Annotated in this window: 54 protein-coding genes, 2 tRNA genes and 1 rRNA gene (1 of these 57 running past the window's edge); 32 read left to right on the forward strand and 25 right to left on the reverse strand. The window is 35.5% G+C overall.

Annotated features, from left to right (window positions below):
- Positions 1-78: ribosomal RNA gene (gene rrf / locus C1638_RS22860) — 5S ribosomal RNA — on the forward strand; the annotation flags it as partial.
- A gap of 455 nt (positions 79-533) precedes the next feature.
- On the opposite strand, the gene C1638_RS22440 is transcribed toward rrf, so the two are convergent.
- Complete coding sequence (locus tag C1638_RS22440; protein ID WP_165826558.1) at positions 534-698, reverse strand: bacteriocin-like protein; 165 nt, start codon at positions 696-698, stop codon at positions 534-536.
- 241 nt (positions 699-939) lie between these two features.
- Positions 940-1890: an isopenicillin N synthase family dioxygenase gene (locus C1638_RS17860; protein WP_109623286.1), complete on the reverse strand. Its 951-nt coding sequence runs from the start codon at positions 1888-1890 to the stop codon at positions 940-942.
- 84 nt (positions 1891-1974) lie between these two features.
- On the opposite strand from C1638_RS17860, the gene menD reads away from it, so the two are divergent.
- Both menD and C1638_RS17870 read left to right on the forward strand, forming a co-directional pair.
- Positions 1975-3651, forward strand: coding sequence for a 2-succinyl-5-enolpyruvyl-6-hydroxy-3-cyclohexene-1-carboxylic-acid synthase (menD, locus tag C1638_RS17865; protein ID WP_109623288.1), 1677 nt, complete (start codon positions 1975-1977; stop codon positions 3649-3651).
- Between the two features lie 36 nt (positions 3652-3687).
- Entirely contained in the window at positions 3688-5337 is a 1650-nt protein-coding gene (locus tag C1638_RS17870; protein ID WP_109623290.1) for a GLUG motif-containing protein, read from the forward strand.
- A gap of 4 nt (positions 5338-5341) precedes the next feature.
- On the opposite strand, the gene C1638_RS17875 is transcribed toward C1638_RS17870, so the two are convergent.
- Together C1638_RS17875 and C1638_RS17880 are read right to left on the reverse strand one after the other, a co-directional pair.
- Complete coding sequence (locus C1638_RS17875) at positions 5342-5968, reverse strand: aminotransferase class IV (protein ID WP_109623292.1); 627 nt, start codon at positions 5966-5968, stop codon at positions 5342-5344.
- Positions 5952-6929 (reverse strand): aminodeoxychorismate synthase component I, encoded by a 978-nt coding sequence (locus C1638_RS17880; RefSeq protein ID WP_109623293.1) that lies wholly within the window; start codon positions 6927-6929, stop codon positions 5952-5954. Before C1638_RS17880 ends, C1638_RS17875 begins: the two co-directional genes overlap by 17 nt.
- Before the next feature lie 47 nt (positions 6930-6976).
- Here C1638_RS17880 and C1638_RS17885 point away from each other — a divergent pair, with 47 nt between their 5' ends.
- The 4 genes from C1638_RS17885 to C1638_RS17900 all read left to right on the forward strand — a co-directional run bounded on the left by C1638_RS17885 (position 6977) and on the right by C1638_RS17900 (position 9844).
- Positions 6977-7699 carry a hypothetical protein gene (locus tag C1638_RS17885; protein WP_228428209.1) on the forward strand — a complete coding sequence of 241 codons (723 nt, stop codon included), beginning with the start codon at positions 6977-6979 and terminating at the stop codon, positions 7697-7699.
- A gap of 72 nt (positions 7700-7771) precedes the next feature.
- Positions 7772-8503, forward strand: a complete 732-nt coding sequence (locus tag C1638_RS17890; RefSeq protein WP_109623297.1) for a beta-carotene 15,15'-monooxygenase — start codon at positions 7772-7774, stop codon at positions 8501-8503.
- An 18-nt stretch (positions 8504-8521) separates the two neighbouring features.
- Positions 8522-9580 (forward strand): AI-2E family transporter, encoded by a 1059-nt coding sequence (locus C1638_RS17895; RefSeq protein WP_109623299.1) that lies wholly within the window; start codon positions 8522-8524, stop codon positions 9578-9580.
- Between the two features lie 36 nt (positions 9581-9616).
- On the forward strand, positions 9617-9844 hold the full coding sequence (locus C1638_RS17900; RefSeq protein WP_109623520.1) for a DUF3820 family protein: 228 nt from the start codon (positions 9617-9619) through the stop codon (positions 9842-9844).
- Between the two features lie 78 nt (positions 9845-9922).
- Here C1638_RS17900 and uvrB read toward each other — a convergent pair whose 3' ends face one another.
- Positions 9923-11914, reverse strand: coding sequence for an excinuclease ABC subunit UvrB (gene uvrB / locus C1638_RS17905; RefSeq protein ID WP_109623301.1), 1992 nt, complete (start codon positions 11912-11914; stop codon positions 9923-9925).
- A gap of 199 nt (positions 11915-12113) precedes the next feature.
- On the opposite strand from uvrB, the gene C1638_RS17910 reads away from it, so the two are divergent.
- Entirely contained in the window at positions 12114-13331 is a 1218-nt protein-coding gene (locus C1638_RS17910) for a PQQ-dependent sugar dehydrogenase (RefSeq protein WP_109623303.1), read from the forward strand.
- Between the two features lie 72 nt (positions 13332-13403).
- Here the strand turns inward: C1638_RS17910 and C1638_RS17915 are convergent, their stop codons facing one another.
- The 8 genes from C1638_RS17915 to C1638_RS17950 form a co-directional block, all read right to left on the reverse strand.
- Positions 13404-15845 carry a TonB-dependent receptor plug domain-containing protein gene (locus C1638_RS17915; protein WP_109623305.1) on the reverse strand — a complete coding sequence of 814 codons (2442 nt, stop codon included), beginning with the start codon at positions 15843-15845 and terminating at the stop codon, positions 13404-13406.
- Positions 15846-16009: 164 nt separating this feature from the next.
- Positions 16010-17167 carry a pyridoxal phosphate-dependent aminotransferase gene (locus C1638_RS17920; protein WP_109623307.1) on the reverse strand — a complete coding sequence of 386 codons (1158 nt, stop codon included), beginning with the start codon at positions 17165-17167 and terminating at the stop codon, positions 16010-16012.
- A 1-nt stretch (position 17168) separates the two neighbouring features.
- Entirely contained in the window at positions 17169-18245 is a 1077-nt protein-coding gene (locus C1638_RS17925; protein ID WP_109623521.1) for an FAD-dependent monooxygenase, read from the reverse strand.
- Positions 18246-18529: 284 nt separating this feature from the next.
- Complete coding sequence (gene tnaA / locus C1638_RS17930) at positions 18530-19906, reverse strand: tryptophanase TnaA (protein ID WP_109623309.1); 1377 nt, start codon at positions 19904-19906, stop codon at positions 18530-18532.
- An 88-nt stretch (positions 19907-19994) separates the two neighbouring features.
- Complete coding sequence (locus tag C1638_RS17935; RefSeq protein WP_106918085.1) at positions 19995-20612, reverse strand: DUF502 domain-containing protein; 618 nt, start codon at positions 20610-20612, stop codon at positions 19995-19997.
- Between the two features lie 24 nt (positions 20613-20636).
- Positions 20637-21215 (reverse strand): MiaE family protein, encoded by a 579-nt coding sequence (locus C1638_RS17940; protein WP_109623311.1) that lies wholly within the window; start codon positions 21213-21215, stop codon positions 20637-20639.
- A 75-nt stretch (positions 21216-21290) separates the two neighbouring features.
- The gene (locus C1638_RS17945; protein WP_109623522.1) at positions 21291-22379 is read right to left on the reverse strand and encodes an acyltransferase family protein; all 1089 of its coding nucleotides are present in this window, start codon (positions 22377-22379) and stop codon (positions 21291-21293) included.
- Positions 22380-22497: 118 nt separating this feature from the next.
- A complete protein-coding gene (locus C1638_RS17950) occupies positions 22498-23385 on the reverse strand; it encodes a neutral zinc metallopeptidase (RefSeq protein ID WP_109623313.1) in 888 nt (295 codons plus the stop codon).
- A 184-nt stretch (positions 23386-23569) separates the two neighbouring features.
- On the opposite strand from C1638_RS17950, the gene rplU reads away from it, so the two are divergent.
- From rplU to C1638_RS22445, 4 genes are all read left to right on the forward strand, one after another.
- Complete coding sequence (gene rplU / locus C1638_RS17955; RefSeq protein WP_076357125.1) at positions 23570-24145, forward strand: 50S ribosomal protein L21; 576 nt, start codon at positions 23570-23572, stop codon at positions 24143-24145.
- Positions 24146-24157: 12 nt separating this feature from the next.
- Complete coding sequence (gene rpmA, locus C1638_RS17960; protein WP_027372929.1) at positions 24158-24415, forward strand: 50S ribosomal protein L27; 258 nt, start codon at positions 24158-24160, stop codon at positions 24413-24415.
- 193 nt (positions 24416-24608) lie between these two features.
- Positions 24609-24776: a bacteriocin-like protein gene (locus C1638_RS17965; protein WP_109623314.1), complete on the forward strand. Its 168-nt coding sequence runs from the start codon at positions 24609-24611 to the stop codon at positions 24774-24776.
- A 27-nt stretch (positions 24777-24803) separates the two neighbouring features.
- Positions 24804-24977: a bacteriocin-like protein gene (locus tag C1638_RS22445; RefSeq protein WP_438829983.1), complete on the forward strand. Its 174-nt coding sequence runs from the start codon at positions 24804-24806 to the stop codon at positions 24975-24977.
- Between the two features lie 134 nt (positions 24978-25111).
- Here C1638_RS22445 and C1638_RS17970 read toward each other — a convergent pair whose 3' ends face one another.
- The 5 genes from C1638_RS17970 to C1638_RS17990 form a co-directional block, all read right to left on the reverse strand.
- Positions 25112-27595 carry a DUF5686 family protein gene (locus C1638_RS17970; RefSeq protein WP_228428211.1) on the reverse strand — a complete coding sequence of 828 codons (2484 nt, stop codon included), beginning with the start codon at positions 27593-27595 and terminating at the stop codon, positions 25112-25114.
- A 460-nt stretch (positions 27596-28055) separates the two neighbouring features.
- A tRNA-Asn gene (locus C1638_RS17975) sits at positions 28056-28129 on the reverse strand.
- Between the two features lie 517 nt (positions 28130-28646).
- Positions 28647-28723, reverse strand: a tRNA-Asn gene (locus C1638_RS17980).
- 81 nt (positions 28724-28804) lie between these two features.
- Positions 28805-30286, reverse strand: a complete 1482-nt coding sequence (gene rseP, locus C1638_RS17985; RefSeq protein WP_109623319.1) for an RIP metalloprotease RseP — start codon at positions 30284-30286, stop codon at positions 28805-28807.
- A 106-nt stretch (positions 30287-30392) separates the two neighbouring features.
- Positions 30393-30833: a DUF6646 family protein gene (locus C1638_RS17990; protein ID WP_106918080.1), complete on the reverse strand. Its 441-nt coding sequence runs from the start codon at positions 30831-30833 to the stop codon at positions 30393-30395.
- Between the two features lie 185 nt (positions 30834-31018).
- Between C1638_RS17990 and C1638_RS17995 the strand changes: the two genes are divergently transcribed.
- Entirely contained in the window at positions 31019-31768 is a 750-nt protein-coding gene (locus tag C1638_RS17995; protein ID WP_109623321.1) for a nitrilase-related carbon-nitrogen hydrolase, read from the forward strand.
- A 56-nt stretch (positions 31769-31824) separates the two neighbouring features.
- Here the strand turns inward: C1638_RS17995 and C1638_RS18000 are convergent, their stop codons facing one another.
- The 3 genes from C1638_RS18000 to C1638_RS18010 are packed head-to-tail and all read right to left on the reverse strand — an operon-like array spanning position 31825 to position 33927.
- Positions 31825-32124: a thioredoxin family protein gene (locus tag C1638_RS18000; protein WP_076357119.1), complete on the reverse strand. Its 300-nt coding sequence runs from the start codon at positions 32122-32124 to the stop codon at positions 31825-31827.
- A gap of 17 nt (positions 32125-32141) precedes the next feature.
- Positions 32142-32513: a rhodanese-like domain-containing protein gene (locus C1638_RS18005; RefSeq protein ID WP_165826561.1), complete on the reverse strand. Its 372-nt coding sequence runs from the start codon at positions 32511-32513 to the stop codon at positions 32142-32144.
- Positions 32514-32517: 4 nt separating this feature from the next.
- Entirely contained in the window at positions 32518-33927 is a 1410-nt protein-coding gene (locus C1638_RS18010) for an MBL fold metallo-hydrolase (RefSeq protein WP_109623326.1), read from the reverse strand.
- Between the two features lie 357 nt (positions 33928-34284).
- Between C1638_RS18010 and C1638_RS18015 the strand changes: the two genes are divergently transcribed.
- From C1638_RS18015 to C1638_RS18075, 13 genes are all read left to right on the forward strand, one after another.
- On the forward strand, positions 34285-35811 hold the full coding sequence (locus tag C1638_RS18015) for a helicase HerA-like domain-containing protein (protein WP_109623328.1): 1527 nt from the start codon (positions 34285-34287) through the stop codon (positions 35809-35811).
- Between the two features lie 147 nt (positions 35812-35958).
- Entirely contained in the window at positions 35959-37182 is a 1224-nt protein-coding gene (locus C1638_RS18020) for a 3'-5' exonuclease (protein WP_109623330.1), read from the forward strand.
- A 258-nt stretch (positions 37183-37440) separates the two neighbouring features.
- On the forward strand, positions 37441-38643 hold the full coding sequence (lysA, locus tag C1638_RS18025; RefSeq protein ID WP_185140445.1) for a diaminopimelate decarboxylase: 1203 nt from the start codon (positions 37441-37443) through the stop codon (positions 38641-38643).
- A gap of 245 nt (positions 38644-38888) precedes the next feature.
- Positions 38889-40622 (forward strand): thiamine pyrophosphate-dependent enzyme, encoded by a 1734-nt coding sequence (locus C1638_RS18030; protein ID WP_109623334.1) that lies wholly within the window; start codon positions 38889-38891, stop codon positions 40620-40622.
- A gap of 123 nt (positions 40623-40745) precedes the next feature.
- Positions 40746-41225, forward strand: a complete 480-nt coding sequence (locus C1638_RS18035; RefSeq protein WP_109623336.1) for an energy transducer TonB — start codon at positions 40746-40748, stop codon at positions 41223-41225.
- Between the two features lie 11 nt (positions 41226-41236).
- A complete protein-coding gene (locus tag C1638_RS18040) occupies positions 41237-41650 on the forward strand; it encodes an energy transducer TonB (protein ID WP_123838398.1) in 414 nt (137 codons plus the stop codon).
- 240 nt (positions 41651-41890) lie between these two features.
- The gene (gene miaB, locus C1638_RS18045) at positions 41891-43327 is read left to right on the forward strand and encodes a tRNA (N6-isopentenyl adenosine(37)-C2)-methylthiotransferase MiaB (protein ID WP_109623340.1); all 1437 of its coding nucleotides are present in this window, start codon (positions 41891-41893) and stop codon (positions 43325-43327) included.
- Positions 43328-43336: 9 nt separating this feature from the next.
- Positions 43337-43855 (forward strand): hypothetical protein, encoded by a 519-nt coding sequence (locus tag C1638_RS18050; protein ID WP_109623343.1) that lies wholly within the window; start codon positions 43337-43339, stop codon positions 43853-43855.
- On the forward strand, positions 43827-44624 hold the full coding sequence (locus tag C1638_RS18055; protein WP_109623345.1) for a tetratricopeptide repeat protein: 798 nt from the start codon (positions 43827-43829) through the stop codon (positions 44622-44624). Before C1638_RS18050 ends, C1638_RS18055 begins: the two co-directional genes overlap by 29 nt.
- A 36-nt stretch (positions 44625-44660) precedes the next feature.
- The gene (locus C1638_RS18060) at positions 44661-45950 is read left to right on the forward strand and encodes a sigma-54 interaction domain-containing protein (RefSeq protein ID WP_109623347.1); all 1290 of its coding nucleotides are present in this window, start codon (positions 44661-44663) and stop codon (positions 45948-45950) included.
- Positions 45951-45964: 14 nt separating this feature from the next.
- Complete coding sequence (locus C1638_RS18065; RefSeq protein ID WP_109623349.1) at positions 45965-46666, forward strand: DUF4013 domain-containing protein; 702 nt, start codon at positions 45965-45967, stop codon at positions 46664-46666.
- Positions 46656-47207 (forward strand): LPS assembly lipoprotein LptE, encoded by a 552-nt coding sequence (gene lptE / locus C1638_RS18070; protein ID WP_109623523.1) that lies wholly within the window; start codon positions 46656-46658, stop codon positions 47205-47207. Before C1638_RS18065 ends, lptE begins: the two co-directional genes overlap by 11 nt.
- 1 nt (position 47208) lies before the next feature.
- The gene (locus tag C1638_RS18075) at positions 47209-49209 is read left to right on the forward strand and encodes a tetratricopeptide repeat protein (RefSeq protein ID WP_109623351.1); all 2001 of its coding nucleotides are present in this window, start codon (positions 47209-47211) and stop codon (positions 49207-49209) included.
- 38 nt (positions 49210-49247) lie between these two features.
- Here C1638_RS18075 and C1638_RS18080 read toward each other — a convergent pair whose 3' ends face one another.
- The 4 genes from C1638_RS18080 to C1638_RS18095 form a co-directional block, all read right to left on the reverse strand.
- A complete protein-coding gene (locus tag C1638_RS18080; RefSeq protein WP_109623353.1) occupies positions 49248-49853 on the reverse strand; it encodes a DUF4126 domain-containing protein in 606 nt (201 codons plus the stop codon).
- A 188-nt stretch (positions 49854-50041) separates the two neighbouring features.
- Positions 50042-50413, reverse strand: coding sequence for a ribonuclease P protein component (gene rnpA / locus C1638_RS18085; RefSeq protein WP_109623355.1), 372 nt, complete (start codon positions 50411-50413; stop codon positions 50042-50044).
- The gene (locus C1638_RS18090) at positions 50413-51138 is read right to left on the reverse strand and encodes a tRNA threonylcarbamoyladenosine dehydratase (protein WP_109623357.1); all 726 of its coding nucleotides are present in this window, start codon (positions 51136-51138) and stop codon (positions 50413-50415) included. Before C1638_RS18090 ends, rnpA begins: the two co-directional genes overlap by 1 nt.
- A complete protein-coding gene (locus C1638_RS18095; RefSeq protein WP_109623359.1) occupies positions 51131-51757 on the reverse strand; it encodes a TatD family hydrolase in 627 nt (208 codons plus the stop codon). The genes C1638_RS18090 and C1638_RS18095 overlap by 8 nt, the downstream gene beginning before the upstream one ends.
- A 96-nt stretch (positions 51758-51853) precedes the next feature.
- On the opposite strand from C1638_RS18095, the gene C1638_RS18100 reads away from it, so the two are divergent.
- From C1638_RS18100 to C1638_RS18125, 6 genes are all read left to right on the forward strand, one after another.
- Entirely contained in the window at positions 51854-52483 is a 630-nt protein-coding gene (locus C1638_RS18100; RefSeq protein ID WP_076553179.1) for a TetR/AcrR family transcriptional regulator, read from the forward strand.
- Positions 52484-52586: 103 nt separating this feature from the next.
- A complete protein-coding gene (locus C1638_RS18105; protein WP_076357087.1) occupies positions 52587-53582 on the forward strand; it encodes an outer membrane protein assembly factor BamD in 996 nt (331 codons plus the stop codon).
- Between the two features lie 42 nt (positions 53583-53624).
- Positions 53625-53948, forward strand: a complete 324-nt coding sequence (locus C1638_RS18110; protein WP_034681463.1) for a DNA-directed RNA polymerase subunit omega — start codon at positions 53625-53627, stop codon at positions 53946-53948.
- Positions 53949-54071: 123 nt separating this feature from the next.
- The gene (gene coaBC / locus C1638_RS18115) at positions 54072-55277 is read left to right on the forward strand and encodes a bifunctional phosphopantothenoylcysteine decarboxylase/phosphopantothenate--cysteine ligase CoaBC (protein WP_109623360.1); all 1206 of its coding nucleotides are present in this window, start codon (positions 54072-54074) and stop codon (positions 55275-55277) included.
- A gap of 36 nt (positions 55278-55313) precedes the next feature.
- Entirely contained in the window at positions 55314-56216 is a 903-nt protein-coding gene (gene porD / locus C1638_RS18120; protein WP_109623362.1) for a type IX secretion system protein PorD, read from the forward strand.
- Positions 56217-56416: 200 nt separating this feature from the next.
- On the forward strand, positions 56417-57671 hold the 5' portion of the coding sequence (locus C1638_RS18125; RefSeq protein WP_109623364.1) for a DNA repair protein RecN. The gene runs 395 nt beyond the window's last position; the window shows 1255 of its 1650 coding nt (coding positions 1-1255); the start codon lies at positions 56417-56419; the stop codon falls past the right edge of the window.

Genomic DNA, 57671 nt, shown 5'->3' on the forward strand with positions numbered 1-57671 from the left:
TTCCCATTCCGAACACAGAAGTTAAGCCCACCAGCGCCGATGGTACTGCTAACGCGGGAGAGTAGGCCGCCGCCAGTTTTTATTTTATTTTTAAAATCCTTTATCATTACGATAAAGGATTTTTTTTGTTATATACTTTGAGAGATATATATCTGGAATAGACTTAGATGCATCTCTAAACCCATACTACCCATTCCCAAACAAATCCAGTAAACACAAAACAACATACAACCCATCACTTATCACTTATTATATTGAAATGCTGTTCATTGAAGCCATATTAAGGTTATAATAAGGATAAAATGATGTAGATTTTGCCTCTTACTGATTACTTTAAAATATTAATGAATATAAGCCATTTTAAAGCTCTATATTAGAGTAGATAAAGTAAATGATTAATATTTAGAATTAGGACAATTTAAAAGGCTCTATAAGGATATTGGAATTTGGAAATTATTATGAGTAAGTTGGCATTTACTAAAAAACCACTCGGAAATGAGTGGTTGTCTTCTTAGGTAGTAATTAGTTCTATTTTATATATCGTTGTTCATATCCGGACATTTGAAGTCATTACTACAAGTTGCACAAACTACAGTCCCATTGCAATAATACATACAGAATTCTGGTTCAGGAAGTTTAATTCCTGCTCCTGTAATACCTTTTAATTGATCTTTTCTTAGTTTTTTTAGATTTTTCATATTGATTTAATTAAAAATTTGATAGTAAAGTAAAATTAATCAAAATATTTTTAATTAAACTCAATCATTTGTTAGAATTAATGAAAATAAGAAATTTACATAAAGGATAGAAGTAATATTCCTTTATATCTTATTCGAAGAATCTTTATAGATAGAATGAAGAGTAAAAAAAATAGTCAATAATTAATATCATACTGTTGCCAGTGCGATGATCAATTATTGACTACTATGAATTAGTTTATTATTTCTTAATTAAGCCCAGCTCAATAAGTCTTTCATGTAAGAATTCTCCTGCGGTTGTGTCTTCATACAATTTTGGGTTGTTTTCGTCTACACAATTGTCAAGAGCATTTAAAGACATTGCACTGATTGGGTGCATAAAGAAAGGAATTGAATACCTTGAAGTGGTCCACATCTCTCTTGGCGGGTTTACCACTCTGTGAATAGTAGATTTCAATTTGTTGTTGGTATGTCTTGAAAGCATATCTCCAACATTGATCATCAATTCATCCGGTTCTGCAATTGCATCAATCCATTCCCCGTTGTGGTTCTGGACCTGAAGACCCTTACCTTGTGCTCCCATTAAAAGGGTAATAAGGTTGATGTCTCCATGAGCAGCAGCTCTTACAGCATCATCCGGTTCTTCAGTGATTGGTGGATAGTGAATAGGTCTTAGAATTGAGTTTCCTTCAGCGATCTTATCGTCAAAATAGAACTCATTTAATCCAAGGTGCAAAGCTAATGCTCTTAGAACATATTGTCCTGTTTTTTCAAGCATTTGGAAAGCCTCTTTACCTACCTCGTTGAACTTTGGAAGTTCGTCAACGATTACATTGTCTGGGTACTCAGCTTTGTATTTTGAATCATCAGACACATACTGTCCAAAGTGCCAAAATTCTTTTAGGTCTCCTTTTTTAAAACCTTTTGCAGTCTCTTTACCAAATCCTACATAACCTCTTTGTCCACCAATTCCTGGAATCTCATACTTCTTTTTCGTTTCCACTGGTTGTTCAAAAAAGTTTTTTACCTCTCCATACAAATCATCTACAAGGTTGTCATCAAGAAAGTGGCCTTTTAAGGCTACAAAACCAATTTCTTCATAAGCTTTTCCGATTTCATTTACAAATTTCTGTTTGCGTTCCGGGTTGTCCGAAAGGAAATCACGCAGGTCTACACTAGGTATTTTATCCATTTTTAGAAATTTACGAATAGCAAAATTACATTTTTTTTAATTTAAATGATTTTAAAATCATTATTTATAAGTTAAATTTGCTGTATGAAAAAATATTCTTCCAAGAGAAGTATCCAAATACTTGCACATCTTCTTCAGCAGTATGGAATTGCAGACATTGTAATTTCACCGGGATCAAGGAATGCTCCTTTGGCGATTCACTTTTCAGAAGTGGATAGTTTTAACTGTTATAGCATTGTGGATGAAAGAAGTGCTGCTTTCGTTGCAATAGGAATGGCAAAAAGTGAAAAAAAACCGGTAGCAATTACATGTACAAGCGGATCAGCGGTAGTTAATTACTATCCTGCTGTTACAGAAGCATTTTACCAGAATATTCCACTTTTAGTGCTTACAGCAGACAGGCCAACGGATTTTGTCGATATTTTTGATGGTCAGACGATCAGGCAGAAGGATGTTTTTCATCAGCACTCTTATGGGGATTTTCAGCTTTTGGAAGATAGTAAGGAGAATGCAGAAGATATTAATTTTGATACGATTAAAAAGGCTATCGAGCTTTGCTTTGAAAAGCAGGGACCGGTACATATCAATATACCACTGGAAGAACCCTTGTATGAATTGGTTTCAGAGCTTCCTTCCTTCCCTACCGTTGAAAAAACGATCAGACATAAAGATTATGAGGTTCCATCCAATTTGATTGCAGAATGGCATACCTCCCAGAGAATTATGATATTGGTGGGAACCAGAGATTATAGTCCTGAATTGGAAAATCAATTGACGCAATTGGTGAAAAACCATTCAGTGGTTGTACTAAGTGAAGCAAACTCCAATCTTTATCACGAAAAGTTTTTCAGACATATAGACCGTTATATTTTCAATTTTACAGAAGAGGATTATAAAACATATGCTCCGGACCTGTTGATTACAGTTGGGCAGAATGTGGTTTCCAAAAAGGTTAAACAGTTTCTTAGAAGTGCCCGACCAAAGCAACACTGGCATTTGGACGAAATTTGGCAACCTGATACTTATTTTTCATTAACAGAGAAAGTAGAAGTAAAACCTGAAGTTTTCTTCTCCAAATTATTGAAATTTATTAATCTGGAGCCTAGACCTTATTTTAACCTTTGGGATGTACTAAGAGATAAAAAAGATGCTAAACATCAGCAGTTTTTAAATACTGTTGAGTTTTCAGATTTTTATTTTTTCAATAAAGCATCACAGACGGTTCCTGAAAATTATAATATTCATTTTGCCAACTCTTCTGCTATCAGATATGCACAGTTGTTTGATTTTGGTAAAAGAAAAATGTATTGTAACCGTGGAACGAGTGGAATTGACGGTTCCACATCTACAGCAATGGGCTTTGCAATCAAAAATGCAAATCCTACTTTACTGATTACGGGTGACCTAAGCTTCTTTTATGATATCAATGGTCTTTGGAACCAATATATTCCTCCATTTGTGAGGATTATCATCTTTAATAATGGAGAAGGTAATATCTTTAAAATCATTCCGGGGCCAGGAAATGCAAATCCCAATACACTAGATGAGTTTATCGCTACAAAGCACCGCAAAAATGCTGAACACTTGGCAAAACATTTCGGGTTTTCTTACATTAGAGTAGAAGATGATTTAACTTTAGACAGAGTACTGGAGAATTTTTTCAAGCCAGATGCACTACCAAAAATTTTGGAAGTCAATACATACGGAAAGAATAGTGCAGATGTGCAGAAAGCTTACTTTAACTTTATGAAAGAGAATTAATGTTTATCTTTGGGCTTTTATTTTTTAAAGCTAACCATGAATAAATTTTATTTTCTTTTATTAAGCATAGTAAGTACATTATGCCTTGCTCAAAATTACTCAGGCGGTTCAGGTACTGCAATTGATCCCTACAAAATTTCCACTCTTGAAGACTTAAAATATTTAAGTGAACATTCATCGGAATTGGGTAAAAACTTTATACAGACATTAGATATAGATGCTTCTGCCACCGCAACATGGGATTTTAACAGAGGATTCTATACTATTGGAGGATCGAATTCATTTTATGGAACTTATGACGGAGGGGGCTATAAAATTATTGGCATGGTGGTTAATAGATCTTCAAATATGTATGGAGGGATGTTTGCCTCATTGTCATCTTCCGGAACTCTTAAAAACATAAATTTAGTAGGAGGTTCTTTTTATGCAGATATGTATGTTGGTAGTTTGGCAGGAGAAACTCTTGGTAAGGTTATCAATTGTAGCTCATCAGCAAATGTAAAGGCAAGTAAATATGGAGGAGGGCTTATTGCAGTTATTAAAGGTGGTATTAGTAATTGTCATGCAACCGGAAAAGTTGAGGCAGGATCTACTGCTGGTGGTTTAGCCGCATCAGCTGGAGGTGGGGTTATTTCAAATTGCTATGCAACCGGTAATGTATCAGGTAGCGGTGCAGGAGGACTGTTGGGAGGATCCTCAAGTAACGTAATCAATTGTTATGCAACGGGAAATGTGTCAGGTAGCGGTTCAGTAGGAGGTCTCATTGGGAGTGCATCAAAGTTGGTTTCAGATTCTTATGCAACTGGAAATGTTTTTGGAGATCATGCAGGAGGTTTAATTGGGTGGATGTTTGATGATGTTACAAAATGTTATGCTACAGGAAATGTTAAGGGATTTGCGCTAGGAGGAGGATCCGTAGGTGGATTGGTTGGAATTATAGGCCACGGATTTGGTTCCGGCTCTTTTTCAAGTATTAGTCTTTCTTATTCGACTGGGACAGTCTCTGGAAATGGAGTTAAAGGAGGAATATTAGGACAATCAAACACCAGACAGATCATTAGTATTTCTAACAGTTATTCGAGAAGTAATATGCCAGAGGGAGGATCTGGACTTGTAGGTTCTTTTGGGCAAAGTGGATCGTCTATAACAAGAAGTTATGCGACCGGGCAATTAGGAGGGAATACTACTAATGGAGGTTTGCTGGGCTCAGGAATGGGAACAATATATGATAGAGCATATTGGGATTATGAAACTACTGGATCACAGATTGCAGATGCTTCAGGCTGGACATCAACAGATGGAGCCAGAGCAACCCAGGCTATGAAAATTCAAAGCACATTTGTTAACTGGGATTTTGCCAGTATATGGAGTATAGATCCACTAATTAATGACGGCTATCCCTATTTGAAATCAAATTCAGGTACTTTATCTACAAATGAAAAAGTTATTAATTCTGTTGCTGAAGTGAAAATATATCCAATACCTGCTAATAATCATGTTTATATATCATCAGAAGCTTCTGTTTTAAAGTATACTGTTTCTGATATGCAGGGAAGATTAATGAATGAAGGATTTCCAAATTCAAAAAAGTTTGATGTAGATATTAGTTATCTAAATAAAGGGGTGTATTTTATAAATCTTGTATATTCAAATGGAAATGATTCCAAAAAGATTATCAGAAATTAAGTTGTTATAAATCTAAATATTCTTCATTCCCCGGCAGATTAATAATTCTGTCAATAGGATAAATAAACATATCATCAAAATCATTTAAGGCGTTGATGAGTTGAAAGTGGCTGAATTGCTTTATATTCTGTAAGGTAATTTCAGCCTCTTTTATTTTTTTCTGTTTTAAAAGTTGCTGCCTTTGCACTCCATTTAAAAGATAAGTAGTAGGAGTAAACCATTCCTTGCCTTTTAAGAATAAAAGATTGGAAAATGAAGTATCAGTAATATGATTGTTTTTTACAATGATAATTTCCTCAGCCTTAGACTTCATTTTCATTTTATCCAGCTCCTTACGGTCTTCAAACTTGAAAGAATAATCGAAGCTGTTATTTTCTACCAGCTGAAAATCGTGTATTTCCGGGATAGCATAGGGAATCATTTGAGTTCTTATCCTTTTATCCAGATCATAGGAAACTCTTAACTTAAAAAGTCCGTCTTCATCATGTTGTAGATTTTTGTAGATTTTGGATAGGTCAATAGAGTCTTCTTTTCCAAAATTGGAAAATGTTTGATTGACACGTTTCTGATGGAGTTCTAATAGAAAAATCTCCTGATCTTCTACCTTAATGCTTTCAATGAATTGGGACATAGATTTTATTTTTCATTTCCTGATATTCGTCTTCTAATTTACTCATGTGCGTTATACCGCCTCCGCTTTTGAAATAAAGCTTATCGCCCTCTTTTTCTATAAAGCGTATCATTACACAGCTGTCTACGTTTTTACCATCAAACCAGCCACAAACTCCTGTATAGTATCCTCTGTCATATCCTTCTGCATCCAAAATTATTTCCAGTGTTTTGGGTTTTGGAGCACCCAAAATAGAACCGGCAGGAAGAAGCTTTCGCATAATACTTCCTATTTTTCCATCAAATTCAGGTTTTACAACTCCTGAAATTTCAGAACTCATCGCATAAAGATCCTTTTGCCTCGTTTTGATGAAGTCAATTTGTTGAAATTGTTCAACATGTACGTCATCTGCTACCATGCTCAAATCATTGCGAAGGAGATCTACAACGGTATAATGCTCTGCTTTTTCTTTTTTGTCATTCTTCAAAATCTCAGCTGCATTTTCCAGCGAGGCATCAATGGTACCTTTCATAGGATAGGTTAAGATTTTGTTGTCTATAATCTTCACAAAAGTTTCAGGAGAAAAAAATACAAAAAAATCTTTATAAAAAACTTTATACTTGGCATCTGAGTGATAAAAAATTTCTTTAAGGTCCAAATTGGTCTCAATTTCAGTTTTCCGGGTATAATTTACAAGATATGAATTTCCCAGACGAATATTTTTTTGAACCTTATCAAAGCCTGTTTTGAAGCTTTCTAAGGTCTCCGGAAAGGATTTCCATACTATTTTTTTATTTAATTCAGGTACGTTTTTTATGGTTGAAAAGTTCTGAAAATCAATGACTAAACCTGATTTTTCAATTTCGTTTTCCGGATAGACTTCTACATTTTCTGAAAGGAAATCGATAACGAAAAAATAGGGAACTTTCTTAAGAGAAAGCTCGTCCATTTCTATAAATTTTTGATGATTCATTGAAAACATTCAGCAAAAATAATTATTGATGTTTACTTTTGCATAAAATTTTTATGATGCAGAGCAAATATCCTCAGAAACCGGGAATAGATTTTATACTGAAGCAGGCTTTTTATTATTGGAATAAGACATTAGTTTTCCAGTTAATGTTTTCAATAATCTTTTTTGGAATATTTCTTACTTCCCTGTATTTCTTCGGAGTCAAATATGAAATATGGGAACAAAATCAAGTTTTAACAGAAGCGCTTAACGAAGGCACGAAAGCCTATATGGAAAAAATATCCCAATTAAGTGCGACAGAGAATTATCAAATGTTTACACTGGCGATCTGGGGAACTACAGCATTTTTGTATCCATTAAATCTTGGATTGTTTCAAATATTCAGAAAAATTGATCTTCAGGAAAAGATTGTACTGGGAGATCTGTTTGTAGGATATAACGGATTAAACTTTTTTAAGTATCTGGGGTATTACCTTTTCTGGTTTATGATTTACAGACTGACGGTTCCGACTGTATTATTGGCTGTGATTTGGGTGGCGATGACTGTATTTGTAGCACCATTGATGTTTTTTACCGATAAAAGAATATTCGAGGCCATTTCTTTAAATTTTAAGGCACTTAAGATGTACTTTATAGAAATAATGGTATGTGTATTTGTAGCTGTCCTGTTTAAGTATTTGGGCTTTACCCTGTTTTTAGTAGGTGGATTATTTACATTTCCTTTCTGGAATGCTATGATCTATTCATTATATAAAACTGTTTTTTCGGAGAAAAAGTAAATTTCAACGATGTTTAATGTGTTGTTTTATCAAAAAAAGTTAAATTTGGTAAAATCATAAAATATTTAAACTATGTCTGAATTTAACGAATTTGATCAGCAAGGCTCTGTCCCAAACAGGGAAACGGGGTCAATTATTTCTCACGCTTTCGAAATGTATAAAGGGGTTTTGGGCTACGCTGTGGTTGCCATGATCGTTTATATGTTGGGTGGATATATAATCCAGCTTATCTTCGGAATTGACTCTGCTTCAATGGTGGAAGAAATGAGAGAGTCTGGGGGGAATTTTAATTACTGGAGTACTCCGGGACTTCCATTGTATATGGGAGCTTCCAGTCTTTTCGGCCTTTTATTGTCTCCTTTATATGTCGGTTTGATCTACATAGTAAATAAATACAATACTAAGAGCCCTATTGAGTTTTCTGACCTTTTTATTGGATACCGTCAGAATTTTGTAAATATTCTTATTTATAGCTTACTTACATGGCTTATTTCTTCTGTTGCCCTGGCATTGTGTGTGCTGCCTATTATTTTCGTGTATCCTCTTCTATTAATTGGATATCCTATTCTTTTATTTGAAAATGCTTCAGCTATAGATGCCTTATCGAAGTCTTTTAATATTGCAAAAGAAAATTATGGAACTTTTCTGGCAACAGGTCTTTTAGGAGTATTAATTTCAGTTGCGGGAATCATTCTTTGTGGAATCGGGCTTATTTTAACGGCACCGTTTATTATGATTGTTATGTATTCCACGTATTGTGCGTACCTTGGAAAGCCAAGACAAATAATGTTTAAGCAGTCATAAAATATAAAACCATTTACGATGAATAAAGATAATCAGATAAGCAGTGTTGCTATAAAGCAAGTCGCCCTACTGGCCATTATTTTGATATTGGCAGGATTGATCTGCTTTAATCTGGCCTTATTTATTCCATCGGTTTTGGGAGCTATTACCATTTATGTTGTTTGCAGAAAGTATAACTTTTATCTTCAGGAAGAAAAAAAATGGAAATCTTCTCTTGCAGCATTTGCTTTAATGTTTGCCAGTCTTATTGTTCTTATTTTACCGATTTATTTTATTGCGGATCTTATCATTGATAAATTAGGAAATGCACAAGCCTATATGGCTAAGTTTAATGTGTTTTTAGATAAGATACATTCCTATATTTATTCCAAGACGGGGTTTGATATTCTGAGTAAGGAAAATATGAACAAACTGAAAGATTCTGTAGGGAAGTTTTCAACTTCAGCAGTTAGTGGAACTTTCAATACCCTTACTGTGGTGATGTCTATGTATTTTATTCTTTACTTTATGCTGGATAAACCAAGGCTATTTGAAAGAATTCTTACGACTTCCGCGCCACTAAAGAGATCTAATATTTCATTAATAGGCGATAAGATGAGGAAACTGATTATGGCCAATGCTATTGGGATTCCTGTTGTTGCGGTTGGACAGGGGATTGTAGCGCTTATCGGATATCTTATTTTCGGAGCACCCGGAGCGATTTTACTTTTTGCTTTAACGGCTGCCGCATCGGTTATTCCTGTGGTGGGGACGGCAATTATTTATGTTCCGGTATGTATCTTTATGATTGCAGAGGGAAATACTGTACAAGGAGTAGGGCTAGCAATTTATTGCGTCGTAGTTGTAGGACTTACGGATAATCTGCTTCGTTTTACTCTTCTGAAGAAACTGGAGAACATCCATCCACTCAATACTGTATTCGGAATTATTATGGGGATGAATCTATTTGGCTTTATGGGGCTTATTTTCGGGCCTATTCTGATCTCGCTTACCCTTCTTTTGATACAGGTGTATAGGAATGAATTTTCGGATAAAGACGTTCATCCTGATCTGGAATTACCCAATGAGGAAATATAGAGAACAAATTAATTTAATTATATAAACGTGGAGGGAATAAATCCGGAAATATTAAAGGAAATATGTGTTTTTAAAATGCCATTTGGAAAATATGAAGGTACGATCTTGGTAGATCTGCCAATTAGCTACCTTGAATGGTTTCACCGAAATGGAATGCCTAAAGGAAAGTTGGGAATGCAGCTGGCAACCGTTTACGAGATCAAATTAAATGGTTTGATGGATCTGCTGGCTCCAATTAGGGCATCAGTAAGAAATGGTTTGTAAAAAATAAAACAGATAATTTTTAAGAGATATAGTTATGGCGGCTTCGAAGAAGCCGCCATAACTAATTTATAAGATCAATCAAGCTTTCAAAGCTGCAATTTCATCCCTTAACTTCGCTGCCTTTATAAAGTCAAGATTTTTAGCCGCTGCTTCCATTTCTTTTTGTTTCTGCTCAATCATTTTTTCAATATCTTCACCTGCATAAGTAGCTTTGGCTTCTGCTACCTTTTGCATGATTTCTTTTTGGGTGTATTTTTCATCAGGGAAGTCTTTGCTTCTTCCCACAAGGTTTTCGGATATCTTTTTATTCAAGGCCTTTGGCTGTTGACCATGATCCTCATTATATTGCATCTGTTTGGCACGTCTATATTCCGTTTCATCCAGTGTTGCCTGCATAGATTTGGTTATCTTGTCTGCATACATGATAGCTTTTCCGTTAATATTTCTTGCCGCACGTCCTACTGTCTGAATCATTGATCTTCGGCTTCTCAACATTCCCTCCTTATCTGCATCCAAAATAGCTACTAATGAAACTTCTGGTAGATCTAATCCTTCTCTTAATAAATTTACCCCAATCAATACATCAAAAAGTCCTAAACGTAAATCCTGCATAATCTGGATACGTTCCAGAGTTTCTACATCAGAGTGAATATATCTTGTTCTGATTCCAAATTTTACGAAGTATTTGGTAAGTTCTTCAGCCATTTTCTTGGTTAAAGTAGTCACTAAAACCCTTTCATCAGCATCAGATCTTTTTTGAATTTCTTCCATTAAATCATCAATCTGGTTCAACGATGGTCTTACTTCAATGATGGGATCCAATAATCCTGTAGGACGAATAATCTGCTCAATATAAGCTCCACCGGTTTTCTCCAGTTCATAATCAGCAGGGGTAGCAGAAACATAGATGACTTGGTTTTGTATCCCTTCAAACTCTTCAAATTTTAAAGGCCTGTTATCCATCGCTGCGGGAAGCCTGAAGCCATACTCTACCAACGCTTCCTTTCTGCTGCGGTCTCCACCATACATGGCGTGGACCTGAGGTACCGTTACGTGGCTTTCATCAATCACCATTAAGAAGTCTTTTGGGAAATAATCAATAAGACAGAAAGGTCTTGTCCCCGGAAGGCGACCGTCAAGATATCTGGAGTAATTTTCAATTCCTGAACAATATCCCAGCTCTTTAATCATCTCAAGGTCCAGTTCTGTTCTTTCCTGAAGCCTTTTGGCTTCCAGAGGTTTTCCGATAGAACTGAAGAAATCAACCTGCTTTAGCATATCGTCCTGAATATGTTTAACAGCTCCATTTAAGGTGTCTTTTGATGTTACAAAAAGATTTGCAGGGTAAATTTGTATCTGATCAAAACTGGAATCTACATTTCCTGTTACGGGATCAAAGCTTTGGATTTTTTCAATCTCATCTCCAAAGAACTGAACTCTGATAGCATTGTCTGCGTAAGCGGGGAAAATATCAATTACGTCTCCTTTCACACGGAATGTTCCTCTTTGGAATTCATTTAAGGTTCTTGCATATAAAGCATTAACCAAAGAATGAAGAAGTGCTGTTCTTGTTACTTTGTCACCAATGGCAATGGAAATTAAGGACTTATGAAATTCCGTTGGGTTTCCAATACCATAAATACAGGAAACAGAAGCAACAATCAACACATCTCTTCTTCCTGAAAGAAGGCTGGCTGTTGCAGAAAGGCGCAGCTTTTCAACCTCTTCGTTGATGCTTAGGTCCTTTTCAATATAGGTTCCGGTTGTTGCAATATAGGCTTCCGGCTGATAGTAATCATAGTAGCTGACAAAATATTCTACAGCATTTTCAGGAAAGAATTCTTTAAACTCCATGAAAAGCTGTGCCGCCAAAGTTTTATTATGAGCTAAAACGAGGGTGGGGCGTTGAACATTTTGAACAACATTCGCTACAGTAAAGGTTTTTCCGGATCCTGTTACCCCAAGAAGAGTCTGGTACTTTTCACCAATCTCTATTCCTTCAGTAAGTTTTTCGATGGCAAGAGGTTGATCCCCTGTAGGTTTATATTCTGATTGAAGCTTAAAATCCATAAGAAAAGAATGTATACAACAAAAATACGAAAGAAATAATTAGGGTACATCAACTTTGTTTCTTTCCAGAATCAGATAATGTAATCTCTTTCATGCTACAATATTGTAATTTGCTCTATGCATGTGGAATAGAAATTTAATTACACTAATTTTATGGCATTATTTTTCCATTCACTTTATATAACCTAATCGTAATATTATGAAAATCAGTCAATTTTACATTCCGGCAATGAGCATTTTTCTGATTTTATCTTCATGCAAAGAGAGTCAGGCAAACGCACAGCAAATTGGAAATGATGGTAGTGTAGAAACGGAAAGACCAAATTCTGAATATGAACCCGCATTCAAAGGACAGACAAGAATTAAGGCAGTGAAAACAACTACTCCCTATAAAGTAGAGATTTTAAATAAAGATCTCGGGAAGCCTTGGGGGATTATCAATTTACCGGACGGACGTTTTCTTATTACAGATAAAAGAGGTTCTATGAACATTGTTTCAAAAGATGGAAAGCAGGTTTCTAAAATTGATGGTTTTCCAAAAGTAGATTCCAAAGGCCAGGGTGGAATGCTGGATGTAGCACTTGATCCTGATTTCAGCACAAATAGTACTGTTTATTTTAGTTTTTCAGAACCTTTTGGTAAGGGAAATTTAACTTCTGTGGCTAAAGGGAAGCTTTCAGCAGATCTTAAAACTATTTCGGAGGTTAAGGTAATTTTCCGTGCAGAACCTTCCTATGATGGAGACAAGCACTACGGAAGCAGACTGGTTTTTGATAAAGATGGAAATTTGTTTGTAAGTACGGGAGAGAGATCAGATAAAGAAACGAGGGTGTATGCCCAAAAAACAGATAATTATTTAGGAAAAATAATCAAGATTACAAAAGATGGAATGCCTGCGCCAGGTAATCCATTTATCGGAAAACAAGGATATAAACCTGAAATTTATGCTTATGGAGTTCGAAATCCCCAAGGTTTGGCGATAGATCCCAGCGGGAATCTTTGGGACGTTGAAATGGGCCCTAGAGGTGGAGATGAAATTAATCTTATTGAACCTGGAAAGAACTATGGCTGGGGCGATGTAACCTATGGTATTGAATATTCCGGAGATAAAGTAGGGCAGGGTATTACCCAAAGAAAAGGAACAGAGCAACCGGTTTATTACTGGGATCCTGTAATTTCTCCTAGCGGAGTTACTTTTTATACCGGAAATATTGAGGAATGGAAAGGAAATCTCTTTATTGGCTGCTTAAGTGGTGAGCATATTAACAGAATCGTAATGAAAGATAAAAAGGTAGTAGGAGAGGAACGTCTTTTGACGGATCAAAATGAACGCTTTAGAGATGTATTGAGCGGGATGGATGGTAATTTATATGCAGTAACAGATAGTGGAAAGTTATATAGAATTTCGAAAAAATAAAACAAAAACTCCTGAGAATAGCTTCAGGAGTTTTTTATAAAAAGTTAGGAACAGAACTTTCTTCTGTTTTGTTTAAAATTTAAAATTAAGTCTGGCAAAGACCTGTCTTCCTGCAAATCCCATTTGTACAGGATCGAAAATTCCTCCTGATTCTGTATTTCCGGTAGTTACCTGTGTAGTTTGCAACGTTGGATATCTGTTGAATACATTTTTGCTTCCCAGTGTTAAGTTAAGATTCTTGGAAAACTCATACCCAAAAGAAATATCGGTTGTTACTTTAGGGTTGTAAATCTGTTCTGCATCATCATATCCGATCAATGTAGCCTTGTCAAACCTCACAAGCTGCAGATTGACATTGAATTTACTGATCTTGTAATTAAGATTTAAATTGATCTTTGTCTTAGGAGCAGAAGCAAGAATAAACCCTCTTTCTCTTTGACTTAAATAAGTATCTTCTTTTCCTGCCAGCTGCTCTGAAGTATTCACTTTTGTGATTTCCATATTATTGTAATTTCCTGCTAAAGTGGCTGTCAGTTTTCCAGAGCCTAAAGTCTCATTATAGCTTAGGATAACATCAATTCCCTTTGTTCGGGTATCAATAGCATTGGCAAAGAACTGTGCCTGGTCAATGTATGGATAATCATCCTGAACACTAAGAGGAAGCTCATCCCTTGAAAAATTTCCTGTGAGTACAATCCTGTTTTTTACACTGATATAATAACCATCTATTGTAGCTGTAAATTTTCCTGTATTAAAAGTAAATCCGGCACTTCCGTTGACGGATGTTTCCTGCTTTAGCTGATCAATTCCTACTCTGTTTGCCAAGTCACTGTCATTAGAAGCCAATTGAATGGTTACGAGTTTACCCCCTTGGAAATTGGTAAACTGCTGAGCGTAATATTTCTGAGCAAGGGAAGGGGCTCTAAAACCGGTAGAAACAGATCCACGGAAAGCAAATTGCGGAGTAATCGCATATCGTGTAGCAAACTTGCCATTTATAGTGCTTCCGAAATCATTATAATTCTCAAATCTTCCGGCTATACTGATCATCCATTTTTTTGTAATATCCAGTTCGGTATCTACATAAGCTGCAAAATTATTTCTGCTCTTACCGATGTCTGTAGAATAGCCAGGGAACCCCTGTGAGCCTCCCGGTCTTACCTCACCACTTAAAGGATTTTTAATAAGTAAACTTTCAGGAGTACTGGATGTTACCGGATTTCCATTGATATCATACATGGTGTAAGAAGCTTCTTCTCCTTTGATGATTTCAAATTTTTCATACCTGAATTCCGAACCAAAGGCAATATTAAGTCCTTCCAATACCTTAAACTGTCTTACGGCATTAAAGCCTGTCGTATTTTGCAGCAATGAATGTCCGCCTGCGTAAAAGTTTGTAGGAGATTTTGCTCCTAGAGTGGCATTGACGGTGTTATTAATATCATAGGTAAATCTATTATTACCAAATGCATTGTAAAAATCAACGTCCCAGTTGGCAACTTTAAATTTTAAGCCGTTATCAAATGTGAAGTCTGTAATGCTAGTGTTTTCAATCGGATTGAAGCCTGTGGGATAGATTTCAGGGATATTTCCGTCTGCATCAGCTGTTCTGGTCCATGCATAGGCCTTGGTGTTTCTATGAGAAAATCCTTGGCGGGAGTAGAACGTAAGTCCATCAGATAATGGTAACTCAATGTTTCCGAAAAAGTAAACATTTTGAGCTTTTGCATCTCCGAATCGTTGTCTGGGTGCTAATGACGGTTGATTGTAAATGTCAGGGTTAGCATTCCTTATTGCGTAATCTTTATTAATAAATTCTGCAGTGAAGTTTCCAAAACCTCCCTTTGATCCTATTTTTGTTCCCAGATTTCCACTGAAGTCAAAGGTCATCCCATCTACTTTATGATCAGAAACTACATCATTATTTCCGGGACTTTTAAAAAGATTCATTCCATAAAAAGTATTTCCTTCAAAGCCTTTATCCCGATCATTAAGAATCACGTTGATTACACCAGCTATTGCATCAGACCCATATTGAGCGGAGGCTCCATCACGGAGAACTTCCACCCTTTTAATGGCTCCAATCGGGATGGTATTCATATCATATCCTGTATTTCCTCTTCCTTTAGTTCCAAAAAGGTTGATTAATGAAGATTGATGGTATCTTTTTCCGTTTAGCAAAAGGAGAGTTTGGTCTGGACCTAATCCTCGTAATGTTGCCGGATCTACCGCATCAGCACCATCTGAACCCGACTGCTTATTAGAGTTAAAAGAGGGGGCCGCAAACTGTAAAAGCTGGTTTACCTCCACCTGTCCTGTCGCCTGGCTTACCTGTTTGATATCAATAACATCAATGGGCACGGGAGTATTGATAACTGTTCTTTTTTTGTTCCGGCTTCCGGTAATGGCAACTTCGTCTATTTTTGATTCTTTTGCAAGGGTATCTTTTACCTGTTGAGCATAGGATAGAGTAGAAGCGCCGAGAAAAATGATGCTTAAGTATTTTATCTTCATATTGATAATTTTGTGTGGTGGTTAACTCAAAATTATCAATATTTATTTTTAAATCATCATTAAAATTAATTAATTGTTATGGATATCTTAATTTTATATCGTTTTTAATGAATGAAAGAAAAATAATAATCAATTAACGTGTTTTAATGAAAATTATAAATTTTTTAAAAACTTGTAATGATTCTATTAAGGCCTTCTTCTAAAATTTCCTGTGAAGTAGAGAAACAGATCCTGATATGTCCCTCAGCTCCTTTTCCGAACCATCTTTCTGATCCGGGAACAATCGCAACTTTTCCTTGTTGTAAAACATGTTGGGTAAATTGTTCACTAGACATACCGTTTTCAATCTTCGGAAATAATACAAAAGTGGCTTCAGGAAGATTAGGAGTTACGATTTCTGAGCGGCTCAATATTTTAAAGGCAAGGTCACGATTATGCTGTAGGTGATTCAAAAATTCTTTGTACCAAGGCTTTGCTTTTTCCAATGCCACACTCCCTGCAATCTGTGATAGGGTAGAAACTCCTTCTATGGTAGAATTGAAATTTGATTTTTCTATAAAGTCCTCAAGAATTTCCTGGTCATTACACAGAACTGCACCAATCCGTAGCCCTGCAATTCCAAATGATTTTGAAAATCCATAAACCGTAAAGCTCTTTCTCTTTGCTTCATCAGAAACAGATGAATAGGTGTGAAAACTTTTATTGTCATAAATAATATCGCTCCAGATTTCGTCACTCATTACCCATACATCATGAGCAGAAGCAATTTCAGAAACCTTTTTCAACGTTTCTTTAGAGTAAACCTTGCCAAGTGGATTATGGGGATTGCATATACTGATAAGTTTAGTTTTTGGAGTAATTAACGAAACTAGTTTTTCAAAATCAATCTCTCCGGTTGTAGTATCAACAGGGCATAACCTGACGGTACCACCAGCTGTTTCCACAGATTTTTTAAACAAGAAATCTACAGGATCAAGAATAATAGCTTCATCACCAGACTGCAAAACATAGGAGGCAATTAAAAACATTCCTTGCGCTGCGCTGTTTACGGCAAGAACATTTTCGGGCAGGAACGATCCGCGTTTCTCCTGATTAAAATGGTCTGCAACACTTTTTTTAAATTCCGGAAGCCCTGAAAACGGTCCGTAGCTTAAATAACCGTCTTTAATATATTCGATGATTCCCTGTTCTATTTCCGGAGCCGTCCTGAAATCCGGATCAGCTGCGGTTAGGGGAATAATCCCGTCTTCAAGTGTAGCCCATCTTCCATTGTAGGCTTTTCTTTTTAATGCTTCAAAGTTGATGTCGTTATTGGTGAACATTTTATTTATAAGATATGGGTAAAATATTGTCTGTATGTTGATCTATCGGGAGCAAAAACTGGTTCAGTAAAGCTCTGCCATTTTTGATGTGGGTTTCAATTTCCGGTTTTCTTTCTGCTTCATATTTTTTGAAAGCTTCGGTTACAAAATCTTCCTCAACTAAATATTTAGTTAATATATAAGAATCCTTTAGTGCTGAGGTGACACCCTGACTTGTAAATGGTATAAGAGGATGCGCTGCATCACCTATGAATACAATGTTGTCTGTGTGAAACGGATTGAGTTCCTCCAATTCATATACACACCATAAATGTACGTTTTCGTAACTGGATTTTTGTATGATTGAAGAAACTAATGGATGCCATTCTTCAAATATTTCAAGCATATACTTTTTTAAGTTATCAGCAGGGCATTCGTTGACCTTATATTTTTCATTATCGAATTGGGAATACCAAAGAATGGTGTCATGAGAAAGTTTGAGGATCCCAAAAGTAAGTCCACCCTGATCATGATGGAATTTCATGAAATCATTCTCAATTCCGTCTGCTATTTCTTTGTCTTGAATAATATTGACTACCTCGTTTTCTCTTACTGTCCTCATTTTTTCATCTTTAAAAAGACTTCTTCTGATTCGGCTTCTGGAACCATCGGAGATAATAGCAATATCAGCTTCAATATAGGTTCCGTCTGGCTGCTTCAAACTTCCTTTTTGTAGATCGCAGGGAATTACTGTTTTTTCATAGGTTATTTTCTCTGGAGAGATATTCCGAGATAAAAGATTGATTAATGAATGTCTTGAAATCGCAAAAACATTGTTGAGGTCTTTCTCTGTGAGTATCTTTCCTGTATGGGAATATTGAATGTATTTTTTGAGAAAACTTCCATGTTCAAAAAGAAGATCGGAATCAATAATCTGGGTTAGATATTCAATTCCCTCTTGTGGAATGAGAAAACCATGACCTGCAAGATCCTCTTTTTTTCTTCTTTCATAGATGTGGTAGTCTATCTTATGTTTTTCGAGATAATTCGCCATGCTTAAGCCGGAAATACCGGCGCCTACGACAGCAATTTTGTTCATTTTCGGAATAATAGTTTTTTTCAGGTTAGTGTTTAAGTTATTTTTTAATCTGCATTTAGATCGGCACAAAATTAAAGTAAAAACATTCACTATTTTGAAAAAATAAATTATTTTGATTGCGGATTGTTGAAATGTTAAATGGAAAGCATAAGATGCAAAAAAAAATTAAAAGTAAGATTTTGAAAATGATGAGTATTCAGAAGATGAGGTGATGGAGAACCTATTTATTATAAAGTTTTAAGATAAAAAAAACCGGAATTTTTTTCCGGTTTTGCTTCTTATGATTATGCTTTTTCAAGCTGAACAGTAAAGTGTCTTAAAATCTCTGGTTCCCAGGTAATTTTATAGCCTTTAGCTATTTCTTCGCGTCTCTCATATACGTTCTTTATAGCTGCAGCAATATAGTCCATGTGGTTATTGGTATATGTTCTTCTAGGAATTGCAAGACGTACCAATTCCAGCTTAGGATAACGGTTTTGTCTTGTTTCCGGATCCCTGTCTGCTAATAATGTTCCGATTTCAACGGTTCTGATTCCTGCTTCCTTGTAAATTTCAAGACCCAGGGTTTGTGCAGGATATTCTTCACGGGAAACATTTGGTAGGAAATTTAATGAATCAATAAAAACAGCATGTCCTCCGATTGGTTTTTGAACAGGAATTCCATATTCTATCAATTTATGACCAAGGTATTCAACCTGAGAGATTCTGCTTTCAAGATAAGCGAATTCGGTTGCCTCATCAAGACCTACAGCCAATGCAGCCATATCTCTTCCTGCCATTCCGCCATAGGTAATAAACCCTTCATAAATGATCGTAAAACTGGATGCTTTTCTGAAGATTTCCTCATTGTTTAGAGCGATAAATCCACCGATATTTACTAATCCGTCTTTTTTAGAGCTCATTGTCATACCATCACCATAGGAAAAGATTTCTTTGCAAATTTCCTTGATGCTTCTGTTCTCCTGACCCTGTTCTCTTTTCTTAATGAAATAGGCATTTTCTGCAAACCTTGCCGAGTCGAAAAATACAGGAATTCCATATTGATCAGAAAGTTCTTTTACGGCTTTCATATTCTCCAAAGAAACAGGCTGGCCTCCTGAAGAATTACAGGTAATGGTAATCAGGCAGAAAGGAATGTTTTCTTTAGGGTGGCTTTTATAAATTTCCTCGAGCTTTTCAAGGTTAATATTTCCTTTGAATGGATGTAAGTCATTAATATCAAAAGCTTCATCTATTGTACAGTCAATGGCATGTGCCTTTCTGAATTCGATGTGTCCCTTTGTTGTGTCAAAATGAGAGTTACCCGGAACTACATTTCCTTCCTTTACCAATACAGAAAAAAGAACATTTTCAGCTGCTCTGCCTTGGTGGGTTGGTAATAGATATTTGAAACCGGTAATTCTTTCAACGGTATTCTGTAGTTGTTCGAAAGAACGTGATCCTGCATAGCTTTCATCTCCGGTCATTAATGCTGCCCATTGTTTGTCAGACATTGCTCCGGTTCCTGAATCTGTTAAAAGATCGATATATACGTGTGAAGATTTTAAATTGAAAAGATTATAATTGGCTTCTTTAAGCCATTGTTCTCTTTCTTCTCTGGTAGATTGATAGATTTCTTCCACCATTTTAATGCGGAAAGGTTCTGCGTACGGTAATTTCATGAGTTAATTATGTTTTAAATTGTATGTAAAGAAAATTTGTTTGAAAATAATTTTCAAATTCATCAAAGTATAGATAAGGTGATAGAGCTTACTCCGGAGCCTTAAATATATTTTCATCAGAATGGAATCCTGCTACACCACCGCTTACTGCAAACTTCATTGCAGACGCTGCTGTCATTCCCACTACAGGTTTGATGTTTTTTTCTTCAGTAACAATTACCCACCCTGAAATTGCGTACGAGTGGGGTAAATATACCGCAACGTAATTATGCTTGTCAACGTCCGACATTTCTTTTTGGGTTAAAAAACCGATTCTCCAGATCTCCGGATTTTCATTGGTTTTTACCCATACAGGATCGTTGAATTTTTTCTTGTCACCCACAAATGAAGACATAACGTCTTTAGTAGGAGTATAAATGTGCTTTACTCCGGGAGTCTTTTCCAATAAACTATCCATAGTGTCGAAGAAAAATCTTCCCACCACAAATTTATTTCCCAGAAATCCTAAAATAGCAGTAAATAATATGGTTGAAACAAAAACAAGTCCGGGAACCTGTTTTGCAAGCGAAGGAACAAGATTATCAATAGCACTGACAATATACCAGATTACAAAAATGGTAAGTCCAATAGGCCCAATAATAACCAACCCCTGAAAAAAGTTTTTCAGAAAAAAATTGGTAATACTTTCAAAGCTTGGTTTCTTCAACGTTTATTTTTTACTATTTATATTTTAACCGTGTATAGTTTCTTTATTACCGTAGGATTTAATAATACTGGCTTCATATTCCAGCCATTCTTCCCAACGTTTGTTTACCTTTTCAATATCGCCCAACTGTCTTGCGAAACCAATGAAAGTAGTATAGTGATTAGCTTCTGAGATCATTAATTCTTTATAAAAAATTTTAAGCTCTTCATCCTTAATGTTTTCGGTAAGAACTTTGAACCTTTCACAACTTCTTGCTTCAATCATGGCTGCGAAAAGCAGTTTGTCAACAATCAGGTCTTCTCTGCTTCCCTGAACAACAAACTTAGCCAGTTCATTGACGTAATCATCTTTTCTGGCTTTTCCGAAAACAAATCCCCTCTTTTTGATAATCTCATGAACCTGGCTGAAATGGTCAAGTTCTTCCTGCGCAATGGCAATAAGTTCTGTGATGATTTCCGGATGTTCGGGGAGCATATTGATTAAACTGATGGCATTTGTAGTGGCTTTCTGTTCACACCACGCATGATCCGTTAAAATTTCTCCTATGTTTCCTTCTGCAATATTTGCCCACCTTGGATCGGTAGGAAGTTTCAACTTAAACATGTTTTGAATTTTTTGTAAAAATAAAATAAATTGCGATAATAAAGATCATTTTATTTCAATTTGACCGGTAAAATATCAAGAAGCGGTCTTTCTTCTTAGGAATTCCAAAATATTCCATCCCAGACTGTCTACTTTTTTCAATCCTGAAGAAATGATGAATGCCAGAATGATATTAATAACATAAACAAGCATCATCAAAAGCCACCAAGGCATGTTTTCCTTTAATGGAACTACCAGAAAATAAACCAATGAAGAGCTTATTCCCTGTGCAAAATAGAAGAAAATAGCATTTTTACCGATGTAGGTGATGAAGTTATCCTGAGTGACTTTTAATCTGTTGTATAAAACGAATAAGGTTACCAATGAGAATTGTGCCCAGATGATATAAGGGATTTTAGGAGGAAATTTATTTTTGTTGATCTTATAAAAGATTTCATTTCCATAGTACCAAAACATCCATGTTAATGCAATGGCAACAAGAGCATATAAAATAGGAATTGCTTTAGTGGGAATTTTTTTCCCACGCATTTTGTTTCCAATTAGAAATACAGCAAGATAAAATGCTACATAACCTACCTGTCCTGCCGGATAGTATTCAGGGAATATATTGAATAGTAGCGTAAGACCAATGCAAAGACCAATGAACCAGTTAATGTGCTTTGGAAAAAACCTTAGGATTAATACACCAAAAACAGTTAGGATAAAATATACTTTCAGGTACCAAAAACTTCCCATGACTACCGGAAATGTATCTGCATTGGTATATTGATGAAGATACCAGTTACCAAGGTTTTGCCATTGAGGGATCATTGATATTTCAGTGGCAGAGTATTTTGATCCAAAGGTTGAGTAAAAACTCTGCAACCATTCCAACGAAAAGAAAGTCAGTCCGAAAATCTTAAAGAAGTAATCTAAAAAGAAAAGGAACGTTACAAAGATCATATAAGTGATTTGTAGTTTCAATAACCTGTAAAAGGTTTTTTCAATATTTGCTCCAGAGGTGATTCCGCTTAATGCATAGAAGAGCGCGACATCAAAAACAAGGGAAAATACCCTTACTTCTGCGGGAATATAAAATTGCCCCGACCAAAAAGCTGTATGGATAAAGATGATGGATAGGGTAGCCAGTCCTTTTGCGAAGTCAATGTAGAGATCTCTGTTCATTATTATAGGATATGGCTCAAAAGTAAATAAACTTCCGTTATTTTTCAAATCAAATAAAAAGAGGTAGAACATGTTCGTCTACCTCCTTTCTTAAATATGCTAAAAATGAATGTTTCGATTATTGAAGGTGTTTAAATTCTTCTGCAGAAATTTCACCAGACTGAATTTTTCTCAACTCGTCTATATACTGGCTCATATAAGCATCAATTTCAGGGTTGGCAGTATTTTTTGCTACTTTATAAGTTCCGTTAAGAACCCCCTGATAGTAATAGAAGAAGTTATAGTCAAAATTTGATGCATCAAGATCATACTGTCCCAATAGGAATCCTAAACGAACTGCAGATCTTCTTTGTGCAGGTGTTCCGTGGTGTCCAGGGCTTGATGTTTGGTAATCTCCAATGCTTTGTGCAAACTCATAGGCTGATGCGATCTCAGAGAAGTTGGTTTTGTTGTAACCATTTGGTCTTCTTAGATAATATCCTGCAAATCCATCTGCTTCCAATTCATTGGGTCTTGCTGTATTTTCATTTACAGACGGAAGTCCGAATATATATTGTAGCTGGTGGCCATATTCATGGGCTAGGATCATTGCGTTTACAATGTCTCCCCCTTTAGCCTTTGCGTCATAATAGATCGCATACCCATAATAGATCTTTCCCGTAGAATAGGAAATCGCATTATACGTTGAATTGAAATTGGATGGATCATTCACAAATCTTAGTGTAGGATTGCTTCTTCCCCATAAGCTTGCAATCTTAGTCATTTGAGAATTCATAAAATTAGTGTCTGTTGCGTTTTGAAGTCCAGTCACTAAAACTGAATTGTTACTCCAGTTGTTGTCTACATAGTAACATACTTTTTCAAGTTCACTAGGTTGTTCAACCTTTGCATTAAGTGTTTCTTGTTGTGGTAGAGCGGTGTCTTCCATTTTGTCATCACTACATGCTGTCAGAAATGATCCAGCAATGGCGCCTGCTAGTAAGCAGAGATTAAAGTTTCTTTTCATATAATAATTTAGTTGGTGAAACGAAGTTATAAAATTATCTCTTATATATGAGCACATTATTATGAAAAATTATTCAAAACATAGTGAATTTGTTTTTTATTTAAAAAACATTGCTTTGATTGTAAGCTATTTAGAAATTTAATTGTATATTTGCACCTCGAAATAACTAAAAATTTTATAAACAATGTTTGCAATTGTAGAAATAGCAGGGCTTCAATACAAAGTTGAGCAAGACCAGAAGTTGTTTGTAAACCGTTTAAAAGGAGATAAAGGAGGAAAAGTTTCTTTCGATAAAGTTCTTCTTACTGTAAACGGAGCAATCACTGTAGGCGCCCCAGCTGTAAGCGGTATCACTGTGGAAGCAGAGATCCTAGACCACGTAAAAGCTGATAAAGTAATCGTTTTCAAAAAGAAAAGAAGAAAAGGTTACAAAGTGAAAAACGGTCACAGACAATCTTTAACTCAAATCGTAATCACTGGTATTACTGGTTTTGAAGGTGGAGCTAAAAAAGCTGCTAAAAAAGAAACTGTGAAAGCAGAAGTTCTTTCTGACCACGCAACTGTTAACTTTGGTGAAGATCACGAGCTGAACTACCACTTAAAGAAAAACAACTTGTCTCAGTCTAAAGAGAACAGAGAAACTTTGATTACTTTAGGTAAAGCAGTTAAAGTTGAATTAGAAAAGAATATTCTTACTCATGAAGAAGTAGATGCTGCTATCATTAAGAATATTGATCAATTTAAAGCACTTAATAAATAATCCAGTAATAAAATGGCACACAAGAAAGGAGTCGGTAGTTCCAAGAACGGTAGAGAGTCTCACTCTAAAAGATTAGGTGTGAAGATTTTCGGAGGACAAGCAGCTATTGCCGGAAATATTATTGTTAGACAAAGAGGTACTCAACACCACCCAGGTGATAATGTTGGTATCGGTAAAGACCACACTTTGTTTGCATTAGTAGATGGTAAAGTAGTTTTCAGAAAGAAAGCAAACAACAGATCTTTCGTATCTGTAGAACCAAACGCATAATTTTAAGCGTTTTATAAAGATTAAAGCCTCGGTATTTACCGAGGCTTTTTGTTTTCAATAGATTGGCAGGATATTTTTTCATAATTTTCATTCATCAGTGAAAAATTTATATATTTGTTAACCATCAAATAATAAATCACTTGCGTAAGCCGAAAAGCATAAAGAGTAGGCAATAAATTAAAACAAAATATCTATGAAAAATCTAAAAAAACTAACAAAGAAAAATTTGAAAGCAATTAATGGAGGAGCAGGAACATGCCCACCAGTAGCAAATTCTTGTGTATCTTGGTGTAGATGGACTGCCTGGCAAAAAATGCATTGCCCATCAAATGTTTATGAAGAGCCTTGCGAGTGTATTTAATGATTAATCAGATGAAGGTCTAATCAGATGAAAAATATTAGAAAAATTACCAAAGAACAGTTGAAATCAATCAAAGCAGGAAATGATTATAGATGTCCTGACTTTCTGGCAACAACATGTATAGAATGGTGTGGATTAACCGCATGGCAGCAACAACACTGCTTAAATGCTGTTATTGATCCTATGCCTTGTAATTGTTAAGATTTGTAATATTTTCCAACTATTAATATAATATTCGAAAGTTCTATTATTAAAATATATATTGGATAAGATTTGAAAATAAAATGGGCGGCTTCGAAGAAGCCGCCCATTATCATGTTTTATTTTATATCTATTTAGAATCCTACCTGGATTCCAGCTTTAACACCAAACTTTGAAACATCAGGTCTGTCAAGGTAATTACCTCTCCAGTTGAAATCTACCCTAAATAATCTAAGGTTACCAATACCGATATTTTCGATTCCGAATCCATACTCATAGTAGATATGTTCATTAGGAGCAGAATATTTAAATCCTTCTACATTAATGGCCTTTGAAGCATCACTTAAAGTTCCATATGCTGCTCTGATAAAAGCTACTTCTCTAAACTTTAATTTTTTTATCAAAGGAATGTAGGAAAGTATCTTACCATTAAAATGGTGCTCTAGATTAAGCGTAGTATAGGCATCTGTAACAAACTCATAATAGTTAAGCTGAGAGAATGAATTTGGAACTAAGCCATATGAAAGGTTTGCAGGAATGATATTTTGTAATGCCAGAGGAACTGTATTAAAGTTCTTTCCTGCTTCAAAGTTGACCACCGTTTTTCCAATGGTTCCAATTAAGAACGGCTTAGAAAACATAAACTGAAGTTTGTTATAGTTAAAGTCTGCATTGAAAAGCCCCTCAATACCTCTTGTATATCTTAAAACAATCGTAGGTGCCAAATTTCGTGCTTGGTATCTGTCTATACCGGTTTGAGAGAATTTTGCCCCTGGTTTAGCGATTATGCTTATGGTGACATGGGAGTCATTCACTGTTTTTCTCAATTGACCATCCTGATAATACATAAGGTTGAATTTCTCAGGAATAGCAGATTTAATGCTCTGCATTACTCCATCTACTCTTATTTGGATATTCTTCCAAGGTTCAATAGCAGCAAAAACACTGGTTTGATTTACAGAACTTAAAGAAATGTTTTCGCCTCTTGCAAAAAAGGTACTTGAAGATAGAGAACGGGATGCAACCCCGTCACCTGAGGTCAGTTGTCCTCCAAGCTGAACAATATCTCTACTCGTTCCGGCACCAATCATAAATCTGTTGAGCCTATTGAACATATATCTTGCTTCAACCCCATATTTTACCTGGTGATCCTTAAATCCATAAGCGGTATAAAACTGAACTCTCCAAGGGTCATTCAAACCAAAATAGGTCCTTGCCCCTAATCTTATTCTGTCTCCCTCTACATCATTTCTTCCATATATTGAGAAAATAGGGCCTATATCTATACCTTTAAATGCATTATAGTAACGAGAGCCAAGGGTTTCAAACAGTTTTACCATTCTGTTGAATTTTGGAGTCTGTTGTAGCTGATCCAGCATTTGATAAACTCCTTGTTCTGATTTTGATAAGGTATCGGGTCTTGCCTTAGTCCAATAAGCATCATCTTTATCGGTAAATTTATCTTCGTACTCTTCTTCTTTTCGTTTAAATACAGTTGGGTCCAGAGGCTTGTTGAATTCATAATTAGAATAATCAACAGATCTTTTGGCTATAATGCTTTTAGATCCTTTCTTTTTCGAAAAAGGACTCATTTCAAACTCAGTAACAAGCTTTTTAGGCAGGAATGTGGTCTCATCAGGATTATCATATTCCAATTGAGTATAAACACTGTTGATAAAGTTAACATTGATTTTTTGTGTTGACTTTAAAGTAGCTCCTATAACAGCATAAGTGTCTGTATCTATATAAAGATTTCCCTGGAATGCCAGTACATCTTTTCTTTTAGGTTGATACCTTATTTGAAAGGCTTTTTCTCCTCGAATAGAAATGGTGTCAACTAAACTATAATCGTAAGTTCCAAACCCATCTGTTCCGGCAGGACTTTGAAATCCTATATCAAAGTAATTTAGGGTATTATCATAAATATTGATATCTCGATACAGGTTCTTGGCAGAAACAGTAATCACCTGATTGTCTTGAAAACCTGAGGTTTTTTGAGCGACCAACGTTCTTTTGCTATCTGTGCTTGGTTTATTTTTTCCATAGTTTTCATAAACCGCTTCATTTAGGAATATCGGAAGCCCAAGTCTCCCGCTTGCTGTAGAATCTGCATAGGTGAATATGAAGTCGAGCTTATTAAAGATCTTTTTCTTCATAAATGCACTATCTATGTTGTTGAGGTCATATTCAATCTTTTCATATTCTTTGTAAGAATAGGTATCAAATTTTTCTAATCCGTTATTCCTTTTTTGTGCCCATACTTTTTGCATGATGGCATATGCCGGATTTTCCTTTTTGTTTTTGTATTTGGTTTTCCCCGCCTGAATAACCACCTCCTGAATACTGCTTACTTTAGCCTGAGAAAGCTGAATGAAAACATTTTCTGCATTTTCAGGGGTAATTTCTAGAGTTTCCGGAGTATAGTTTTTTCTGGAAAATTTTAATTTATGAATAAGACTGTCAGACTGAACAGTAAAACTTCCAGAGGTTGTCGTAAGGGTAGGCGTTTTGTTATCGTTGATGAAGATATCAACTTTGCTGAGTTCTTTATTGCTTTTTTCATCAACTATTTTACCGCTGGCCTTGTTTTGGGCGCATACGAAACTGGTAAAAGTCAAGAAAAAAAATAAAAAATAGTGTTTTTTGGAGTTATTGTTTAACATCATTCGTTTCTTCAGGCAATTAGCACAAACAAAAAGTATGCAGTTTTTTAAAAAATATATAAAAAAGTAAAATATTTTTACTGTTATATGTAAAACGACAAATTTAACGAAAATAGTACTATGATATGCTAAAAAATTTAGGGTAAATCTTTAGACCTAAATTCTAAAGAATCAGGGGTTTAATAAAGATGTGAAAAGTGATTGTATTTACGAGATATTTTGCTCAGATAATGATGTTTTTCTGATAAAATGAAATAAAGAATTTGTAAGGATCTTTATCAAAAAATGTATTATTTCAAATGCGCAGAGTTCAGATAGAATTAATCATTTTTGTCGTGGGTAATATTTCAGCGGAAGCCATGAATGTATTAACGCTTGAAAATAAAAAAGACCTACATTTCTGTAAGTCTTTTTGCTCCTCCTGCTGGGCTCGAACCAGCGACCCTCTGATTAACAGTCAGATGCTCTAACCAACTGAGCTAAGGAGGAATGTCCTTTGTTTTAAGTGGTGCAAATATAATATGAATATCCGTACCAAGCAAGTTTTTGTCTCTTAATATTTCACGAAAAGTGCTATCGATTTATTTTTCAATAAATTAAAATTACATAAAATTTCACAATGGTTAAATGATAGGCTCGAAAAATCACCTTTTTCTCCTTTGACAAGCTTATTTTAACGATTTGTTCCCTTTAAAATAAAGGCTTTCTATCTACACAAAACAGAGTAGTTTGATTTGTTGAAAAATATGAGACAATTCTGTTTGTATCATCAAACGAAATAATATTGCCTCATTGAGCTTTCAATCTTGATTCAAAACTGCGAATTTCCATTTTGCTTGGATTTTATTTTGTGCCTTGAAGATTTGATGCTATTATCGCTATAATAGGGGTGATTGCTTCTGTTTAGGTCAAGAACAAATAAATGATCTGTTTACCATTTAATGCAAAAATGTGAGGCTGTAAGGTATGTGCATAAAAAAAGACCTACATTTCTGTAAGTCTTTTTTGGCTCCTCCTGCTGGGCTCGAACCAGCGACCCTCTGATTAACAGTCAGATGCTCTAACCAACTGAGCTAAGGAGGAATGTCCTTTGTTTTAAGTGGTGCAAATATAGGACGAATATTTATACCCTACAAATATTTTTAAGAAAAATTTTCAAAAAAATTATAAAGTTCCTGAAAGCCACTTAAATATATCGCTTCCGAAGATTAGTAACATTAAACCTAATAGGAAAAGTACACCAACCATTTGGGCATTTTCCAATACTTTTTGAGGTACAGGCTTTCCTACAATCATCTCATACAGCGTAAATATAACGTGTCCACCATCAAGTCCCGGAATCGGTATAAGGTTTAGGAATGCCAACCATACAGAGAACATTGCTGTAAAGCCCCAGAATGCCGTCCAGTCAATTGAAACATGGCCTGCTGCATCTTTATTTACAGGCATATTCTTTACAATGGCAATAGGTCCCCCTACTTTTTTGTATCCCTGAACTTTCTTATTGAAAATTAATTTAAACTGCTTAATCTGGTAAGTTAAACTCTCGATAGTAAGGGTAAACCCTCTTTTAATGGAGCTAAAGAAACCATAGTCGCTATGAACCATGTATTTTTGAATTTCCTTAAAAGAAAGAATCCCAATAGTTCCCTCTTTGGAAACAGGAATTTTTAGATCTTCAACCTGATTGTTTCTTGATACCTTGAAATCAACTACTTTTCCAGCATTAGGAACTACCAAAGGCTTAAGTTCGTCATAATAGCTAATGGGAGTTCCGTTGATAGCAAGTATTTTATCACCAACCTTTAATCCAGCATCAATAGTTGATTTTGTAACAATAGTATCAACAATTGGAGTCATTCTTGGTGTTAAGAATGATCTTGGTTCAGGATCATGAAATGCCATTACCTTTCCATCATCATTGGTAGGGAAAGTAACTTCTTTTCCGTTTCTTGAAACGGTAATTTCGTCACTTAATAAAACATCTAGTGCAAGCTTCTTGAAGTCTTTTTGAACTTTTCCGTCAACTTTTAATATTTTGTCTCCATCCTGGAAGCCCATTTTCTTAGCAGCTTCTGTGTAATGAAGTGGAGTTGTAATTTTGTCTGCTTCAAAGATGGTTTCTCCATTCTTTCCAACTAATGCGGAGAAGATTAACCACGCAAGGAAAAAGTTTACCGTAACACCACCTAGCATGATGATTAGTCTTTGCCAAGCCGGTTTAGATCTGAATTCCCATGATTCAGCCGGTTTTTTCATTTGAGCAATATCCATACTTTCATCCACCATTCCGGCAATTTTTACATAACCTCCGAAAGGAAGCCATCCAATTCCGTATTTAGTTTGTTCAGGATACTTTCTCCAGTCAGTATCTGGAAGTTTAGATATATCGATAGGAACTTCTTCCTTCTTTCCGTTGACCTCTGTTACTTCAGTATCCGGTAGGTTTTGAGAGAAGAATTTATACTTCCATTTTCCGTTGATTTTCTTCATTGAGAAAATTGAAAAATAAGGATCAAAGAAAAGAAAGAATTTTTCGGCTCTTGTTTTAAACCATATGGCCGGTAAGAAGTGCCCAAGCTCATGAAGAACTACAAGTATAGAGATACTCAGAATGAACTGAAAGAGTTTGATTGCTATTTCCATTAATAAATTTTAGATTTTAATTTGCAAAGGTAACAATTATCAAAACTATGCCAAATAAAAAAGCCCCCCGAAACGAGAAGCTTTGTCATATTTAAAGACTATTTGATTATAAATTGAATGAAACGCCGAGACTTCCATTGTTACCCACCTCTGCAAATACCCCAATTCTTTCAGTAAAGAAGTAACGTGCGCCAATATGGGCACCTATTCCAAAGTCTTTTCCAACTACCCCTACGTCAACACCAGGGTAGATGTCTAATTTAGCAGGTAAACTTAGGGCTTCTTGTAGGTGAAAGTTTAGCCTCCCAAAAACAAACACACGATTGTCCTTATCATTGTTCTTATAATTGCTAAAATAACCGTTAAGACCGGCTCCTACTGATATGAGCTTATTAAGGCCGTAGTCATAGGTTCCTGTTATACCAGTTCCATATCCCCAGGCACTTAAACCCAGCTGAACCTTTTGATCTCCTTTTCCTGTCCATGCTTGAGCATTAGCGGTGGCGCCGAAAAAGAATATCATCATCATAAAAACCAATTTCTTCATAAATTTTTTAATGTTTAATGATATTAATAAAAAGTAGCTGCATCAAAAATGAAACCGAAAGATATTGAATACTACAAAAATAGCAGACTTTAATAAATATTAAGAAATACGATTCCTCTTTCCTTAGTAAATATAAAAGCCGTATTTTTATAAAGCAGATATTGAAATAATTTAAAAATAAAAAAATGAAGATTGTAGGGCTCAATTTGGATATTGTCTGGAAAAATAAAGCTGAAAATTTTAAAATAATAGAGAAAGAACTTCAATACCTTGAAGCTGATCTTTATCTTCTTCCTGAAATGTTCTCAACTGGGTTCTGTATGGATGCTGCAGAGGTGTCCGATAGGAATGAAGAATCCCTTGAGTTTTTAAAAAGAATCTCAAAAGAGAAAAATGCTGCATTCTGTGGAAGTGCTCCTGTGGAGGAAAATGGTAATTTCTATAATAGGATGTACTTTGTAAAGCCGGACGGTGAAGTTTCTTTCTATGATAAAAGACATTTATTTTCCTTTTCTGGTGAAGATAAAGTATATACTCCCGGTAAAGATCGGATAATCATTGAGTATAAAGAAGTAAGGTTTTTACTTCAGGTTTGCTATGATCTCCGTTTTCCGGTATTTGCAAGGAATAATGACGATTATGATGCCGTTTTATATATTGCAAACTGGCCTGAAAAAAGAGTAGGAGCATGGGAACATCTTTTAAAAGCAAGGGCTATTGAAAACCTGTCTTTTGTATTTGGCTTAAACAGAATAGGAACGGATGGGAATAACCTGTTGTATCAGGAAAGCTCTCATTGCTTTTTTGCTGATGGAAGAGAAATCTCACATAAAGATGGAAATATTGTATCAGCAGAACTAGATATGAATGAACTGAAAGATTTTAGAAAGCACTTCCAGTTTTTAAATGATCGGGATGGTTTCTCAATCCATTGATAAAAATAGACAAAAAATAAGGCTGAGTTTTACCAAAACTCAGCCTTAATTTTATCTTAAGTATATTGCTGTAGAAGCTGAGTCAATGTGTTGACATCATGTACTCCGCTTTCTTTCCAAAGAAGCTCTCCCTCTTTAAAGATCGCCAAAGTAGGAACTCCTCGAACACCATATTGTGCTGCCAGAGCAGGGTATTGATCTACATCTACCTTTATAATTCTGGCTCCTTCACCAATATTTTCCTTTACAGTATTTAAAACTGATGACTGAACCTTACAAGGTTGGCACCATGTAGCAAAAAAATCAATAAGTACAGGTCTATCGGAATTAATGATTTCCTGAAATTTTTGTGACATAATCTTGGGTTATTAATTTATTTTTTATCAGCTTGGTCCTGGATACCTTTTACATTCTTCCAACTCGTTCCATCATAGGCCTCCACACCATTTTTCTTTAAAATTTCCATTGCTTGATCTGCTTGTACTCCTTTATTACAGAAAACAACAACTTTTTTACCTTTAAGAGTTTCAATGTTGTTCTGAATTTCAGCCAAAGGAATATTAATGGCATTCTTCGCCGTTCCCGCAGCGTACTGTTCTGGAATCCTTACGTCTACCAATGTTACATCCGAACTGGTTACTACTTCCTTGATGTTAGCTTTAGGAATTTCTGTTGTGTGAGTTGTTTTACAGGCACTTAACATAAAAGCAGATGCCAGGATAAATCCAAAAAATTTAATCTTCATGAGCCTAAGACGTTTTGGATTGGCATATAAAATCCGTAGTTGGAAGTTTTTCTGTTTTTTTGATCCCATTAAAACCTCCCTCGATTTCAGTAAAGTTTCTGATTCCGTGTGAATTAAGTATACTTGCTGCAATCATACTTCTATACCCTCCCGCACAGTGAAGAAAGAAATGTTCGGAGCTGTCAAGATTACGAGCCCAGTCGCTTATGGAGTCCAAAGGTCTGTTGTAGGCGTTATCAATATGTTCTGCAGAATATTCTGTTAATTTTCTTACATCAATTACTGTTGAATCTGCTGTAAACTGTTCAGCAAATTCAGCAGGAGAGATTCTTTTTACTTCATCTATTTCCTTACCGGCATTTTTCCATGCTTCAAAACCACCATTCAGATATCCTACTACATTATCGAAGCCGACTCTGCTTAATCTGATAATCACTTCTTCTTCAGTACCTTCATCTGTTATCAGTAATAAAGGATGCTTTACATCTACGATCAGAGTTCCTACCCAAGGAGCAAAATCACCTTTTAATCCAATATTGATGGCATTAGGAACAAAACCTTTATGGAATTCTGCAGCACCTCTTGTATCCAGAATTAAAGCGCCGGATTCTTCTGCCAATGCTTCAAAATCTTCAGGAGAAACAGGTTGCAGTCCTTTGTCCATAACTACATCCAGACTTTCATAACCATTTTTGTTCATGGCTACATTCATTCCGAAGTATTTAGGAGGAGCCGTTAATCCGTCAAGTACTTCCTTAATGAAAGATTCTTTGTCAGGCTGATTAAGTGCGTAATTTGTTCTTTTTTGATTTCCTAAAATGTCTACCGTTTCTTTTTGCATATTTTTTCCACATGCAGAACCTGCGCCATGGGCAGGATAAACAGTAATACTGTCATCCAGTGGCATAATTTTGTTCTGAAGACTGTCATAGAGAATACCTGCAAGATCTTCCTGAGTAAGGTTTGTAGCCTTTTGAGCAAGATCAGGTCTTCCTACATCCCCTAAAAATAAGGTGTCCCCTGTGAAAATGGCTGTTTCGGTACCATTTTCGTCAATTAATAAGTACGTGCTGCTTTCCATGGTGTGACCAGGGGTGTGCAATACTTTGATTTTTACTTTTCCAATCTCAAAAATCTGATTATCTTCTGCAATAATGGCTTCAAATTCAGGCGCCGCAGTGGGTCCGTATACAATAGGAGCGCCCGTTTTCTTACTCAGATCCAAATGTCCGGAAACAAAATCTGCGTGGAAATGGGTTTCAAAAATATATTTTAAAGTGACATTGTCTTTTTCCAGACGATCCAGGTAGGGTTTTACCTCTCTTAGCGGATCGATAATGATAGCTTCATTTTCTGATACAATATAATAGGCACCCTGAGCCAGACAGCCCGTATATATTTGTTCAATTTTCATTGGGTATTTTTTTAATAGTTAAAGATACAAAGTATTAGATAAATTCTAAATGAAATGTTAAATCCCATTGATAGTTTCTTTCAATACTATGTTAAACGATTGTTTAATGTTGCTTGTTTTTTTCAGCAAAAAGAATGCCTTACATAATGCTAATGCATAAATGCTGTTTTTTATCATGTTTCATTTACGGGACAATTTTGTAATCCATATAATTTCTGGTTTTTCCCTGTCATGGTTTGAAATTTGCTTAAATAGGAGCAAAACTGTTTCCCAAGGCTGTTTATAGAAGTTTGGTGGGAAATATCATTAAATATTTTATAAAAACTTTTATATTTATAAGTTTAAAAAAGAGATCAAATGGCAGATAAAGCACAATTTATTGAAGAATTAAATACTAAATACACTCCCAAGGGAGAGCATATTATATTAGGAAAAGGAATGCTGGACGGGGAAGTCGTTTCTGAAGTGAACGTAACCATTCCTTTGAAAACAATCAACCGCCACGGTCTTATTGCCGGAGCAACCGGAACCGGTAAAACCAAAACATTACAAGTTTTTGCAGAACAGCTTTCTCATGCAGGAATCCCTTCTCTTGTATTGGATATCAAAGGAGATTTCTCGGGAATTGCAGAAGCAGGCCAGATGAATTCTATTATTGAGGAGAGATATGCAAAAACCCAGCTTCCATATACTCCACAGGGGTTTCCTGTAGAATTGATGAGTATTTCAGGAGGCAAAGGAATAAAGCTGAGAGCAACGGTAACAGAATTCGGGCCGGTATTATTGAGTAAGATTCTTGAACTTAATGATACTCAGCAAAGTATCATGTCTATTGTCTTCAAATACTGTGATGATAAAGGGTTGCCATTGATTGATCTTAATGACCTGAAAAAAGTATTGCAATACGTGACAGACAATGCTCAGGGAAAAGCTGAGCTTGCAGCCAATTACGGTTCAATAGCACCGGCTTCTTTAGGTGCAATCTTAAGATCTATTGTTGCGCTGGAGCAGCAAGGAGCAGCAGATTTCTTCGGAGAATTAAGCTTTGATGTTAACGACCTGCTGGAAACAAGAGACGGAAAAGGAGTAGTGAATATCTTAAGGGTAGCAGACATTCAGAATAAGCCACAACTGTTTTCCACATTTATGCTTTCACTTTTTGCGGAAATTTATATGACTTTTCCTGAAGAGGGTGATAGTGGAAAGCCAAAGCTAGTGTTGTTTATAGATGAAGCTCACCTACTTTTTGATGAAGCATCAAAGGCTCTTCTTTCGCAGATTGAAACGATGGTAAAGCTGATCCGTTCCAAAGGGGTGGGAATCTATTTTATTACACAAATTCCAGGTGATGTCCCGGAAAATGTGCTGTCACAATTAGGTTTGAAGATTCAGCATGCTCTTAGAGGTTTTACCGCAAAAGATAAAAAAGAGATTTCCAAGGCAGTAGAAAACTATCCTATTACAGAATATTATAATGCTTCCAGCCTTATTCAGAATCTGGGAATTGGAGAAGCTTTTGTAACCGCTTTGGATGAAAAGGGGATTCCAACACCATTAGTTCATACTTATCTTATCTCACCAGAATCCAGAATGGACGTTCTTAGTGAGGCTGAGATTTCAGAACTGACTGCACAATCGGCATTAGTAGCAAAATATGAAGAGCCAATAGATCGAGAATCGGCCTATGAAATCTTAACTAACAGAATGGAACAAGCTGCTCAAAACCCAACATCTACTCAAAGAACAAGACCGGTAAAAGAAGAACCTGGAATGTTTGAACAGGTGCTACAGAGCTCAGCAGGAAGAACTTTTACAAATACCCTAATGCGTGAAGGCGCAAAAGCAATTCTGGGAATGTTTGGCTTGGGAGGTAGAAGAAGATAATTCTGATGTATAATCTATGATGACCTGCTATAATTTGATATATTTTTTGTTATTTTAGCAGGTTATCTTCACCCATGAGGAAAGTATTATCAGGGTAAAGAAATTAGGATTTAAATAAATTAGAAATAGCAGTTAAAGGGAAAAACAATGTATTCAATTATAGATATAGAAAGTAATGGTGCAGGTTATAGACATGAATGCATTATAGATATTGCCATCTACAGATACGATGGTCAGAAAATTACTGACCAGTTTATATCCCTTGTCAATCCTGAGGGTGATATTACTCCCTTTGTACAGAAACTAACCAATATTACCCCTAAAATGGTAAAAACGGCTCCAAAGTTTCACGAAATAGCAAAAAGAGTGATTGAAATCACAGAAAATACAACGCTTGTAGGGCATAATATCGATTTTGATTACAGGATGCTTCGTCAGTCGTTCAATCGATTGGGTTATGACTTTAAAATCAATACCTTAGATACCATCCCGTTAGCGAAAAAGCTGATACCAGATGAAGTAAGCTACTCATTGGGCAAGCTCGTAAAATCACTAGGAATTCCATTGACCAACCATCACCGTGCTGATGGAGATGCCAGAGCGACCTTGGAGCTATTCAAGCTTTTGATATCAAAGGATACTGAAAACGAAATTATTCAGAAACAACATGATGAAACCAATGCCAAAACATACATTAATAAGGTTAAAGAACTGACACAAGATCTCCCTAATGATAAGGGTTTTGTCTATTTTCAAGACGAGGCAGGAAGAATTATCTTTTCTGATTATGCGCAAGATATCAATAAGTTTTCAAAAAAGGTTTTCAATTCCAAATCAAAAAAATGGGAACAGATCCAGAAAAATGTAGAACAGATCAATTTTGAGCTTACCGGAACGGATATTATTGCAAAACTTATCCTTAACTCCAAGAATATTAAGAAAAAAGAAGTTTTACCTTTTGGGCTGTATTTCAGAAACAATAAATATGTTGTTGAAAAAAATATACTCAATAAAACGGAAAAGCCTATTCTCAAATTCAGATCATTTACTCAGGGAACAAAAGCGGTTCAGTTTATTGGTGCCATAGAAGAATATAATGATGTAGCTGTATTAAAGCAAAAAATAGAGTTTAGAAAAAGAAATGAACTCTGGCTGGGTACAGGAAGGAAATTAGGAGAAAAATTATTTTTAATTATTGAAAACGGAAAGGTGATGTCCTTTGGTTTTTATGATTTATTTACACAGATTCAGACACTAAGTAAACTGGCTAAGCTGAAAATTGATCTCCCTTTATCTTCTGTTGATTTGAACAATGAATTGCAATTAGCACTTCTTCGTGGAGATTTTGAGACCCTGCCGTTACCAAAATAATAGCGAAATTTAAACTTTACAAGTTTTATTAAGAAGGTGGTTTTCAAATCATTTTTCTTAAAATAAAAAATAAATAGTATTTTTGCAAAAATAAAAATCAAGCAATGCAAAATTTTAAACAAATTAAAACTGGAAAAAAGGGAGCTGTAAAGTTCTCTAAGGTTTGGAATATTTAAAAGACTTGTCTTGCATAAAAATAATTAATGTGGCAGGCTCTTTTTTCGAAGGATCTGCCTTTTTTTATGTTAAAATGAAATTATGAATTCAAAAGAATTACTAAAGATTGCCAATGAGTTTGGCACACCGGTGTATGTATATGATGCTGAATCCATCAAAGTTCAATACGAAAAGCTTACATCTTCTTTTTTAAAACACACAAAGTTTTTCTATGCAGCGAAGGCGTTGACAAACATCAATATCCTTAAGTATGTCAAGAACTTGGGTGCTTCTTTGGATTGTGTATCTATTAATGAAGTTAAGCTTGGATTAAAGGCAGGATTTTCGAAAGAAAAAATATTATTTACTCCAAATTGTGTTGACTTAGCTGAAATAGAGGAAGCAATGACTTTCGGAGTTCATATAAACATTGATAACATTTCTATTCTTGAGCAATTCGGGAATAAATACGGAAATACTTATCCAATCTTAGTAAGAATCAATCCCCATATTTTTGCCGGAGGTAACTATAAAATCTCAACAGGGCATATCGACAGTAAATTCGGTATTTCTATTCATCAGGTTCGTCACATTGAAAGAGTAATGAAAAGTACAAACCTGAATGTTGAAGGACTTCATATGCATACGGGAAGTGAAATCAAAGATCCAGACGTATTTCTACAGGCTTTGGAGATTATGCTGGAGCTTTCTGAGCATTTTCCTAACCTGAAATATCTTGATATGGGAAGTGGTTTCAAAATTCCTTATCAGGACAGTGAAGAAGAAACAGATGTTAGAACATTAGGTAAAAAAGTAGAAAAAGTAATTTCTGAGTTTTCAAAAACTACAGGAAAGAAATTCGAACTTTGGTTCGAGCCAGGGAAATTCCTGGTTGGAAAAAGTGGATATTTATTAGTGAAAGCTAATGTGATCAAGCAAACTACAGCTACCGTTTTCGTTGGAGTAAACTCAGGATTTAATCATTTGATTCGTCCTATGTTTTATGATTCTTACCATATGATTGAGAATTTATCTAATCCAAAAGGAGCTGAAAGAATTTATACTGTAGTGGGAAATATCTGCGAAACAGATACATTTGCTTGGGACAGAAAACTAAATGAAGTAAGAGAAGGAGATATTCTTGCGTTTCATAATGCTGGAGCTTACGGTTTTGAAATGAGTTCAAACTTCAATTCAAGATTAAAGCCGGCAGAAGTTTTATTCCTTGATGGAAAGGCTCACCTGATCCGTAAAAGAGACGAGTTTGAAGATTTGTTGAGAAACCAGATTGAAGTGGTTGTCTAAGTCAGATCGAATAATAATATTGAATCGGCCGCCCTTATGGGCGGCCGATTTGTTTTTAAATAGAATAAAATAGACTGTTGTAAACTTTTAGCACGATCCGGATTTCAATAAAAAATAACAAAGTTTTAATACTAAAACTGTCTGGAAGTTCCAATTAATTAGCTAAATTTGATAGGATTAGAGGGATTTATATCCTCTTATTATCATTCTTTATAAAGAGAAAATAATCACCAAATCTATTAATTATGGCTAAAAATATAGCAGAGCAAATTGTTGAAATGCTCGAAAATGCGGGTGTGAAAAGAATTTATGCAGTAACAGGAGACAGTCTCAATCATCTCAATATCGCAGTCAAGAAAAGCAGTATCCAATGGATTCATGTGCGTCATGAAGAAGTGGGCGCTTATGCAGCAGCAGCCGAAGCAGAGCTTGACGGCTTTGCAGTGTGTGCCGGAAGTTGTGGTCCCGGACATGTTCATTTAATCAATGGAGTATATGAAGCACACAGGTCCCATATTCCGATGTTGGTTATTGCCTCCACAATCCCTAGTGATGAAATGGGAATGGATTATTTTCAGGAAACCAATACCATAAAGCTTTTTGATGACTGTAGTTACTATAATCAGATGATTACACGTCCTGAACAAGTACAAAGAACGATTCAAACAGCCATTCAGCATGCTATTTCAAAAAAAGGAGTTGCTGTAATAGGTCTTCCGGGTGATGTTTCCGAACTTGATGCAGAAGAGGGCTCTACTTCAACTCAAATATTTAAAACCAGTCCGGTTATCAGACCATCGGATGATGAGCTGAAAAGTCTGGCAACACTTATCAATGAAAATAAGAAAGTGACCCTTTATTGTGGGATAGGAGCTGCTGAAGCCAGTACTGAAGTTATAGAATTATCCCAATTGTTAAAAGCTCCCGTTGGGTATTCATTTCGTGGAAAAATGGCCATTCAGCCTAATAATGCGAATGAAATTGGACTTACAGGATTGTTGGGCTTTCCCTCTGCTTATCATGCCATGCACGAGGCTGATCTGGTTATTCTTTTGGGAACCGATTTTCCATATCAGAAATTCATGCCGGTAAAAAATAAAATCGTTCAGATAGATGAGAGTCCTGAAAGATTAGGAAGACGAGCTAAGCTTGAAATGGGACTAGCAGGTGATGTTAAGCAAACGATCATGGCTTTGCTACCGATGTTGAACGAAAAAACAGATGTTGACTTCCTGAACGAACAGTTGGCATTTTATGAAAAGGTAAAGGAAAACCAGCTTGAATACGTCAAAGATTTTGGCAAGGAAGATGCCATTCAGCCGGAATATGTAGCACACACTTTGGATCGATTAGCTAAAAAAGACGCTATTTTTACTGTAGATACAGGAATGTGTTGCGTTTGGGGAGCTAGATTTATTACAGGAACCGGAGAAAGAAAGATGTTAGGTTCCTTTAATCATGGATCAATGGCCAATGCAATGCCTATGGCTATAGGAGCTTCATTGGCACATCCCGATAAGCAGATTATTGCAATGTGTGGAGATGGAGGACTATCTATGCTGCTGGGTGATATGGCTACAATTTTTCAGTATAAATTACCCGTAAAATTAATTGTTTTTAATAACAGAACTCTCGGAATGGTAAAACTGGAAATGGAAGTGGGCGGGATGCCGGATAATGAAACCGACATGATTAATCCTGATTTTGGGTTAGTCGCTCAGGCAATGGGATATCCTGGAAGAAATGTGCATAAACCTGAAGATGTGGAAAATGCTATTAAGGAATGTTTCGACCATAATGGTCCTTACCTGTTGAATATTTTCACCAATCCTAATGCCCTGGCACTTCCTCCAAAAATTGAATTTAATCAGGTACTGGGGATGACAAAATCTATGGCACAGCTAATGCTTGGCGGAAAAATGGATGAGGTTCTTGAAACCGTAAAATCAAATTATAAACATATCAAGGGTATGTTATAGTCTGATTATGATAGGCTTTTAGGCTTGAATACTCTTAAAACTTCATCTTCGTATGAAGTTTTTCTTTTTTATAAGACCTCTAAATATTTACCTTTGTTCAATAATTTAAGAATAAAATCCGCTATGAGAACGATACTTGTTTTTTTTGCTCTTTGTGTTGCAAATTTTACATTTGCCCAGGAGCTTGAAGATAGAGATGATTCCTTTATTGTAGAAAACAATAAAAATCTTTTTAAAATAGATATCAAAGAACCATTCTTACAGGTTGCTGCGAAGTGTAATGATTTTAAGCCTGCTTCTTTCGAAGGAGGAGCTTCAGCCTATAAGAACATATTAAGTAAATATATGTATACTTATCTGAACGCAGACTTTTATACGTTGAGTGGTGATTTTACATTTTCACTAATTATAGACGATAAAGGAAAAGTTATTGATGCAGTTGGTTCACCAAAAGTTCTTCACAGCGAGGCTTTCTTTGATGATATGCAGTATGTGGTAAGAAGAATTAAGAAAACTTGGTCTCCGGCAACCTGCAATGGACAACCTGTAAAATCTGAAATGAGAGTAAGAATGAACTTCTCTTCATTGTCTGTAGATATGTAATGCACGTTAGGATGAAAAAATATTTTTTACTTCTATTCCTATTCGTCAGTTTTATGGGATACTCGCAAGAATCTCAGACTAAGAATGATAATGCAGGAACTTATCAAAATGCAGAATTTCCTGGTGGTGATGAAGCTTTTACCAAAGAGTTTTTACAAATGATATACTCTTATATCGATCTTAAGAAATATGCAGTCAATGGAAAATTTGTTTTTGTGTTTGATGTGAATACATCCGGTAAGGTGGAGAATCTTGATGTCTTACCAAAAGTAAAGAACAGCGAAATGTTTATTGATGATATGCGCTTTGCAATTAAAAAGGTGAAAAATAAATGGATGCCAGCCATGAAATATGGGAATCCTGTGGTTTCTAAAAAAATCATTAAAATTAATTTTACATCAGATCATTTTGACCACGGAGATTAAAAAAAACTTTTGATTGTAAAATAAACGATGCTGTAAAAAGCCTTAAAATCTCCTAGATATACAAATATTCTAATAAAATAAAGGATTGGATTTTCTTTAGATTTTTCAATAATTTTTACTGAAAGATAGCCCTGACATTCTGTCACAATATTTTGTATCTTTGCAAACTTATCTGTTCGTAGATTAAAATTCACGGAATAATCCCCGGAACTTTAAATCCCGAACCTTAAATTGATTATCGTGCAGGAAAAATATATAGACGAGACAAAACAAGGCGAAGCTTTTGCAATTGCTGAAAGACCCGAGAATTCTAAAAAATTGTTTTTAGAAAGCTATGGTTGTCAAATGAATTTCTCTGACTCTGAGATTGTTGCGTCCATCCTTAATGAACAAGGGTATAATACTACGATGAAAGTTGAAGAAGCAGATTTGATCCTGTTGAATACATGCTCCATCCGTGAAAAGGCTGAGCAAACAGTAAGAATGCGTCTTGCTCAATTCAAAAATCTTAAGAAAGAAAAACCGAGCATGACGGTAGGGGTTCTGGGATGTATGGCGGAAAGATTAAAAACCAAATTCTTAGAAGAAGAGCAATTGGTAGATCTTGTTGTGGGCCCTGATGCTTATAGAGACCTGCCTAACCTATTGAAAGAAACAGATGATGGAAGAGATGCTATCAACGTAATTCTTTCAAAAGAAGAGACTTATGCAGATATCAATCCTGTACGTTTAGGAGGAAACGGAGTTACAGCTTTTGTGACCATCACCAGAGGTTGTGATAATATGTGTACATTCTGTGTCGTTCCGTTTACCAGAGGAAGAGAACGAAGCCGTGATCCACACTCTATTATAGATGAATGCAAAGATTTAGCGAATAACGGTTATAAAGAAATTACCCTTTTAGGACAAAACGTAGATTCTTATTTGTGGTATGGTGGAGGTCCTAAAAAAGATTTTGCCAAGGCATCTGAAATGCAGAAAGCTACAGCCGTTGACTTTGCTCAATTGCTTGATTTAGTGGCCAAAGCTATCCCTGAAATGAGAATCAGATTCTCTACATCTAATCCTCAGGATATGAGTCTGGATGTATTCAAAATGATGGCAAAGCACGATAATATATGTAAATATGTACACCTTCCGGTACAAAGCGGAAGTAATAAGATGCTTGAAGCCATGAACAGGCAGCATACCCGTGAAGAATATCTGGAGTTAATAAGAAAAGCCAAGGAAATAGTTCCTGGAGTATCTTTCTCTCAGGATATGATTGTCGGATTCTGTAACGAAACTGAAGAAGATCATCAAGATACATTAAGTCTTATGAAAGAAGTGGAATATGACTACGGTTATATGTTTGCCTATTCAGAAAGACCGGGAACGCCTGCGCACAAAAAAATGGAAGATAATATTCCTGCTGATGTTAAGCAGAGACGTCTTGCTGAGGTTATTGACCTACAGAGAGAACTTTCCAGACAAAGAATGGAATCTTATGTGGGAAGAGAGCATCAGATTCTGATCGAAGGAATTTCCAGAAAGAACGAAAACCAATGGAAAGGAAGGAATTCCCAAAATGCAGTATGTGTCTTTGATAAGACGGAAGGACAGAAAATAGGTGACATTGTGGATGTTTTTGTTTACGATAACACCCAAGGCACGCTTTTAGGAAGAATCACAGAATAAATTTAGGTTTTGATAAAAGCGGTTTACCTTTTTACTCTATTTTCCTTTGCCCTGATCTCTTGTCAGGCAGAGAAAAATACAGGTAAATATCCGGATACCGTTGGTGATGCTATATTTGACGAAAAACTGGATGACGTAGGTTTTAAAAAATGCGGAGCAGGTAAAAATAGACCTTTCAGTTTTCAGTATTATCACGGACAACAGCCGGTTGATTATAAAGGAGAAAAAATCGCTATTGTTGAGAAACTAAAAAAAGAAAACATATACTCTGAAAAAGAGATTAATGGTTATGTGACCGTTAGATTTTTAGTAAATTGTGAGGGAAAGACAGGATGGTTCAGACTGAAGCACATGGATTCAGAATTGAAAGATACTGTCTTGGATGAAGCATTAGAAAATAAGCTTTTAGAATTCACAAAATCACTCAATGGCTGGATGCCAAAAGAGGTAAAAGGTTTAAAAATAGACTATTATCAGTATTTAACCTATAAAATTGAAAATGGACAAGTTTCAGAGGTATTACCTTAGCTTTTTGTTACTTATAGTGTACACCAATACTATTGCACAGGTCAACTGTAATGCAGTAGAGGGTGAGGACTGCAAAAAAGCGTGCGAGTTATACAACTGGGCTTCAGATTTACAAGGTTCCTGGGAGTCTCAGGAAGGATTTGATAAAGCTATTGAACTTTGTCCGAGTTTCTCCAATGCCTATATGGAGAAAGCCGTTCCTTATCTTAAGAATGGAGACTTTGCAACCTGGAAAATCTTAATTGATAAGGCCGTTGCTTTAGACCCTAAAATGCATCTTGGATACAGAGGATGGTGTAAATTCCAGTTCTTGAGGGACTATAAAGGTGCTGTCCGTGATCTGGAGGAATTAAAAAAATATTATCCTGAAGATTTAGGAAGATCCTTAAACGGAGACTATAATCTTGATGTAGTGAAAGCTATGTCTTACAGTGCTTTAGGACAGAAAGAAAAGGCTGCAGGTATTATAGAAAGACTTCTGGTTACCAGAGGTTATGTCAAGGGAATGTTTGATCATTACCAGCTGGGAGTCACTTATTTCGAGCTGGGTAGATATGACAAAGCCCTGGAAAATTTTGAAAAACAAAGCAAGGAAAACGACTTTGCTGAGAATATATACTTTAAAAGTAAAGTTTCTAAGATTAGAAACAAGGATTATTTGGATTTGAAAATGTTAGCATTAAAAACGTATGATGACGGAAAGACGATGAAAGACGCCTACACTCATCATTTCAACAAAATCTACAGAACACAGATAGAAGAACTGTAGAACTTTAACATTGAATCAATAATCAAAAATTTACTTATGAGCAACGAGTTACAAAACATAAAAAACCGCTTTGGAATTATCGGGAATTTTCCGGCACTTAATAGGGCCTTGGAAAAATCTATCCAGGTTGCCCCTACAGACATATCCGTTCTTGTTATTGGGGAAAGTGGAGTAGGGAAAGAATTCATTCCAAAGATTATCCATTCAGAATCCAAAAGAAAACATCAGCCTTATATCGTAGTAAACTGTGGGGCAATTCCTGAGGGCACCATAGATTCCGAACTGTTCGGACACGAAAAAGGAGCTTTTACAGGAGCTACAGCAACCAGAAAAGGATACTTTGAAGTAGCGGATGGAGGAACAATCTTTTTGGATGAGGTGGGAGAGCTTCCTTTACAGACGCAGGTTCGTCTTTTAAGAGTACTGGAAAGTGGTGAATTTATGAAAGTAGGTTCTTCACAGGTTCAAAAAACCAATGTGAGGATTGTAGCAGCTACCAACGTTAATATGATGAAGGCTATTCATGACGGAAGATTCCGTGAGGATTTATACTATCGTTTGAATACTGTTCAGATTGATATGCCGCCTTTAAGAGAAAGAAAAGGTGATATCCATTTGTTATTCAGAAAGTTTGCTATAGACTTTGCGGAAAAATACAGAATGCCGGAACTGGAACTGGAACCTAATGCCGTTCATTATATAGACAACTATTCTTTTCCGGGAAACATCCGCCAGCTAAGAAATCTTGTAGAGCAGATGACCGTTGTGGAAAGAAACAGAAATATCACAGTAGAAAAGCTTGCAGAGTACATTCCAATGGAAACGCATCTTCCAATGGTGGTTAATAACCAGAGTACACCAAAGCAAAATGACTTCGGAAGCGAAAGAGAAATTATGTATAAAATTCTCTTTGATATGAGGAATGATATTAATGATTTAAAATCCTTAACTTCGGAATTGATAAAGAACAGAGGAACGGCAGACCTGAGTAATCATGAGAAAAACCTTATCAATAGGATTTATACTCCGGAAAGCCAAGCACAGGTCAACTCAGGATCCTTATTGTATTTTGAAAATAATAACGATGCACCAACGGTTCAGACCCCAACCATTATTTCAAGTCCTGAAGATAGTTATGAAGACTTTGAAGACATTGAAGTAGAAGAAAACAGGCCAGAATCACTTTCTCTTCAGAACAATGAAAAAGATTTGATCATCAAAGCATTGGAGAAACATAAAGGAAGGAGAAACAGAGCGGCAGACGAGCTGGGAATTTCTCAGAGAACTTTATATAGAAAAATAAAACAATATAACCTGGAAGATTAAACACAATATAAATAATGAAAGTAATTTTAACACCTAAACCAATCAATTTTAAACTTGGAGAATATATTAATAAAGGTTTTGAACTTTTAAAGAAAGACTTCGGTAATATTTTTATAGCATTTTTAGTATGCTGTATCATGTCAATTATTCCTTTTTGCAGCCTATTAGCTATGGGTAATTTATATAAATACCTTCAAAAGCTTAATAGAAATCAGCCTGCGAGTCCAGGAGATATTTTTGACTTTAAAGATTTTATGCCTTATTTTATTTTGCAGTTAATTGTTTTTGGAGGTGTTCTGGTACTTTACATTCCTTTAATTATTGTGATGGCTATAACTGGAGGAATGTCAGAAAATAATGAAAACCCGGTTGCCGTTATTTTTATGATTCCTTATATATTTTTAATAATAGCAGCTATCTATTACTTTGTATTGAGAGGCTTCTATATTATCCCGTTAATCAGCCTTAAAGGAATTAAAGATATAAAAGAAGCTTGGAATATTTCAAAAGTAATGAGTAAAGGAAATCTAATATCAATTTTACTTTTTTCAATAGTAATCGGTATTTTAGCTCAGATTGGTATTATTGCTTGTGGAATAGGAATTCTTTTTACTATGCCATTTTTATACACTGCAAATTATTTTGCCTATGAAGATGCTATTCAACAAATTGAGCATGATGAAATTACTGAAATTGGATCTAAAAATGAATTTTAAAAATAAAAATATTAGTCTGAAACAGCCAATACTGGTTGGGGTTCTTTTTGCTTTGCTGGGAGTTCTAAATTCTTGTTATAGCTTTACAGGATCATCCCTTACAGATGAAAAGACCGTTCAGATCAATGAGTTTCCCAATAATGCAACCCTTGTAAACCCTTCATTATCACAACAGTTCTCAACAGATATCCAGAATAGATTTCTACAAAGAACAACCTTGAAAGGAACTAAAGAGAATCCTGATATCTTGATTGAAGGAGAAATTACAGACTATGCCATTACGCCAACTACGATCAGCTCTACCACATCGCAAACTCCTGCGGGTGGAGTGATACAACAGGCACAGAATAAGCTTACAATTACCGTAAAAGTGCATTATGAAAATAAAGTACATCCGGATTCTAGTTTTGATAGAACTTATACTGATGAAGCCGCTTTTAACAGCAACTTGTCACAATCTGATATCGAAGCTTCACAGGTGAAAATTGTAACAGAGAGAATTATTAACAAGATTTTTAACGACATTGTAGCGAATTGGTAAGATGAATCCCAGAGTTTTAGAATTAATAAAAAATCCGAAAAATATTCAATCAGAAGACCTTGGTCTTTTGAAAGAAGAGATTCACTCTTTTCCCTATATTCAAAATATAAGGGCGCTTCATTTATATGGAGTACACCTCTATGAAAAAGAAAATTATCAAAGAGAGCTTTCTACAACAGCAGCTTATACTACTGATAAAAAAATTCTTTATCAACTGATCAACGGGAAAATTCAGCAGGAACCTAAACCTGAAGCTGTAGAAGAAAAACAATCCTCCAAGATTGTTGAAAAACCTCGATATGCCTATAAAGAAAAAGCTTTTCCAATAAAAAGAGAAGATAATGTTTCTGAAAAGAATGCAGAAGAGGAAAAAGAGTCATGCATATTGCAGACTCCACAAGAGGTGAAACACATCTTTGTTAATGGCGAAAGAAACAGAATTTTATTTGAGGGCGAAGAAAATTTCCTTGATGAAAAAAATACTGAGACCATTGATCTTGAATCTACATTAGAATCCGGAACACTGGTTACTCAAAGATTAGAACCCCTATCGGAAGATGAACCTGTTCACCATAAAGAAGAGGAAACACAGGCTGAAATTGAAGAGAATACAGGTGAAAACTTCACTCCAACAACAGTTATTGATGAAAATGTGATCATTTCAGAAACTGAAGAAGAAAAAGTTGAAGAAGAAGAAAATCTAAGCTTTGAAGAAACAGAATCCTTATTGCCGACAGGAATTATTGAAGAAAATAAAGAAGAGGTAGCAGAGCCTGAAACCATTATTGAAAACGAGAATGTTTCAGTTTCTACATCCGAAGATGAGCCAAAAGAGGTTGAATTAAGCTTCCACGGAACTGAAGCGTTCATGCCTGATGTTAAAATACAGGGAAATAACGAAGAAGTGGCGGAAGTTGCTGAGATTTCTCAACCCAATGTAAATAAACATGAGGAGGAAATGAGACGTCTGATCGAGGAGGTAGAGAAAAAAATGAAAGAGACGAAGCCTGCTCCACAACCTGAGGAAGAAGAGCTGGAAGCTTCTGGAGATCATGAAATCAGCTTTGCTGAAACTCAGAATTTCCATTTTTGGTCTACCGGACAGGATGATCCGGAAACTAAAGACTTAACAACGGAACCTATACAACAGGAAAAAACTGTTGAACATATAGAAGAACCGGTAGAAGTTGTTGCTAAGGAAGAGATTGTAGAAGAAAAAGAAGAAGCAGCTACTGAAGTTCAAACCACTTGGAAACCGATGAGCCTTGAATCTAATATGCCTGATTCTTTAATCAAGAAGTCAGAGGAGACAGTTATCCCTGTAAAAGAAGAAGCTTCTGCAACAGAGACTAACAAGATTGAAAGCGTAGAACTTATTAATGAACCTAAAGCCGAACTGAAAGAATCAAATGAAGATGTTTTACCGGTTATAGAAGAAATTCCTGAACAGGCAGCAGATCAAATTGAAAACAACGAAGATTCAGCAGAGAATATAGGTACAGCTACTCTTAAAGAAGAAGCCCCTGTAATGAATGTTTCATTCTTTGGTTCAGATATTTCAAGCTTAAGAGTGGAAGAAGCAAAGAAAGAAAGATCAATAAACAAAGAAACAATGCCGGAGGCTGTAGTAGATACCCCTCAATCTTCTATCAATAGTAACGTGCCAGGGTTTATCAATACTTGGCAAAGTTGGCTGAAAATAGATAGACCGGAAGAGGTAGAAAAGGAAAAAGTTGAGATCAAAGAAAAAGCAATTGAGACTTTCATTGAAAATAATCCTAGGATCAGCCAGCTAAGAGAAGAAAGCTCCTACGTTGTAAAAGAAAAGAATGATGATATCTCACATTTAATGACGGAAACGTTAGCTAACCTTTATTTTGAGCAAAAGCTATATACCAAGGCGATAAAGGCATTTGAAATATTAATCAAGAAAAATCCTGATAAGAAAGAATACTTTCAAAGCAAAATCAAGGATATAAAAGATTTTAGAAGTAAAAACTAAAAAAAAAGTACAGTTATTTTAGCTGTACTTTTTTGTATTTAAACCTTAGGAGCACTTTTACTACTCCGTAATTTTTTCCAGGCTTTTCGTCCAAAGATAACCACAACAACCAGCAAGATAATAGCGAAAATAGCCGCAATAATAGGAGCTGCCATAGCAAGAACAGACATAATGCCCGCGCCGGCAGTTTCTGTGGTGCCTACAACAGAATTTCCCAGCCCACCTGTAGTAGCAGTAGAAGCGGCCCGTATTCCAGCAAAACCAGAGCTGATGGTGGCTGCTGTTCCTCCTCCGGCAATTAATGCTAAGGCCCACTGGGGAAATGTTCCAAGCTCAGCAAACTGGCTGGCAAATAAAATAGAACCGGCAACTGTAGCCATGGGAATAGTAACAGTGTCCAATAAATGATCAACAAAAGGGATGTAATAGGCCAGGATCTCAGCAACCGTGGCTATTCCTGTTGTAATAAGCGTTGGCAGACCTGCAAGCCACTCAAACTGCTCATTCATTGGGATCCAATGAAAGTAAGAAGCCAGGCTTACAATAAACATAGGTAAAAAGACTCTAAAGCCTGTTGCAGCAGCCAGTCCAATGCCGATAAAAGCACTGATTACATAGGAAAGGTAGGGAATATTGTCTAACATATTCGTTTTCAGATTTAATGTTTTCTATAAAATTACAAAAACTATCTGAGATTTGATACGCTATGAAATTTAGGTGAATAGAGGAAAATAAAAATCCGCGAGCAAAAAATCGCAGATCTTCATAAATCTCCGTAGGGAATTCACCAGTGAGAAGCTGTGATAGCTTCATATTGTTATATTAAAGAGTATTACTTGTTCTGTGCCTCACACAACTTTATAAACTGTGCTTCCACATCCTGAAACTTTTGTGGTATTTCGGGAGAAACCCAAAATAACATGGCAAGAGTTTTTTCTCCAAAAGCATTCTTAAATAAATCCTTATTCAAGCGGTAACATTCCCGAAGAAGTCTTTTGACACGATTTCTATGAACAGCCTTTTTGAAATACCTCTTTGAAACAGACACGCCAAACCTACCGCTTTCTACCGGAAGAGAAGGTTTGTCTTTCAAAATGATAATTCTTAAATTTCCAGAAGTCCTCCATTTACCTTTTTCAAAAAGTAAACCAATCTCTGTATTCATTTTGAGCTTTTCCGCTCTGGGATATTTGGTGTTGTGCATTAATCTTGTTTCACTAGGTGGTTGATAACTTCAGCAGCAGTATACAAACCGAAAATTGCAGGCATATAGCTAATGGTTCCGTAAAAAGATCTTTTATAATTGGTTCCGTCAGTCATTTTCAGGCTTTCTTCATCCTGAATATCATTGGCAAAAACACAACGAACTCCCTTGTCAATTTTCACTTTTTTCAACCTTTTTCTTACTTGTCTTGCAAGGTGGCAATGTTCGGTTTTGCTAATATCTCTTACCAATACTTTGCTTGGATCGGTTTTTCCGCCGGCTCCCATTGAACTTACAATTTTTATCCTTCTTCTTTTAGCAGCAATAATCAAACAAAGTTTAGGAGTAACGCTGTCGATACAATCCAAAACATAATCAAATTTTGCAGAATCCAAAACTTCATCCATTCTTTCAGGATTTAGAAACTCATTGATTTTGGTTAAATTAAGATCAGGATTAATATCTAAAAGTCTTTCTGCAACCACTTCTACTTTGTGTTTTCCAACAGTAGATCGCAAAGCCGGCAACTGTCTGTTGATATTGGTAATGTCCACTGTATCACCATCCACGATCGTCATATTTCCTACTCCGGCCCTTGCCAGAAATTCAGCAGCAAAAGAACCTACCCCGCCTAAACCAACAACCAAAACAGTGGCTTTATTCAATTTTTCCAAACCTTCTTCTTTTACCAGAAGTTCCGTTCTTTCCAACCAGTATTTATCCATTTCTTATCGTGTGTAAATTTTCTAAAATTTGTTCGTTGAGTTGTTCCAAAGAAATCTCTTTTATCTCCGAAACTTTTAGGTACAATTCTTCGATCTTAAAATCTTCATTGTCAGTTTCTAAAAAGAGTTTATCTAGTGGAGTATTTTTTAAAATATCCTGCAAAGATAAATTATACAAAACAGCTTTTCCAAAACTCAGGTAAAAATTATTGTTGAGAAGATCCGTTGCAATCTGTTGTTTCTTATTAAAACCATGAATGATCATAGCCTGACTAGACTTTTTCCTAAACGAGATGACCTCATAGAACTTTCTCACACAATGAATAATGATTGGTTTTTTTACCTCATTGGCTATTTCAATCTGTTTTAAAAAAACTTCTTCCTGAATTTTTTGATCAATTGGAACCATAGAATCCAGCCCACATTCACCAATTGCAAAGCAATTTTGGAACATCATACTTTTTATCCAGCTAAGCTGTAGGTTGATATTAATAACATCAATATCATTAGGGTGAATGCCTATTGAATAAGGAAAATCTGGCGAAATCTCTTCAATATCCAAATTGTAGATTCCGTCTCGGATATTTTTTTTATGATGGTGAAAATCAAAAAATTCCATTTTCAAAAATACTATTATTTAGAATTAATTAAAAATTATTAAACAATCGTTTATAAATGTGTTAAAAATTTCTTAACTTTACTCAAAGTACACTTCATGAAAAAAAAATTTACAGAAAAACAGATTCACATACTGGATATTGCAGAAGAGCTGATTGCAAAAAAAGGATACGAGGGAACTTCTGTAAGAGATATCTGTTCTAAGGCCAATATAAACGTCGCCATGATCTCTTATTACTTCGGTTCCAAGGAGAAAATGATGTCTTATCTCTATCAGTATAGAGTATTGAAGACCAGGGAAAATTTCTCAGAATTTGCAGATACCATCAAGGATGGAAAACCTGAAATGCAGATGCGTGAGATGATAAAATATATCGTTTCCCAACTATTCAAATACAATTATTTTCATGGGTTTGTTACTCAGGAGCTTCGTCATACGGAGAACCTAAAAGATGAATTGCTGGACTTCTATCAGCTGTTTGTAAAGAAACTGGATGAAGTGATTAAAAAAGGAGTTGCTTCCGGAGTCTTTACCTTTACTCCAAAACCAGAAGATATTCTTACCATGATTATTGGTTCCACATTGTTTGTAATCCGAAACAAAAACTTTTATGAACTTTACGTACCAAGCAAAAATGAAGAAGCCTATGCAAAAGAGGCTGAAAAAAAGGTGAGAATGAATCTTTTATTGAGCGTTTTTGCTATTTTGGGATACGCTGCAGACTAAATTTACGTTAAATATTCATAAAAAAAAATCTATTGACAAAAAAGTTATATTTTTGCAAATTAGTAAATCGGCTGTGTAATCCGAAAACTGTTGAATTTTTTATATGAAAAAATATATTTTAGGTCTTTTTGCTGTAGCAGTAATTGCCTCATGTGTAAGCCAGCAGGAAAGAGCAATGAAGAGCGCTGATAAAGAGTTTATCTTAAAGGCGGCTAATGAAAACTTCGCGAAGAAAAAGTGGAAAAATGCATTGGCTCTTTACGACAGGCTTGCCAATCTTGTGGCAGGAACAGATGACTTTCCTAACGTAGGTTTCAATACAGCGTATGCAAACTACTATGACAAGAACTATAAGCTGGCAGGGCATCAGTTTAAAAATTTTGCAGTAAACTTTCCAAAGGATCCAAGAGCAGAAGAAGCAGCTTATATGTCTGCATTATGCTACTATGAGGGATCTATGGATTACAACCTGGATCAATCGAGTACAGAATTGGCTATCAATGAACTTCAGGATTTCCTGAATAATTATCCAAATTCTGAAAGATCAAAAAATATTTCTCAACTTATTGATGAGCTGTCTTACAAATTGGAATTCAAAGCCTATGAAAACGGAAGACAGTATTTCAAAATGGGACAGTATAAAGCAGCCAATGTAGCATTGGAAAACGTATTGGAAGATTTCCCAAGTACAAAACTTCGTTCGAAAATTTATGATTATATCATGAAGTCACGTTATGAATTGGCCACAAAGTCAATTTATGATCTTAAGGATGAGCGTATTGAAAGTGCTTTGACCTATGCAAAAATGGTAGAGAAAGAGCTTCCTAATACAGAATATTCCAAAACTGCAGCTGATCTTAGAGTAAAGTTGGAGAAAGAAAAACAAAACTTTGTTGTTGTTAAAAAGCAAACTGAAGAAAGAATTGCAGTTTTAACAGCAAGACAGAAAAAAGAAGCAGATAAACTGGCTAATCAAAATAAAGCAGACCAGCAAATTAAAGATCAGATTAGCAATGAAAAGCAAGCAAAGCAGATGCAGAGGGACAGCGCAGCCCTTCAGACGCCTCCACCTGCAGCGACTTTCAAAATTCAAAGATAATTCGTAAATTTGCCATCTTATAAATAAAATAATTTTCTCAAAATGAGTGTAAAAGATACAAAAGCAGAAGTAAATACTATCACTTACGATAAGGATAAGATTGAAGATAAAGTAGGTTCAATCTATGAAGCTATTGTTATCATGGGAAAGAGAGCAGAGCAAATCAATGCGGAGATCCGTACGGAACTTCACAATAAATTAGACGAATTTGCTGTTCACAATTCTACATTAGAAGAAGTTTTCGAAAACAGAGAACAAATTGAGATCTCTAAGCATTACGAAAAGCTTCCAAAGCCAACTTCAATCGCTATTGAAGAGTGGTTAAACGAAGATGTGTATTTCAGAAAAACAGAAGAGAGAAAATAATCATCTGTCTTTTTTATAAACGAAGGTCATAAAAGAATTCTGTTCTTTTATGACCTTTATTGTTTTAAACCCTTATTGTGGGAAAAAATAAGTATTTTAGTATTTCAAAAAAATTAAAGCTAAATGAGTGTTTCCGGTAAAAAGATACTTATCGCCGTTTCAGGAGGAATTGCGGCTTATAAAGTTCATTTTCTGATAAGGGATTTTGTGAAAAAAGGAGCTGAAGTACAGGTAATAATGACTCCCGATGCAGAGCATTTCGTCACCAAATTGAGCCTGTCTACATTATCCAAGAAACCTGTTTATTCTGATTTTTATGGAGATAACGGAACCTGGAACAGCCATGTGGAATTAGCCTTATGGGCAGATGTCATGATTGTGGCACCTTGTACAGCAAATACCTTGGCTAAAATGACTCATGGGATGTGTGATAATCTCGTTATTGCAACCTATATGTCAGCAAAATGCCCTGTGTTCATTGCTCCGGCAATGGATTTAGATATGTATGTACATCCATCTACAAAGAAAAACTTAGAGCTAGCTGAAAGTTTCGGCCATACAATCATTCCTGCAGAAAATGGAGAGCTGGCAAGCGGACTTATCGGACAAGGAAGAATGGCAGAACCTGGTACTATTTTTAATGCTATTGAAGATTATTTTACAGATAATACAATAACAAGCAGTCTTGAGGGAAAAACAGTCTTGATTACGGCTGGCCCTACTTATGAAGCCCTTGACCCGGTAAGGTTTATAGGAAATCATTCTTCAGGTAAAATGGGATTCTCTTTGGCTGAGGAAGCTTCAAAAAGAGGAGCAAGGGTTATCCTGATCTCTGGACCAAGCTCTCAAACTCTTAATGATAAAAGTGTAGAACTTCATAAGGTAACTTCAGCCAAAGAAATGTTGGCAAAGGTATTTGAGTTCTATGATAAAATAGATATTGGGATTGCAAGTGCTGCAGTTGCAGATTATGCTCCAAAGGAGATTGCCAAAGAGAAAATTAAGAAAAATGATGAGAATCTCACCATTGAATTGGTTAAAAATCCGGACATTCTTAAAACAATGGGAGAAAAGAAAACCCATCAGTTTCTGGTAGGTTTTGCTTTGGAAACTCAAAATGAAGAAGAGAATGCAAAAGGAAAGCTGGAAAAGAAAAATCTTGATATGATTGTTCTGAACTCTCTTCGTGATGAAGGAGCCGGCTTTAAAAATGATACTAATAAAATCAAGATATTTACCAAGACTGAGAAAAGAGAGTTTGACTTGAAGTCGAAAGGAGAAGTTGCAAAGGATATTCTCAATTTTGTTGAATCTCAGCTTTTAAAATAATTTTAATAAATTTCCGTTCTCAATTTTTAATAGACAATGAAAAAAATTATAAGTTTATTTTTTCTGTTTTTTATATGTAACCTTGGTTTTTCTCAGGAATTACTGGCTACAGTTCAGGTTAATTCCCAGCAGATAGGAGGAAGTAATCAGCAGGCATTTAAGTCATTGGAAAAAAGTCTTAGAGACTTTATCAATAATACCAGCTGGACAGGAAAGAAATTGCAGAATTTTGAAAAAATTAAATGTGGCTTTGCCATTGTTATTTCAGAAAGGAATGTAAATAAATTCACAGGAACAATTGTTGTGCAGGCAGTACGTCCTGTTTATAACACAACCTACGAATCTCCTTTACTCAATCTTAATGATCAAAGATTCAGTTTTGAATATATTGAGAATGAAAACCTTATTTTTAATGAAAGGCAGTTTTCCGGCAAAAACCTTACGGATGTCATCAGTTTCTATATTTACCTTATTTTGGGATATGATGCAGACAGTTTTCAGTCGATGGGAGGAAGCCCGTGGTTTTCAAAAGCTCAGCAGATTGCCCAAAACGCTCAAAACAGAAACTATGATGGGTGGAATACCATTAATGAGCCTAGAAGCCGTTCAATATTAATTAATGAAATTATCAACCCTAACTGGAGCCAGTTGCGCTCTACCATATACACTTATCACAGATCAGGAATGGATAATCTTTTCAATCAGGATCAGACGGCTGGCAAGAAAGTGATTTTTGATGCCCTAATGCAGCTTAAAAAATATGAAAATTCATTCCAACAGGGATTCTTTTTCAATCTGTTTATGGATACAAAAAGTGACGAGATCTTCAATATTTTCAATTCCGGAAATAATGGTGGGCTTATTCTTAATGATTTAAAGCAAACCATGATTATTCTTTCACCAAAAAATAGTGAGAATAAGTGGAATAAATGGAAATAATGACCAATCGGGGAAAGGTTGAAGAAACGATTGACCGGATGCTCCATTTTTTGAGTATCTAGATAAAAACTTTTATGAGCTGCTTACTGAAATTTCAAAAAAGTTTGTCTGCGGATTAATCGATATTTGTCATTTCTGCTTTCATTAAAAAAACATATTTTTACCATTCAAACTCCAATTGGATTATAACCAGATTATCAATGCTTTCGAGAATTTACATTAAAAATTTTGCCTTAATTGATACCTTAGAAGTATCATTGAAAAATGGTTTACAGGTAATAACTGGTGAAACAGGTGCCGGGAAATCCATTATCCTGGGAGCACTGCGACTTATTTTAGGAGAAAGAGCAGATGTAAAATCCATCGCCAAAACCGAGGAAAAAAGTATTGTAGAAACTGAGTTTGATCTTAACAACCAGTTTAAGAAGTTTTTCATTGAAAATGATCTGGATTATGAACATCAGACCATTATCAGGAGAGAAATCCTCCCATCAGGGAAATCCCGTGCATTTATCAACGACGTTCCTGTGACGCTGGATGTTCTTAAAGAACTTTCTTCTCAACTGATTGACATTCACTCTCAGTTTGAAACATCTAATCTTTTTACGTCAGAATATCAATTTAAAATTATTGATGGACTTTCTGAAAATAAGAAGATTATAGAAGAATATCAGCAGGGATTTTCAGATTTTCAGAATCTGAAGATGCTGCTTAAAAAACTGAAGACACAACTTTCAGAATCTACTAAAGAAAGCGATTATAAAGAATTTTTACTTAACGAACTGGAAGAATTAAAACTGGATGATGTAGACTTTGAAGATGTTCAAAATCAGTTATCTATTCAGGAAAATGCGGGGATGATTTCTGAAAATGTAGGACAGATTTTATCAAGATTTCACCAGGAAGAAATCGGGATTCTTTCTTTCTTTAATGAAGCAAAAGCTAAGCTTTCCAGAATTTCTGAAGTTTCTACCAGCTTTGCAGAGCTTGATCAAAGGCTTGAGACCTCTTTTGTAGAGTTGAAAGATATTATTTCCGAACTTGAAGATGAGGCAGAAAAAGTAGAAATTAATCCTGAAAATCTTGTATTTCTTACAGAACTGAACAATAAGATCAATGCGTTATTTCTTAAGCATAATGTTTCAGATCTTAATGAATTGATAGAAATAAGAAACGAATTAGCAGGAGATCAGAAAGGAGCTTCAGAGTTGGAATCACAGATTGCTGAAACTGAAGAAAATATTTCTAAGAAAGAAAAAGCACTTCAGACACTTTCTGAAAAGCTTTCTAAAAATAGAAAAAAGAATGTTCCTGTTTTTATTAAAAAAGCAGAAAGTCTTCTTAAAAAATTGGGTCTTGAAAAAGCGAAAGTAGATATAGAGCTGCAGGATACTGCCGAGTTTAATCCGTTCGGAAAAGAGAATATTCAGCTTTTATTTCAGGCGAACTCAGGTT

Origin of the sequence: Chryseobacterium oncorhynchi (assembly GCF_002899895.1) — a bacterium.
GTDB lineage: Bacteria > Bacteroidota > Bacteroidia > Flavobacteriales > Weeksellaceae > Chryseobacterium > Chryseobacterium oncorhynchi.

Coding starts and splice junctions, on each gene's coding strand:
- C1638_RS22440 (WP_165826558.1), bottom strand. CDS start 698: ATGAAAAATCTAAAAAAACTAAGAAAAGATCAATTAAAAGGTATTACA.
- C1638_RS17860 (WP_109623286.1), bottom strand. CDS start 1,890: ATGGATAAAATACCTAGTGTAGACCTGCGTGATTTCCTTTCGGACAAC.
- menD (WP_109623288.1), top strand. CDS start 1,975: ATGAAAAAATATTCTTCCAAGAGAAGTATCCAAATACTTGCACATCTT.
- C1638_RS17870 (WP_109623290.1), top strand. CDS start 3,688: ATGAATAAATTTTATTTTCTTTTATTAAGCATAGTAAGTACATTATGC.
- C1638_RS17875 (WP_109623292.1), bottom strand. CDS start 5,968: ATGTCCCAATTCATTGAAAGCATTAAGGTAGAAGATCAGGAGATTTTT.
- C1638_RS17880 (WP_109623293.1), bottom strand. CDS start 6,929: ATGTTTTCAATGAATCATCAAAAATTTATAGAAATGGACGAGCTTTCT.
- C1638_RS17885 (WP_228428209.1), top strand. CDS start 6,977: ATGCAGAGCAAATATCCTCAGAAACCGGGAATAGATTTTATACTGAAG.
- C1638_RS17890 (WP_109623297.1), top strand. CDS start 7,772: ATGTCTGAATTTAACGAATTTGATCAGCAAGGCTCTGTCCCAAACAGG.
- C1638_RS17895 (WP_109623299.1), top strand. CDS start 8,522: ATGAATAAAGATAATCAGATAAGCAGTGTTGCTATAAAGCAAGTCGCC.
- uvrB (WP_109623301.1), bottom strand. CDS start 11,914: ATGGATTTTAAGCTTCAATCAGAATATAAACCTACAGGGGATCAACCT.
- C1638_RS17910 (WP_109623303.1), top strand. CDS start 12,114: ATGAAAATCAGTCAATTTTACATTCCGGCAATGAGCATTTTTCTGATT.
- C1638_RS17915 (WP_109623305.1), bottom strand. CDS start 15,845: ATGAAGATAAAATACTTAAGCATCATTTTTCTCGGCGCTTCTACTCTA.
- C1638_RS17920 (WP_109623307.1), bottom strand. CDS start 17,167: ATGTTCACCAATAACGACATCAACTTTGAAGCATTAAAAAGAAAAGCC.
- C1638_RS17925 (WP_109623521.1), bottom strand. CDS start 18,245: ATGAACAAAATTGCTGTCGTAGGCGCCGGTATTTCCGGCTTAAGCATG.
- tnaA (WP_109623309.1), bottom strand. CDS start 19,906: ATGAAATTACCGTACGCAGAACCTTTCCGCATTAAAATGGTGGAAGAA.
- C1638_RS17940 (WP_109623311.1), bottom strand. CDS start 21,215: ATGTTTAAGTTGAAACTTCCTACCGATCCAAGGTGGGCAAATATTGCA.
- C1638_RS17945 (WP_109623522.1), bottom strand. CDS start 22,379: ATGAACAGAGATCTCTACATTGACTTCGCAAAAGGACTGGCTACCCTA.
- C1638_RS17950 (WP_109623313.1), bottom strand. CDS start 23,385: ATGAAAAGAAACTTTAATCTCTGCTTACTAGCAGGCGCCATTGCTGGA.
- rplU (WP_076357125.1), top strand. CDS start 23,570: ATGTTTGCAATTGTAGAAATAGCAGGGCTTCAATACAAAGTTGAGCAA.
- rpmA (WP_027372929.1), top strand. CDS start 24,158: ATGGCACACAAGAAAGGAGTCGGTAGTTCCAAGAACGGTAGAGAGTCT.
- C1638_RS17965 (WP_109623314.1), top strand. CDS start 24,609: ATGAAAAATCTAAAAAAACTAACAAAGAAAAATTTGAAAGCAATTAAT.
- C1638_RS22445 (WP_438829983.1), top strand. CDS start 24,804: ATGAAAAATATTAGAAAAATTACCAAAGAACAGTTGAAATCAATCAAA.
- rseP (WP_109623319.1), bottom strand. CDS start 30,286: ATGGAAATAGCAATCAAACTCTTTCAGTTCATTCTGAGTATCTCTATA.
- C1638_RS17990 (WP_106918080.1), bottom strand. CDS start 30,833: ATGAAGAAATTGGTTTTTATGATGATGATATTCTTTTTCGGCGCCACC.
- C1638_RS17995 (WP_109623321.1), top strand. CDS start 31,019: ATGAAGATTGTAGGGCTCAATTTGGATATTGTCTGGAAAAATAAAGCT.
- C1638_RS18000 (WP_076357119.1), bottom strand. CDS start 32,124: ATGTCACAAAAATTTCAGGAAATCATTAATTCCGATAGACCTGTACTT.
- C1638_RS18005 (WP_165826561.1), bottom strand. CDS start 32,513: ATGAAGATTAAATTTTTTGGATTTATCCTGGCATCTGCTTTTATGTTA.
- C1638_RS18010 (WP_109623326.1), bottom strand. CDS start 33,927: ATGAAAATTGAACAAATATATACGGGCTGTCTGGCTCAGGGTGCCTAT.
- C1638_RS18015 (WP_109623328.1), top strand. CDS start 34,285: ATGGCAGATAAAGCACAATTTATTGAAGAATTAAATACTAAATACACT.
- C1638_RS18020 (WP_109623330.1), top strand. CDS start 35,959: ATGTATTCAATTATAGATATAGAAAGTAATGGTGCAGGTTATAGACAT.
- lysA (WP_185140445.1), top strand. CDS start 37,441: ATGAATTCAAAAGAATTACTAAAGATTGCCAATGAGTTTGGCACACCG.
- C1638_RS18030 (WP_109623334.1), top strand. CDS start 38,889: ATGGCTAAAAATATAGCAGAGCAAATTGTTGAAATGCTCGAAAATGCG.
- C1638_RS18035 (WP_109623336.1), top strand. CDS start 40,746: ATGAGAACGATACTTGTTTTTTTTGCTCTTTGTGTTGCAAATTTTACA.
- C1638_RS18040 (WP_123838398.1), top strand. CDS start 41,237: ATGAAAAAATATTTTTTACTTCTATTCCTATTCGTCAGTTTTATGGGA.
- C1638_RS18055 (WP_109623345.1), top strand. CDS start 43,827: ATGGACAAGTTTCAGAGGTATTACCTTAGCTTTTTGTTACTTATAGTG.
- C1638_RS18060 (WP_109623347.1), top strand. CDS start 44,661: ATGAGCAACGAGTTACAAAACATAAAAAACCGCTTTGGAATTATCGGG.
- C1638_RS18065 (WP_109623349.1), top strand. CDS start 45,965: ATGAAAGTAATTTTAACACCTAAACCAATCAATTTTAAACTTGGAGAA.
- lptE (WP_109623523.1), top strand. CDS start 46,656: ATGAATTTTAAAAATAAAAATATTAGTCTGAAACAGCCAATACTGGTT.
- C1638_RS18075 (WP_109623351.1), top strand. CDS start 47,209: ATGAATCCCAGAGTTTTAGAATTAATAAAAAATCCGAAAAATATTCAA.
- C1638_RS18080 (WP_109623353.1), bottom strand. CDS start 49,853: ATGTTAGACAATATTCCCTACCTTTCCTATGTAATCAGTGCTTTTATC.
- rnpA (WP_109623355.1), bottom strand. CDS start 50,413: ATGCACAACACCAAATATCCCAGAGCGGAAAAGCTCAAAATGAATACA.
- C1638_RS18090 (WP_109623357.1), bottom strand. CDS start 51,138: ATGGATAAATACTGGTTGGAAAGAACGGAACTTCTGGTAAAAGAAGAA.
- C1638_RS18095 (WP_109623359.1), bottom strand. CDS start 51,757: ATGGAATTTTTTGATTTTCACCATCATAAAAAAAATATCCGAGACGGA.
- C1638_RS18100 (WP_076553179.1), top strand. CDS start 51,854: ATGAAAAAAAAATTTACAGAAAAACAGATTCACATACTGGATATTGCA.
- C1638_RS18105 (WP_076357087.1), top strand. CDS start 52,587: ATGAAAAAATATATTTTAGGTCTTTTTGCTGTAGCAGTAATTGCCTCA.
- C1638_RS18110 (WP_034681463.1), top strand. CDS start 53,625: ATGAGTGTAAAAGATACAAAAGCAGAAGTAAATACTATCACTTACGAT.
- coaBC (WP_109623360.1), top strand. CDS start 54,072: ATGAGTGTTTCCGGTAAAAAGATACTTATCGCCGTTTCAGGAGGAATT.
- porD (WP_109623362.1), top strand. CDS start 55,314: ATGAAAAAAATTATAAGTTTATTTTTTCTGTTTTTTATATGTAACCTT.